Consider the following 55569-nt stretch of genomic DNA (forward strand, 5'->3'; position numbering starts at 1 on the left):
TGTTCGACGTTCAACCGTCTTAACGGTCTTGACGGCTTTCCGTTCCCATCTTCCGCAGTGGCGGCATTTGCGTGATTGTTTATTGGCATAAATCCATTTGTGATGCCATTCAGTTAATGCACACCCTCCGATACGTTCGTATTCGTCCCATTTGACTTCGGTAACCACCTCTGTTTCAGGGGTTTTCACAAAACAAAATGTCTCAACTTTTTCGGAGCTGTAATAAATCCTGCTGCCAATAAAGTCTCCAAGACCGTCTTCAATAAACCAGCCGATATACCAGCCGAACCCATCTTTAAACTTAACAATTCGCGGATAAGCTCCCGAAGCTTCAAGCAGTTTGGATTTTTTCTTCAAAAATCGGAAAATATAGCCAATGTATTTAGGGTCTTTTTTAGGGTTGTATTGCTCAATGTCCATCACACTTCCTCCCATAAAGTTATCGCCCGAGCCAAAGTTTCCGCCTCGGCAGTCTTCCACATCCCGTCCGGCGACCGCGCAGCAATCACAAATCCCTCGCCGTCCTTCTTCATCAACATCAGCTCGCCACGGTCTTCGATCCATTCTGCAATTTCTTTTTGATTCATTTCTTAAATCCTTTTAAATCAATACCTTATATTTTCAACAAGGCAAAAAAATATAGAGCAACATCAACGGCTTACCGTTTTAATTGTCGTCATACCCGTCATGGCCTTCACCTATCATGTGCAACACGACGATTCGGGCCAGCATTTCAAGCCAAATCCCCAGCAACACCAACACAGCCAATCCGACAACAAACCAAATCATTTTTTCTCCTCCTTCTTCTCGGCAGGCCGTCTGAAACGCGCCTGATATTCCTCAATTTCGCGCTCTCTGTTTTTTTGCGCCATTCGCGCCGTCGCACGCCTGCGGTGTTGTCCCCAAGCCTGCCAATCCGTATTACGTCGTCCAAAACTCATTTCACACATCCTTTCACAATCGCCTTATCGCCATATTTCGCGCGGATTTCCTTGACCACCCGATCCAAAGCCTCTTGTTTCGCCGTAGGGCTCAATGGCTTATCGCTCATAAACAATCCCTTTCATTTTTTCCTCCGTACTCATCGACTCGTATTGCTCGCCCAAAGCTTGAGCCTCCAAATCCGCCATCCGCTCGCGGCGCGACATTTCCAACTTCGCCGCCGACACCACCGGCTTAGAGCAGCTATGCAGCATCGTTCCCGCCAAGACCGCCCAAAACAACAACCAAAAAGCCAAACCGATCCACTTGGTTTTCCGTTCGCAAAACAAATTAGACATTTTCCTATTTCCTTATAAATCAATTACTTAATATTTTTTCAAGGCAAAAAAATTATTGCGTACCCAATCCGCCTTAACCTGCGCCGCCCATTCCTTGGCTTCCTCTTTGCTCTCGAAGCGTTTCCGTAGTCGGCGGATTTGCAACCATGCAAAGCCTTCTTTGCGCTTGCCGCGTATATCCGCACGCCAAATCTTCCGCCGTTTATGGGTTTCATAATCGTGCCAAGTGTCCTCATAGACTCCGGCGTGTACCGCATATTCGTGTCTCATTTCAGACGGCCTTTCTTATCGGATAATCAGGGAGCTGTATTTCTTAACGATACCGGCCTGCATCTTGATACCGTTCTTGTTCGCCGTGCATACCGCGCCGCGCATCAATTTGCTCATCCGGCGCGTATTGCCGTTACTATGTTTAACCAGTTCCAGGAGCGTTTCTTCGTCCGCATCAGGCAAAGCCGCTTTCGCAATCTCAAAGAGCTCGTCATCCGGCAAAGATTCGCCCAAATTCAGCGCAACAGACACGCGGCTATAAAGTTGCACCAGCTCGCCATGCTTACCGCGCAAATTCGCAACCAGTCGTGGCATACCGCTCAATACCAAGCCGCAGCCAGTCTCATCGTGCAGACGGCGTACAATTTCAAGGGCGCGTAAAGGCAGGTTTTCCGCTTCATCGACCACAATCAGACGGCCCGAATCGCGCAGGCGGTCAGATACAGACTCAAACAAATCATTCAGGCTGCCCATCGCTGATACCTTCGCCGCAGTCGCCAACTTGCGCATCAAGACCAAAGCCGTAAAGCTCGGATTAGCCTCAATCAAGATGGCCGCGGGGTTTTTCTCGCAGTAGTTTTTGACCGCCTGCGTCTTGCCCAAGCCGGCCTGACCGTAGATCACCACCGTTTCACCACCTTCGTGCGCATCGCGCATCACTTCCGCGATTCGGCGTGTCGTCTTAGTCGATACAAAACCCAACACCAGCTCTTCACGTTGCGCTTTACTGTCCTGCATCTCCAAAAACGCCTCGATTTTCGGCTCGATGGTTTCATAATTGCCGCCTTTTTCCGCATAAGTGCCGTTCAGATACATACTGATGGATGCCGGCGAAGTACCGATACCGCGTGCCAGTTGGGTTTGGTTCATGCCTGATTTGGCTTTAAATTCAGCCAGTTTTTGTTGCAATGTATGATTGATTTGTTTCATTTTTTTAGTCCTTTTAAAAGAGGTTTAAAACCGTTTTAACTTCTATCCGCCTCAAATAGCACAAAATCGTCCGTGCCCGTTTTCGGCAATACCGCATACTCCGCCTCGATGACGTTTCCGCCCAAATGTCCCAGCTCGTCCCAAACCGCAGCCTGTTCCAAAGCCGGATTGACTTCCGCGTTTGCGAGCTTGATTGCATTTTCCGCCCGCTTGATTTTGCCTTTTCGGCGTTTTTCCGCCAGTTGGTCGATACGAGCCGTCGGGAAAGCCTCGCGGGTATTGCCGTTGGCCTGCGCCTTAGTGATAAACTTGCCGTCCATATCAAACACATTGACCGCCGACGCATCGCTCAAATCGTAGCTGACCCGTACCTCGTCCTTGTGATACTCCGCCAGCTCAGTTGAGAAATAAGAGTTGTTGAACAAATCCAGCCAACCGCGCTGTACCTTTCGCACCTCTTGCGGCATAAACATCGTCGCCAGTTCTTCCGCCGACAACATATCCGGCGCGATACCGTCCTGTTCCAGCCTCATTTCCCGATAAGCCTTCGGCGTATAATGCCCGCCGTCAGGATGTCGGGGCAGCTCGCCGTGCGGGCGGTTGTTGTATTCGTCGATACACTTGACCACATCCGCGATAAAGCGCGACCAGCTCGGCAGTTTTTTCAAATATTTCTGTTGTTCCTCCGTCAAATCCTTGCCTTTTTCCCAAGCGTTAAAAGCACTTTCCATCTTGCGGTACATCAGGTTCTTCGTGCTGCTGTCCATCCCCGCGCCCGCAAACGTCTCATACTGCCGCGCCATCTCAATAAGATTGTCTTTCCACCATCGCTCAATGATGCCGCGTCCTTGCGGATTGCCCGCGATACCCGTTTCATGCCGGATACCAAGTCGGGACGTAATACCCGTGATTTCATGGTCTATCGTCTTGCCGGTTTGGCCGCCGCCGTTATCCGAGTAATAGATAATAGGCAAACCAAAATGCTTGACCCCGATACGCAGAGCGTCCGATACCGCCACACAACTTTCAGCCAACGAAACCGAAAACCCAACCACAAACCGCGTACAACCATCAATAATCACCGTCACTTCCGGCTTAAACGGCCTGCCGTGTACCGGATGAGCCACCTTCGCCTTAAAGCTGTGGCCGTCGCCGATCCAAACATCGTTCGGCTTCAAAGCCCCCCAATCACGTTTCACATAAGGCAGCAGCGATTTATAAGCTGCCCCCGTTTTCCTGCCGCGCTCCTGCATAATCAACGGGAGCTTGTCCCAAACGCGCCGCACCATACTCAAGTTAGGCACATCATTGACCGGCATATTTTCCGCTTCCGCCCACTGCACAAACCGGCGGTAGCTGTGTGCCAGTTTCGGCGCTGACGGGATATTGTGAAACTGCATAAACATCGGCAACCAACCGTAGCTCTCAATCGGCTTAACCACCTTCGTCGTCTTCGGAGCCAAAGCAACCAACCGCTCTGTCGCGTTTTCCGCTTTCAAATAAGCAGAAATCCAGCCGTCTAAAGTACGTTCGCCAACCTTTGCCGACCGGCTGCGGTCATTGGCCTTTTCCAAATTCCCTAGCGTGACCGCGTCCAATTTACCTTCTGCCAGCAAGCCCAAAAACTGAGCCACCGCAGCCTTCGCAGAGCAACCGTATTGATATTTAATCCCCAACACCGCCGCCACCACCGCACATCGCGCATCCGCCACCGACCGTTGTTTCTCGTTCAACAGCTTGGCCGCTTCAGCCAGTGCCTGAGCCGACATCGCCGTCCCCGGTCTGACTTGGGGCAGGGTTTTCGGCATCTTCTCCGCCAGCTCGTCCGACTGCCGTTTCATGATGGCTGCTCGGATTTCGGCAGGGAGGGAAGCGATTAAGTATTTTTTCAGACGGCCTCCACGCGCTTTGCCAACTTCTTCGATGTACGGCCAGCCTTGTGTCTTGGCTCGCTTCTCAATCGCCTGTCTTGATACTTGTAGATTTGGCAACCGTAAATTTGCGAGTTCTGATGATGAAAGACTATCTGTTTGCATATAAAACTCCACTTATCCCGCTTTTAGTTCATTTGTAATCATTTGCATGATTTCTTTTAAACATCTGCGTATAATTAGTGCGAAGCACTTAATACTGGCTTGAAATTACGTTCTTCATAGCGTGTCGGCCAAATTACTTCAGGTGGGACGCCTATTGCATCTGCAATGATTTTTTCTCCTTTCAAATAAGGGAATTGCAATGCGCCTTTCAATGTATTTGGTGACAAGCCGGATGCAACACTAAGAGCTCTTACTGACCAACCACGTTTTTTGAGTGCTGCAACAATATCTGCGCGGTGCCAATCTGCGTTTTTTTGTACCATTTCACTTACTCCATACGTTAAACCGTTTTTCTAACCGTTTGTTCTTGGTTGATTGAATAATATATGCAACCAGATAATATGTAAAGCGGTTGCATAGAGAAAAATATAAGCTTTCGCTTAGGTTTTCTGTATGTTTTGTTTATTAAACGAATTAATTTTATGCAACCAAATACATTTAGTTGCATAGAAAGTTGCATAGATATTTTTATGTATGCAACCACATATAGAGATAACTTATGAATACTTTTAAAGAAAGATTGACCTACTTATGGCGCGATAACCCAAAGCCTGCGGTTATTGCAAGAGATATTGGAATGAGCCCGCCCGGATTTAACCGGATTTGGTATAACGACGGCCTTCCAAACACTGAAACCCTTATAAAGATTCAAGAATCTACCGGGTGTGATTTGAACTGGCTGCTGACCGGCAAAGGCTTACCGTATCTTGATAAAGCCAGACCAGAAAACGCCGGGGCATTCTCTGTAAGCAGAAATTCTGATGGAATTACTGACACTATGGGCAACCCTGTCGACTTGTCAGAGTTTGTATTCGTGCCGCGCTACAACGTAGCCGCAGCAGCAGGGTATGGTGCACCGGTCTTCGGCGAAGAACCTTTGTTCTGCTTGGCTTTCCGGAAATATTGGATTGACAACTATGTGACCAAACAGCCGGAAAAGCTGTCTGTAATTACCGTTAAAGGCGATTCAATGGAGGGTGTGCTCAATCATGGGGATTCCATTCTCATCAATCACGCCGAAACCGACCCGCGTGACGGCCTATATGTCTTGCGTATAGGCAATGACCTCTTTGTCAAACGTGTGCAACGTATACCGGGCAAACTGCTTGTAACGTCTGAAAATCCACGTTACGCACCGTTTGAAATAGATTTGAGTAATGCCCAAGACGACATCGCCATCATAGGCCGTGTTGAGTGGTATGGCCGGAGTATTGATTAAATCCATTTTAAAAACCTCTTAAAACAGTTTTAAAAATTCCCTAATCTCGTCAGCTTTAAACAGAAAACCGCGCATTCCGGCGCGGTTTTGTGAAAAAGCTGGCGTAACTTTTCCGGATACAAAAAAACGCCGAAATCCACATCTTTCGAAGATTTCAGCGTTTTTTTACTCTATTTGTTCCTTGTGCAAAAACTAACAGTCCCCCACACTTTAGTCTATTGAAACAATAGATTAAATATCCAATTCTGCCGTATCGCCTTCTTTTTCCATCCATGCGCGGCGGGCAGCGGCTTCGCCTTTGCCCATCAGTTTGACGAAGATATCGCGTGTTTCGTCATCTGCACCTTCTGGGATTTGCACCTGCAACAGACGGCGGGTGTCGGGGTGCATAGTGGTGTCTTTGAGCTGGTCGGGGTTCATCTCGCCCAAGCCTTTGAAGCGGCTGATGGAATAAGCAGTTTCTTTGACGCCTTCTTTTTGCAGTCGCTCCAAAATGCTGTCGAGTTCGTTTTGGTCGAGGGCGTAGAATTTGCGGGCGGGTTTGCTTTTGCCTTGTGCGTTGACATCGACGCGGAATAGCGGCGGCTGGGCGACGTAGATGTGTCCGTCGGCGACCAGTTTGGGGAAGTGGCGGTAGAACAGGGTCAACAGCAAGACCTGAATATGCGAACCGTCTACGTCGGCATCGGACAGGATGGCGATTTTGCCGTAGCGCAGGCCGCTTAAGTCGGGATTGTCGTTGATGCCGTGCGGATCAACGCCGATGGCAACGGAAATATCATGGATTTCAGCGTTACCGAAGAGTTGGTCGGGGTGGACTTCGAAGCTGTTGAGCACCTTACCGCGCAGGGGCAAGATGGCCTGCGTGGCTTTGTCGCGGGCAAGTTTGGCTGAGCCGCCGGCGGAATCGCCTTCGACAAGGAAGAGTTCGTTTTCGCGGATGTCTTCACTTTCGCAGTCGGTCAGTTTGCCGGGTAAGACAGCGACGCCGCTGCCTTTTTTCTTTTCGATTTTTTTAACCGAACGCATCCGCGCCTGTGCCTGACGGATGGCGAGTTCGGCGATTTTTTTGCCGAAGTCCACGTTTTGGTTCAGCCACAATTCCAAAGGATCGCCCGATACGGTGGCAACGAGTTTCAGCGCGTCGCGGTTGGTTAGCTTGTCTTTGGTCTGACCTTGGAACTGAGGGTCGAGGACGCGGGCAGAGAGGACGAAGGCGGTTTTGCTGAACACGTCGTCGCTTTGCACTTTCACGCCGCGCGGCAAGAGGTTGTGCAGATTGATGAAGTTGTTGACGGCGTTAAACACGGCTTGTTTCAAGCCTGCTTCGTGCGTACCGCCCAGAGGGGTGGGGATGAGGTTGACGTAGCTTTCGTTGGCACACGAGCCTTCTTCCAGCCAAGTCAGGGCAAACGCGGCGCCTTCTCCGATACTGAAATCGCCGTTGTGGCCGTCTGAAATGTAGTTTTCACAAGAGAAGATAGGCACGGCTTCTTGCGCGTCGGCAATGAGGTCGGTCAGATAGCTTTTCAAGCCGTCTGGATAGTGCCAAGTTTGGGTGTATGTTTCGTTTTCGCCTTTAACCGGACGGGTCAGGGAAACGCGTACGCCCGGCAACAAGACGGCTTTGGCGCGCAATAGGCGCTCGAGTTCGGGAATGCTGTAATTCGGGCTTTCAAAATATTTGCCGTCCGGCCAGACGCGCACTTCGGTGCCGCTGTCTTTGACGGCGCATTTGCCCACTTCAGTCAATGACTCAATGACGTTGCCACCGGAAAAGACGATGCGGTGGACTTTGCCTTCGCGTTTGACCGTTACTTCAAGGCGGGTGGAAAGGGCGTTGGTCACAGATACGCCGACGCCGTGTAGGCCGCCTGAAAAGGCATAGGCGCTGCCGCCGTCTTTTTTGTTGAACTTGCCACCTGCGTGCAGACGGGTGAAGACGAGTTCGACTACGGGTACGCCTTCTTCAGGGTGCAGGCCGACGGGAATGCCGCGGCCGTTATCACGGACGGAAAGCGAACCGTCTTCATGAATTTGCACGTCGATTGCAGTTGCAAAACCACCTAACGCCTCGTCCGCCGCATTATCAATTACTTCCTGACAGATATGGGTCGGGCTGTCGGTACGGGTGTACATGCCGGGACGTTCTTTGACCGGCTCCAAGCCTTTGAGGACGGTAATGCTGGATTCGCTGTATTGATTGTTTTTAGCCATAGGAATAATGTAAAGGCCGTCTGAAAGGATGAAAAACAACGCTTTCAGACGGCCTGAAAGCGTTTGGATTATAGGTTTTCTATTGGATTGCGCCGGATAAAGTCTTCATAGCTTTCTATGCCGCGCAAGAAACGGGAGAGTTCGGTTAATGCGTCCAAATACACGCCGCGCTTGAAGTCGATGACTTCGTCAACCGGCGCCCAGTATTGGTGCCAGCGCCAGCCGTCAAATTCAGGATGATGGCAGGCGCGGAGGTTGACGTCGCTGTCGCGGCCGACCAAACGCAAAAGATACCAAATCTGTTTTTGTCCGCGATATGAACCGCGCCATTCGCGGCGCACCCAGTGGCTGGGAACGTCATAACGCAACCAGTCGCGCGTACGGCCAACGATTTTGACATGTTGCGGCAGCAGGCCGACTTCTTCGTACAACTCGCGGTACATGGCGGTCTCAGGGCTTTCGCCCGGCTTGATGCCGCCTTGCGGAAATTGCCATGAATGTTCGCGTACGCGTTTGCCCCAAAAGACTTCGTTACGTTCGTTAATCAGGATAATACCGACATTGGGGCGATAGCCTTCTCTGTCTAACACGGGGTCGCCCTTCATTAAATTTAATCGTGCAATTTTCCCACAAATTGGGCGGTTTTGACAAATCTTGAGGCCGTCTGAATAAGCCCACAGTTTTTTCCAGACGGCATGAAACCGTTTTTCAAAAAATGTTGTTTATGAATAAAACCATAGCTTCAGGCCGTCTGAAAAATGAAATTTTTTTCTGCTTTAAGGTCTTGCATTCAAAAGCTTTTTGCCGTTTAATGCAAACCTTGCTGAATCAAGGGCAAAGGACACATGCCGGCCGCCCCCACAGTTTCCCTTTTGTAAGTGGCATCTGCCACCGCTGCAATATTTTTACCCCCCGAACAAAAGGTCTGAAACCATGAAAAAATCTTTGATGGCGGCGGCAATCGTGAGCCTCGTCTTGACTGCGTGCGGCGGCGGACAAGGAACCGCCGCAGAATCTTCCGCATCTCAAACCTCCTCTTCCCAAACCGATAAACTCAATATCTACAACTGGTCGGATTATGTCGATCCGGCCACGCTGTCTGCGTTTGAAAACAAAACACATATCAACGTCCGCTACGATTACTACGACAGCAACGAAGCGCTGGAAGCCAAGCTGCTGACCGGCAAGTCGGGTTATGACCTGGTTGCGCCGTCTATTGCTAATGTCGGCCGTCAGATTAAAGCAGGCGCGTATCAAAAAATCGACAAATCGCAAATTCCCGATTACGCCAATATCGATCCCGATTTGTTGAAAATGATGGAAACCGTCGATCCGGGCAACGAATATGCCGTCCCTTATTTCTGGGGCATCAATACGCTGGCGATTAACAAACAGCAGGTTCAAAAGGCTTTGGGTACGGACAAGCTGCCTGAAAATGAATGGGATTTGGTGTTTAACCCTGAATACACCCAAAAACTGAAATCCTGCGGCATCAGCTATTTCGACAGCGCCATCGAGCAGATTCCCTTGGCTTTGCATTATTTGGGCAAAGATCCGAACAGCGAAAACCCTGAGGACATCAAAGCCGCCGTCGATATGATGAAAAAAGTGCGTCCCGACATCAAACGCTTTACCTCGTCCGGCTATATCGACGACATGGCTGCCGGCAACCTTTGCGTATCGGTAGGCTATGGCGGCGATCTCAATATTGCCAAAACCCGTGCCAAAGAAGCCGGAAACGGCGTAGAAATCGAAGTATTGACACCGAAAAACGGCGTCGGTATTTGGGTGGATTCGCTGATGATTCCGCGTGATGCGCAAAATGTGGCCAATGCACACAAATACATCAATCACACGCTCAACCCGGAAACGGCGGCCAAAAACGGCAACTATGTGACTTATGCTCCGGCCAGCCGTCCGGCGCGTGATTTGATGGATGAAAAATATACTTCTGACGAATCGATTTTCCCAAGCAAAGAATTGATGGAAAAAAGTTTCATCGTCTCTCCCAAGTCAACCGATGCGAGCAAACTCAGCGTTCGCCTGTGGCAGGCTTTGAAAGCAGGGCGATAATTAAAATTGAAATTTGAATACTCAGGCCGTCTGAAACAGTTTTTCAGACGGCCTGAGTGTTATAATTGTCAACACTTTTCAAATATCCTATCAGGAGAAACCGCGTTATGAACAACTCAGTCATCACCGTCATCGGCAAAGACCGTGTGGGCATTGTGTACGACGTTTCCAAAATTTTGGCGGAAAACCAAATCAATATTCTCAACATCAGCCAACAGCTGATGGACGATTTTTTTACCATGATTATTTTGGTGGACACTTCAAAATGCCCCAAATCGCGTCAAGAGGTTTTGGATTTGTTTGCGGAAGAGAGCAAAAAACTCGCGCTTGATATCCGCATGCAAAACGAAGAAATCTTCCAAGCCATGCACCGTATTTAAGTCGGAGGGAGAGCCATGAGTATTCAATCCGGCGAGATTTTAGAAACCGTCAAAATGGTTGCCGACCAGAATTTTGACGTGCGCACCATTACCATCGGCATTGATTTGCACGACTGTATCAGCACCGACATCGATGTGTTGAACCAAAACATTTACAACAAAATCACTACGGTCGGCAAAGACTTGGTGGCAACGGCAAAATATCTGTCTGCCAAATACGGCGTGCCGATTGTGAATCAGCGCATTTCCGTTACGCCGATTGCCCAAATCGCGGCGGCAACCAAAGCCGATTCTTATGTCAGCGTGGCACAGACTTTGGACAAGGCAGCCAAAGCCATCGGCGTATCCTTTATCGGCGGTTTTTCCGCGCTGGTGCAAAAAGGCATGTCGCCTTCGGACGAAGTGCTGATCCGTTCTATTCCCGAAGCGATGAAGACTACCGACATCGTGTGCAGCTCCATCAATATCGGCAGCACGCGCGCCGGTATCAATATGGATGCGGTCAAGCTGGCAGGCGAAACCATCAAACGCACGGCTGAAATCACGCCCGAAGGTTTCGGCTGCGCCAAAATTGTCGTGTTCTGTAATGCAGTGGAAGACAACCCGTTTATGGCGGGTGCGTTTCACGGATCGGGCGAAGCGGATGCCGTTATCAATGTCGGCGTTTCCGGCCCGGGTGTCGTAAAAGCTGCGTTGGAAAATTCAGATGCAACGACATTGACCGAAGTTGCGGAAGTAGTGAAGAAAACCGCTTTCAAAATTACCCGCGTGGGCGAACTCATCGGCCGCGAAGCTTCAAAAATGCTGAATATCCCGTTTGGTATTCTCGACTTGTCGTTAGCACCAACCCCTGCCGTCGGCGACTCGGTGGCACGCATTCTTGAAGAAATGGGCTTGAGCGTCTGCGGTACGCACGGCACGACAGCGGCTTTGGCCTTGCTGAACGATGCCGTGAAAAAAGGCGGCATGATGGCTTCCAGCGCGGTCGGCGGTTTGAGCGGCGCGTTTATCCCCGTTTCGGAAGACGAGGGCATGATTGCCGCTGCTGAAGCTGGTGTGCTGACGCTGGACAAACTCGAAGCCATGACCGCTGTCTGCTCCGTTGGTTTGGACATGATTGCCGTCCCCGGCAACACGCCTGCTCATACCATTTCCGGTATCATCGCCGACGAAGCCGCCATCGGCATGATCAACAGCAAAACCACTGCCGTGCGCATCATTCCGGTAACCGGCAAAACCGTCGGCGACAGCGTCGAGTTCGGTGGCCTGTTGGGCTACGCGCCTGTGATGCCGGTTAAAGAAGGTTCGTGCGAAGTGTTTGTCAACCGAGGCGGCAGAATCCCGGCTCCGGTTCAATCAATGAAAAACTGATTGGATTGATAAATAAAAAAAGGCCGTCTGAAATTGATTTTCAGACGGCCTTTTATTTATAGCTATTTGGTAAAACGTTTTTAGAAAATAATATCTTGATTATTTCCCTTTTTTCAAAATACCGGATTCTGCAATTTTTTTGGCAATGTCTTTAGCTGATCTTTTCAGAACATCTTTGCTATTTCCTCCAAATACTCCCATTGCCAACATACCGTCAGTTTGAATATTACCGACAATTTTTCCGCTTTCTTTATCAACCAGTGTTGTAACGATTTTTGACGTTGCTTTGCCTGCGCCAAAGCCCACCCAATAACGCAGAGCACGGTTTCCTTCATTAAAGTTTTCGATATTGATATTAATATCTAAGTCATCGCCTACGGTATAACCGAGAGTGGTTAATTCATTGTTCAAGTATTGGGTAAAAAGTGCGCGTGTATCAGATGGAATATGATCTTGGGAAAGATCACGAATAGTGTAGCTATGGTAGCTTTTTTCTTTTTGTCCGAAATCAACAGTACTGGTTGTTGAACAAGCAGATAAAGCAAAGGCTAATGCCGTTAGTGTGAGTAGTTTTTTCATGGTAAAAGTTCTCTTTTTTAATTGATAAAATGCTTAAGTTTAAGCAAATCGAATTATCAATCATTTTTTCTTTTCTTTCAATTTATTATGCTTATATATTAAGGTAATTCAAAGTTTAGCTTTATATAAACAACAAAAGGCCGTCTGAAATTTCAGACGGCCTTTTATATTTGCAGGCTGATTATTTAAATATATTTTTAATAATGCCCATTACGCTGCGGGAAATGGCGTTGGTTACTTGGCGGTTGATTTGGCTGCCGATGGTGTCGGCAACGTTGTAGCCCAAACCTTGGCCGGATTTTTTGCGTCCGCCGCTCAAACCGCCGATCAGTCCGCCGAGAATGCCGGGATCGGCATTGGCAGCCTCTTTTTCTGCGGTTTTTTGCGCTTTTTCCTGCTCTTTGGCGGCATTTGTGGCTTCTTTTTCAGCGGCAGCCTGGCTGTCTGCTTCGGCCAATGCTTCAAAGGCGGAGTAGTTGTCCACCATGTCTTTGTAGGTTGGATACAAATCGTCGTTTTGGAACAGGCGGTTGCGTTCCTCTGCGGTAAGCGGGGTTAAGGAAGATTGCGGCGGCAGTATGAGGGCGCGTTCTACCGGCTCGGGCATACCTTTTTCATCAAGGAAGGAAACGAGGGCTTCGCCGACGCCGAGTTCGGCAATCGCTTCGGCAACTTTGATGTTTGGGTTGCTGCGGAAGGTTTCGGCAGCGGCTTTGACTGCTTTTTGGTCGCGCGGTGTGAAGGCACGCAGGGCGTGTTGTACGCGGTTACCCAGTTGGCCGAGAATAGTATCGGGCAAGTCGAGCGGGTTTTGGGTGACGAAATATACGCCCACGCCTTTGGAACGGATCAGGCGCACGACTTGTTCGATTTGTTCGACCAACGCATTGGCGGCATTGTCGAACATCAAATGCGCTTCGTCGAAGAACATCACAAATTTTGGTTTGTCCAAATCGCCGACTTCGGGCAGGGTTTCAAACAACTCCGCCAGCATCCACAGCAAAAACGCGCTGTACATACGCGGAGAGCACATTAGTTTTTCGGAATTAAGGATGTTGATGATGCCTTTGCCGTTGTCGGTTTGCATCCAGTCTTGCAGGTTGAGGGAAGGTTCGCCGAAGAATTTTTCTGCACCTTCGTTTTCCAAAGTCAGCAGTTGGCGTTGAATTGCGCCGATACTGGCGGCAGAAACGTTGCCGTATTGCGTGCGGTATTCCGAAGCATGGTCGGAAACGTGTTTCAACATGCTGCGCAGGTCTTTCAAGTCCAGAATGTGCCAGCCTCTGTCATCGGCAACTTTGAACACGAGGTTGAGCAGGCCTTCTTGCGTATCGTTCAGATTCATCAGGCGGGCCAAAAGCATAGGGCCCATTTCTGAAACGGTTACGCGTATGGGAATACCGGTTTCGCCGTAAACATCCCAAAAGCGCACGGGGAAATTTTGCAGCCAATGTTCGCCCAAATCAAACTCGGCGATGCGTTCGCCTACTTTGCCGCTGTTGGCACCGGCTTGCGCGATGCCTGACAAATCGCCTTTGACATCGACCAAGAATACAGGGACGCCTTCGCTGCTGAAGGCTTCCGCCATACGGCGTAGGGTCACGGTTTTACCCGTACCGGTCGCACCGGCGATCAAGCCGTGGCGGTTGGCCATTTTGCCTTGGATTTCGAGCGTTTTCCCGTCGGCACGCGCAATTTGAAATGTAGTCATGATTATTCCTTAGAATCCGTGATGTGAAACAATGTGTTGTCTTAAAAAACAAGCATTTTAACGTTTGCGGCGAGGGGATTCAACCAAGCGAAGTTTCAGACGGCCTTAAGTTTTGCAAAGGTTTTTTTGCAGTGATTGGACAAGGTTGAAATCTGCTATAATTCCATCCAATCCGCAACCGTCTGACAAGGCGGTTGTTTTCTTTGTTTTTTGAATATTTTTTACGAAAGCGAAAGTCGCAATGACTGCACAACAAGCCCCTTTGGGCGAAAAAACCATGGCCGTGCTGATGGCGATGTTGGTCGCGTTGATGCCGTTTTCTGTCGATGCTTATCTGCCTGCGATTCCCGAAATGGCGAAGTCGCTGGGTTCGGACATCCACCGTATCGAGCAAAGCCTGAGCTTTTTTATGTTTGGCGTGGCGTTTGGCCAGGTGGTCGGCGGTTCGATTTCGGATATTAAAGGTCGCAAACCGGTGGCCTTGGTGGGCTTGAGCATTTACTTTGCCGCCGTTGTCGGTTTGGCGATGGTGAATAATGTCGAGCAGCTGCTGAACTTGCGTGCCGTGCAGGCGTTTGGCGCAGGGATGACTGTGGTGATTTCCGGTGCGATGGTGCGCGATTATTATTCCGGACGCAAAGCCGCGCAGATGTTTGCCTTAATCGGCATTATTCTGATGATTGTGCCGCTGCTGGCGCCGATGATTGGTGCAGGCTTGCAGAATTTGGGCGGCTGGCGCATGATTTTCGGTTTTCTGGCCTGCTATTCGCTGCTGCTTTGGGGATTGATGTGGTATTTCCTGCCCAAGCCGCACCAAAAAGGCAAAATCAGCATGGATGTGTTCGGCGTGGTAGCCGGCAGGTTTAAACGTGTTTTGAGAACACGCGCCGCGATGGGCTATCTGTTTTTCCAAGCTTTCAGTTTTGGTTCGATGTTTGCCTTTTTGACCGAATCATCGTTCGTGTACCAACATCTGTATCATGTTTCACCAAACCAATATGCTTGGATATTTGCGCTCAATATCATTACCATGATGTCGTTTAACCGCGTTACCGCATGGCGTTTGAAAACCGGTACGCATCCGCAAAACATCCTCAAATGGGGCATTATCGTCCAATTTTCCGCCAATCTGCTGATGACGGTTTTGGTGTTGTCGCTGTCTTTGCCGCCTTTGTGGGCTTTAGTGCCATGTGTGATGTTTTCAGTCGGTACGCAAGGCTTGGTCGGTGCGAACACTCAGGCCTGCTTTATGAGCTATTTCAGTGCAGAGGGCGGCAGCGCAAATGCGGTTTTAGGCGTGTTCCAATCCCTTGTCGGCGCATCGGTCGGTATGGCAACGACTTGGCTGCATAATGGTTCCGCCTTGGTAATGGCCGGTATGATGTTAAGCTCGACCGTATGCGGTATCGTACTGTTGTGGATTTGCTCGCATCAGGCTTGGATGGAAAACGATAAAAAAGAATATGTTTAACCTTCAGGCCGTCTGAAAAACGGTTTCAGACGGCCTCGACTTTATATTGAAGAAATTAACCATGAGTACCAGCAAACAACGCCCCATCGGCGTATTCGATTCCGGTGTCGGCGGCTTGACCAACGTCCGCGCCCTGATGGAACGCCTGCCGATGGAAAACATCATCTATTTCGGCGATACCGCACGCGTTCCCTATGGCACCAAATCCCGCGCCACCATCGAAACCTTCGCCATGCAGATTGTCGATTTCCTGCTGGAAAACGATGTCAAAGCACTCGTCATCGCGTGCAACACCATCGCTGCCGTTGCCGGACAAAAAATCCGCCAAAAAGCAGGCAATATGCCCGTATTGGACGTCATTTCCGCCGGTGCGGAAGCTGCTTTGCAAACCACTAAAAACAACCGAATCGGCATTATCGCGACCAACACCACCGTCAACAGCAATGCCTACGCGCGTGCCATCCATTCAAAAAACAACGACACGCTGGTGCGCACACAAGCCGCGCCCCTGCTTGTGCCATTGGTAGAAGAAGGCTGGCTCGATCACGAAGTCACCCGCCTGACCGTGCGCGAATACTTGAAGCCGCTTTTGGCCGACGACATTGATACGCTGGTGTTGGGTTGTACCCACTTCCCACTGCTCAAACCGCTTATCGGCTGCGAAGCACAAAACGTTACCTTGGTCGACTCCGCCATCACCACCGCCGAAGCCACCGCCAAAGCCTTGGCACAAGCAGGTTTGCTGAACACAGAAAACGACAATCCGGATTACCGTTTCTACGTCAGCGACATCCCCCTGCGCTTCCGTACCATCGGCGAACGCTTCTTGGGCAGAAGTATGGAACAAATTGAAATGGTTACATTGGGTTGATGAGTAATATTAAAGGCCGTCTGAAATTTCAGACGGCCTTTGCTTTATAGCAAACTCGAAATTTAAGCCACGAAATCCAAGCCTATGTCCAACGAGCGGCTGCTGTGGGTCAGATAGCCGAGGGCGATACCGTCCACGCCGGTTTGCGCTACGCGCTTCAGGCGGTCGAAGCCGATGCCGCCCGATGCTTCGCAATAGACGGTGTGGGGGTGGGCGGTTTGCGTGTGGCAGCGGTTTGCGGCTTCTTTCAAGGTTTCGTCGTCCATGTTGTCCAGCAAAATCCGTTCCGCGCCCGCCGCGATGGCTTCGTCCAGTTGTGCCAATGTGTCCACTTCGATTTCCACGCAGGTCAACGGTCCGACCGCCTGTTTTGCCTGCTGCACGGCTTGGGCGATACTGCCGCAATAGGCGAGGTGGTTGTCTTTGATGAGCACGGCGTCGTCCAAGCCCATGCGGTGGTTTGTGCCGCCGCCTGCTCTGACGGCGTATTTTTGCAGGACGCGCAGCAGGGGGATGGTTTTGCGGCTGCACACGATGTCTGTACCGTATTCGGCGACTTCGGCAACGGCACGTGCGGTGGCGGTGGCGATGCCGCTCAAGTGCGTAAGGTAGTTGAGCGCGGTGCGTTCGGCGGCGAGCAGGGCGCGGGCGTTTCCTGCGATGGTGGCAAGTGTCTGACCTACGCAAACGGCTTGCCCATCTTGGATTTCGGCTTGGAAACGGACGGACGGATCCATCGTCTGAAAGGCAAGACGCGCCAAATCCATGCCGGCGATAACGCCGTCTTTGCGGCTGACGAGGAAAAGTTTGGCGGTTTTGTCGGGAGTGATAACGGCGGCGGACGTAACATCGCCTCGCCTGCCTAAATCTTCGCTCAAGGCTTGTTCTACCATGGGGCGCAACAGGGTATCGGGTAGAGGAAGAAGATTGTTTTCAGACGACATGAAGGTTCCTTTGTTGAAAAATATTGATATTTGCCTGATGGGACAAAATTTAATTTGAGGCCGTCTGAAAATCAGTTAGTGGCTACCCAGCGGCAGTCCAATATCAGAAATCAGCTGATCGGGTAGGACGTCGTCGCGGAATCGGTAAAGCTGTGCAGGACGGCCTTTACTGCCTGATACGCCGGTATCCGACGGCTCGATGAGGTTTTGCTGCTGAATCTGGCGGCGGAAGTTTTGCTTGTGCAGCAATCTGCCGCTGATGGCTTCGACGCTGTTTTGCAGTTGCAGCAGTGTGAATTCGGGCGGCATCAGTTCAAAAATCACGGGGCGGTATTTGATTTTGGCTCGTAGGCGGGATAAGGCTGTCGCCAGTACGCGGCGGTGGTCGTGGCGCATAGGCTGCCCCGTGAGTGAGAAATTGAAGTTTTCCTGAGACTCGGCTGCTTCCGCTATCAGGCCGCTTTCGTATAGCATTTCATAGCGTTGCAAAACGTATTCTTCCGACCAATTTTCAGGTTCTACCCCCCAGCACAATTGAATGCGCTTGAGCCGCTTCTGGCGCACTTCCTCCGTATCCGCCGAGTTTGCCCAAATGCGCAGGCGGCTGACGATGGTATCGCGCAGCCCGCCGTCAGTGCGCAAATCTTCCCACGGAAAATAGCAGTAGCAGTCCTGCCATTTCGCATCCGGGTGCAGGATGCTGTCGGCTGCCTCGCGCACCAGTCCCAAATAGCTGACGTACAAGACAGGTAGGCCTTGCTCGTTTTGACGGCGCGTATCTACAAACGTATAAAGCTGTTCTACATAGCCCATAGGCTGTGATGTCTGTTTGGCAACCCACATCCTGACTCCTGCTTGCAGAGAGTGGCGAAGCGGTGCAAGCAGGCCATTGGGTAATAGCTCTCCTTTGGCAACTGTCAAAACCCTCAAGCTGCCATTTGTAATGGCAATCAGTACAGGAACAAGCTCGACGATACTTTGCGTATTGGCTGCTGTTTCAGGATAGGCATCCATGCGTGGCTTTCATTCAAGAGGAAACCTTATTGTAAACCAAAGCGGTTTTCAGACGACCTTGCTTATTATACTCAATTTGAGCATAATATAAAAATATTTCAAAATATAAACGGCAAATCTTTATGCCGTCTGAAAAACCAGCCATAAGGAAGTCTCATGCAAACCGCCGCCCGCCGCTCGTTCGATTACGATATGCCCCTCATCCAAACACCGACTTCCGCCTGCCAAATCCGTCAGGCGTGGGCAAAGGTTGCCGACACGCCCGACCGCGAAACGGCAGGTCGTCTGAAAGACGAAATCAAGGCTTTGCTGAAGGAGAAAAACGCGGTCTTGGTAGCGCATTATTATGTTGATCCGCTGATTCAGGATTTGGCTTTGGAAACGGGCGGATGCGTGGGCGATTCGTTGGAAATGGCACGCTTCGGCGCGGAACACGAAGCCGATACGCTGGTGGTGGCGGGCGTACGCTTCATGGGCGAGAGCGCAAAAATCCTCTGTCCTGAAAAAACAGTGCTGATGCCTGATTTGGAAGCAGAATGTTCTTTGGATTTGGGTTGTCCGGAAGAAGCGTTTTCAGCGTTTTGCGACCAACACCCCGACCGCACGGTCGTTGTGTACGCCAACACTTCCGCCGCCGTGAAAGCGCGTGCCGATTGGGTGGTAACGTCTTCGGTGGCGTTGGAAATCGTATCGTATCTGAAATCGCGCGGTGAGAAGCTGATTTGGGGACCCGACCGCCACCTCGGCGACTATATCCGCCGCGAAACGGGCGCGGATATGCTGTTGTGGCAGGGTTCGTGCATCGTCCACAACGAATTCAAAGGGCAGGAATTGGCAGCGTTGAAGGCGGAACACCCCGACGCGGTGGTACTGGTTCATCCCGAATCGCCGCAAAGCGTCATCGAGCTGGGCGACGTGGTCGGCTCGACCAGCAAACTACTGAAAGCCGCCGTATCGCGCCCCGAAAAAAAATTCATCGTGGCGACCGATTTGGGCATCCTGCACGAAATGCAAAAGCAGGCGCCCGACAAAGAATTTATCGCCGCACCGACGGCGGGCAACGGCGGAAGCTGCAAAAGCTGCGCGTTCTGCCCGTGGATGGCAATGAATTCGCTGGGCGGCATCAAACACGCCCTGACGAGCGGGCACAACGAAATCCTGTTGGACAGAAAGCTGGGCGAAGCCGCCAAACTGCCTTTGCAGCGTATGCTCGACTTCGCGGCAGGGCTGAAGAAAAAAGATGTGTTCAACGGCATGGGACCCGCCTGATTTGCTGTCAATATTGCCGTTTCAGACGGCCTCTCAAACAAGGACAACACCATGCAAACCGATTGCGACGTATTGATTGCCGGAAACGGGCTGGCGGCACTGACGCTCGCCCTGTCGCTGCCTGAATCGTTCCGCATCGTCATTTTGTGCAAAAACCGGCTGGACGACACCGCCAGCCGTCATGCGCAAGGCGGGATTGCGGCGGCGTGGTCGGGAGAGGACGACATCGAAAAACACGTCGCCGATACTTTGGAAGCGGGCGCAGGTTTGTGCGACGAAGCTGCCGTCCGCACCATCCTGTCGCAAGGCAAACCGGCAATCGAATGGCTGCTGGCGCAGGGCGTGGCATTCGACCAAAATAATAATGACTTGCACCTGACGCGCGAAGGCGGGCACACCTGCCGCCGAATCGCCCACGTCGCCGACTACACGGGCGAAGCAGTCATGCAGAGCCTGATTGCCCAAATACGCCGCCGCCCGAGCATCCGCGTTTGCGAGCGGCAGATGGCGTTGGACATCCAAACCGAATCGGGTGCAGCGTGCGGACTGACCGTCCTCGACCGCCGAGCGCAAGAAACCTACAGCATCCGTGCCAGCCATACCGTACTCGCAGGCGGCGGCTTGGGACAGATTTACGCCGCCACCACCACGCCGCCCGAATGCACGGGCGACGCCATCGCCATGGCGATACGCGCAGGTTGCGCAGTCGAAAACCTCGAATTTATCCAATTCCACCCTACAGGCTTGGCAAGGTCGTCTGAAAACGGCCGTACCTTCCTGATTTCCGAAGCCGTACGCGGCGAAGGCGGCATCCTGACCAACCAAGCGGGCGAACGGTTTATGCCGCATTACGACCGCCGCGCCGAACTCGCGCCGCGTGACATCGTTGCCCGCGCCATCGCCGCCGAAATCGCCAAGCAAACGCAAGACTTCGTCTCGCTCGACATCAGCCGCCAACCCGCAGCGTTCGTCCGCCAGCATTTCCCGTCCATCCATCGGCACTGCCTGTCCCAATGCGGCTTGGACATCACGCGCCAAGCCATCCCCGTCCGCCCCGTGCAACACTATACCTGCGGCGGCATCCAAACCGACCCCAGCGGCAGAACCTCCCTGCCGCAGCTCTACGCCTTAGGTGAAACAGCCTGCACCGGCTTGCACGGAGCCAACCGCCTCGCCAGCAACTCCCTACTCGAATGCGTCGTTACCGCCAGACTTGCCGCCCAAACCATCGCGGACGGACAAGCATTCCAAGCTGTACCGTCCCAAAGGTCGTCTGAAAGCCCCTCTGTTGAAGCAGGTATCTTTTCAGACGACCTCCAAAACACCTTCAGCCGTCCCGCCCTGCAAGCGTTCAACCAACGCCATCTCGGCATCCTCCGCAACGATACCGGCCTGAGCCGCGCCATCGCCCAACTGCGGCTTTGGAAGCAAAACCAAGCCGAGCCGCACACCGCGTCTGAATACGAAAACCGCAACCTACTCGAATGCAGCCTCGCTGTCGCCCAAGCCGCATACAGGCGGAGACAGAACATAGGCGCGCATTTTAATAGTGATTGTTAAGGTTGGCAGGTCATAGAAAGTCGTTCAAATAAATTTGAATAGCATGGTTGAAAAGTTGGTATTCAGTCTTTATGGTTGCGTAAGTTGGGTTATCATTCTGTTCTAAAATCAGAAAGGCCGTCTGAAATATTTTTTAGACGGCCTTTTACTTCCTTAATATTTTATCTGTCTGATTGTTCCCATACGTTTTGCAGGTAGGCGTAGGTCAGGTCGGCAGTGTCGGATACCAGCGCGATGTCGCTGCCCAAATCTTCGGCTTTGCCCACGCCGATGGGCAATGCGCCGGCGGCTTTGATGGCGGCGACGCCGGCGGCGGCGTCTTCAATGCCAATGCATTGGCGGATGTCCGCGCCTACGCCCTCGGCTGCTGCGAGGAAGATGTCGGGGGCGGGTTTGGAATGCGCGACGGCGGCAGGGTCGGCAATGGCGTCGAAGAAGTGGGTCAGCCCCATGCGTTCCAGCAGAAACGGACCGTTTTTACTGGCGGACGCGAGGGCGATTTTTTTGCCGTTTGCTCTCAATGCTTCCAGCAGCGGCAAAATGCCGGGGTATACGTCTTCGGGTTTGACTGCCTGAATCATCTCGACGTAGTTGTCGTTTTTACGGCGGGTCAGTTCGGCAAACTCGACTTCGCTGACGGTTTTGCCGCCGTGCGCGAGGATGCGTTTGAGCGAATCGTCGCGCGATACGCCTTTGAGTTGCTCGTTAAACTTGCGGTCGATGCTGATGCCCAGTTCTTCGGCAAGCTTTTTCCATGCGCGGTAGTGGTATTCGGCGGTGTCGGTAATGACGCCGTCGAGGTCAAATAGGACTGCGGTAAAAGTCATTTTGTGCCCTCCTTATTTTTCCAACGCGACAGTGTGGCTGCCGTTGAGCGTGATGTCTTTGCCGTACACCTGCAAATCTAGCGGCTCGCCTTTGAGCAGGGTGAAGACGACGTTTTCTTTGCCGACGGCGACTTTAATCAGACGGCCTCGGTAGTTGATATGGAAGGCGTAGCCTGTCCATGCGCTCGGCAGGAACGGTGCGAAGCTGAGTTTGCCGCCCCAAGTTTTCATTTGGGCGAAACCTTGGACGATGGCGAGCCACGAGCCGGTCATAGAAGTAATGTGCAGGCCGTCTTCGGTGTCGTTGTTGTAGTTGTCCAAGTCCAGGCGGGCAGTGCGCTGGTACATTTCCACGGCTTTTTCTTCTTTGCCCAGTTCGGCGGCGAGGATGGAGTGGATACATGGAGACAACGAGCTTTCATGAACGGTCATCGGTTCGTAGAAGTCGAAGTTGCGGCGTTTTTCGTCGATATTGAAACGGTCGCCGAAGAAGTAGATGCCTTGCAATACGTCCGCCTGTTTGATGAAGGGCGAACGCAGGATTTTGTCCCACGACCATTTCTGGTTGAGCGGCAAATCGTCGGGCGAAAGCGCGGACACGGGGCGGATGTCTTTGTCGAGGAAGCCGTCGTGTTGGACGAATACGCCGAGTTCTTCGTCATGCGGACGGTACATATTCGCGCTGATGTCCGCCCATTTTTCCAGCTCGGCGGCACTCACGTTCAAATCCGGACGCGGGTATTTCGCCAAGGCTTCGTGGGTGTAATCCAATACCCATGCAGCGAGGGTGTTGGTGTACCAGTTGTTGTTGATGTTGTTTTCGTATTCGTTCGGGCCGGTTACGCCGTGAATCATGTATTTGCCGTTGCGTTTGGAAAAGTGGACGCGGTCCGCCCAGAAGCGGGACACTTCGACCAAGACTTCCAAGCCTTCTTTGGCAAGATAGCTTTCGTCGCCGGTGTAGTTGGTGTAGTTGTAGATGGCGTAAGGAATCGCGCCGTTGCGGTGGATTTCCTCGAAGGTGATTTCCCATTCGTTGTGGCACTCGATGCCCGTAAACGTCACCATCGGATAGAGTGCGCCTGCCAAGCCTTGTTCGCGCGCGTTGTGTTGCGCCTGCGGCAGTTGGTTGCGGCGGTATTGCAGCAGGTTGCGGGTAACTTCGGGTTCCGCTAGTGCGAGGTAGAGCGGCACGGCGTAGGCTTCGGTGTCCCAATAGGTCGCGCCGCCGTATTTTTCGCCGGTAAAACCTTTGGGGCCGATATTCAGGCGCGCGTCTTCGCCGTAGTAGGTGGAGAACAGTTGGAACAGGTTGAAGCGGATGCCTTGTTGCGCTTCGTCGCTGCCTTCGATGACCACGTCGGCGATTTCCCAACGGTGCAGCCAGCCTGCTTTGTGTGCGTCCAGCAAGGTTTCAAATGCAACGCCTGCGATTTTTTCCGACAAGGCGCGACCTGCGGCTTTCACTGCTTCCAAGCCCTGATAATCGCGGCTGGTAGTAACAATCACGCGTTTTTCAAAGGTTTCGGGCGTGCTGCCGACTTTAGCTTCAAAAGAATTGGAGACCTGCCAGTCGGTTTGGCTGCCGCCAAGGGCTTTGAAGCTGCCGGCGAAGGTTTGCTCGGCGTTGACGATGAATTGTTCCACGCCGAAGGGATTAGCGACGGTTTGGGTGGCAATGTAGGAGAGGCCGTCTGAAACGCCTTTGTCCAATACCTGCCAGAATTTTTCTTCATAGTTGGAGTCTTCGTTTTTCACATCGGCGTCGATGATGGAATCGATGCGGACTTGGTGGGTTTTGCCGTCAACGGATACGGCTTCCCAGCGGATAACCGCCAGCTCTTTTTGCGCGACGGACAGGAATTTGCACACATCGAAACGCACGCCGAATACGGTGAACGAGCGGCGCAACACGCCGTGCTGCATATCGAGTTCGATGGAGAAGTCGGCAACGTCGTTTTTCGCCAAGTCCACTTCCTGATTGTCGACAAAGATTTTAACTTTGCTGAAATTGAGCGCATTGATGGCTTTGCCAAAATATTTAGGATAGCCGTTTTTCCACCAACCGACGCGGGTTTTGTCGGGGAACCAAACACCGGCGATGTAGGTGCCCAAGTGGCTGTCGGCGGAGTAGGTTTCTTCAAAGTTGCCGCGCATACCCATATAGCCGTTGCCCAAACTGGTCAGGCTCTCTTGCAGCCGTTTGTATTCTTTTTCCAGTTTTGCCGAACGCAATGTCCAAGGGCTGATTTCCATGATTCTTGTGTACATTTATGAAGCTCCTGTTATTAAAATCGTAAGTTCGGCAAAGGTTTCAGACGGCCTTTGCCGATGGTATGGATGGATTATTCGCCGTGGGTCTCTTTAATCAGACATACAGAGAAGGCTCCCAGCAGCAAGACTGCTGCTGCAACCAAGAACATGGTTGCCTGATGGCTGCCCAGCATAGGGAAGAGGATAAAGCTCAGCAGGGAGGCGACGATTTGAGGCATACAGATAGAGCCATTAAACAGACCCAAATAAGTACCCATGTGTTTGCCGGAGAGGGCATTGGTTACAATCGTCAAAGGATAGGTAATGATACCTGCCCACGCGATGCCGATTAAGGTATAAGACAGGATTAATGCGTATTGATTGTGGATAAAGAAAATAGAGAAGAAACCGAGCGCGCCCAGAGCCAGACAACCGAAATAACCGGCTTTATGGTATTTATTCGGTACTTTTGCCAGAATAAACGAACATATGACGGCAGCAATGGATTGCACCGCCGCCAAAACGCCGTACCAGTTGCCTGCTTCTTGGTAGCCTACGGAAGAGGCATCGGTTGTCTGCCAAACGTTTTCTGCAATCGCGCCTGCCGAGTAAGTCCACATATATTGGAAGGCGAACCAGCAGAAGAATTGCACCAAAGTCACCGTCCAAAACGCTTTAGGCGCGGTTTTCAAAAGTTCGAACCAGTTGGCTTTTTCCTGATTCGCGGCGACATCGATGCCGTGATAGCGGGCGTAGGTTTCCGGATCGTATTCTTTGACTTTGAAGATGGTGAACGCACTGGTAATAATCAGCAACGCTGCGCCCACATAGAATGCTACGACCACGGTTTGCGGTACGACGCCTTTTTCGGCCGTGTTCGCCAAACCGATATACGCAAACACAAACGGCAGAATCGCCGCCACAACCGCGCCCGTATTCGCTAAGAAACTTTGAATCCCGTAGGCGTAGCTTTTCTGCTCCTCGTTGACCATGTCGCCGACCATCATTTTAAACGGCTGCATTGCCATATTGGAGGATACGTCCAACAGCGCAATCATCAGCGCGCCAAACGACAAAGCCGCCAAGGAAGCGTAGCCAAAACCGAAGCTGCCCGAGTTCGGCATCAGAATCATGACGATAACCGCAATCAGCGTACCGTAAAGCAGATAGGGCAGACGGCGGCCGCCCAGGCGCGGCATCCAGGTGCGGTCTGAGTAGTAGCCCACAATCGGCTGAACCAACATACCGGCCAGCGGCGGCAGAATGAAAAACCAGCCCAAATTGTGCGGGTCGGCGCCTAAAGTTTGAAAAATTCGGCTCATTTGTGAGCTTTGCAGGGTAAAGGCCGTCTGAACGCCGAGATAGCCGAAGCTCAGCATCCAAATCGTACTTTTTGCCAGTGACGGCAAACCTTGTTTTGCTGTTTTTTGCGTATGTTCCGACATGAGGTAAATCCTTTTTTTGAAAAGTATTTTTATTGAGAAATCTGAAATGTTCCTTGGTGTGGTGTTCTCTGTCGTTATTGTTTGTGTACGTACTTTCAAGGATATAGGTGCATTTTATGAAGCGCGCCAGATATTGGCAATGCCAGTTCAAGGATAAACTGGCTTAAATCAAATTTTCTGCGGTTTGGCATTGATACCGTCGGGCAATGAGGGTATCGATTCGGCTCGGTGTATATTTTGATGCTTATTTCTATTTTCAGACGGCATTTGAACAAGCAAGTATTTGGGCAATAGGTTAAAATGGGCCGTCTGAAATTTGTTTGACGGAAACGAGAAAACTATGTCCCAACAATACGTCTATTCTATGCTGCGCGTGAGCAAGGTTGTGCCGCCGCAGAAAACCATTATTAAAGACATTTCCCTTTCATTTTTTCCCGGTGCAAAAATCGGTTTGCTCGGTTTGAACGGTGCGGGTAAATCTACTGTACTGCGGATTATGGCGGGAGTGGATAAAGAATTTGAGGGCGAAGCCGTGCCGATGGGCGGCATTAAAATCGGCTACCTGCCGCAAGAGCCTGAGCTTGATCCTGAGAAAACCGTACGCGAGGAAGTGGAAAGCGGTTTGGGCGAAGTGGCTGCCGCTCAGAAACGCTTGGAAGAAGTGTATGCCGAGTATGCCAATCCTGATGCGGATTTTGACGTGTTGGCGGAAGAACAAGGCCGCTTGGAAGCGATTATTGCGGCGGGTTCGTCTACCGGCGGCGGTGCGGAACACGAATTGGAAATCGCTGCCGACGCGCTGCGTCTGCCTGATTGGGATGCCAAAATCGGCAATTTGTCCGGCGGTGAAAAACGTCGTGTGGCTTTGTGCAAACTCTTGTTGAGCAAGCCCGATATGCTTTTGTTGGACGAGCCGACCAACCACTTGGACGCAGAATCTGTCGAATGGCTGGAGCAATTCTTGGTACGCTTCCCAGGTACCGTGGTTGCGGTAACGCACGACCGCTACTTCCTCGACAACGCCGCCGAATGGATTTTGGAACTCGACCGCGGACACGGTATTCCGTGGAAAGGCAATTACTCGTCTTGGCTGGAGCAGAAAGAAAAACGTTTGGAAAACGAGGCGAAATCCGAAGCTGCGCGCGTGAAAGCGATGAAGCAGGAATTGGAATGGGTGCGCCAAAATGCCAAAGGCCGCCAAGCCAAGTCCAAAGCGCGTTTGGCGCGTTTTGAAGAAATGAGCAACTACGAATACCAAAAACGCAATGAAACGCAGGAAATCTTTATCCCTGTTGCCGAGCGTTTGGGTAACGAAGTGATTGAATTTGTGAACGTTTCCAAATCGTTTGGCGATAAAGTGTTGATTGACGATTTGAGCTTCAAAGTACCTGCTGGCGCGATTGTTGGCATCATCGGTCCGAATGGCGCAGGTAAATCGACGCTGTTTAAAATGATTGCGGGCAAAGAGCAGCCTGATTCCGGCGAAGTGAAAATCGGGCAAACCGTGAAAATGAGCTTGATTGACCAAAGCCGCGAAGGTTTGCAAAACGACAAAACCGTGTTCGACAACATTGCTGAAGGCCGCGACATTTTGCAGGTTGGTCAGTTTGAAATCCCTGCCCGCCAATATTTGGGACGCTTCAACTTCAAAGGCAGCGACCAAAGCAAAATCGCAGGTCAATTGTCTGGCGGCGAACGCGGCCGTCTGCACTTGGCAAAAACCTTGTTGAGCGGCGGCAATGTCTTGCTGCTGGACGAACCGTCCAACGACCTCGACGTAGAAACTCTACGCGCGTTGGAAGACGCATTGTTGGAATTTGCCGGTAGCGTGATGGTGATTTCGCACGACCGCTGGTTCCTCGACCGTATCGCTACGCATATCTTGGCTTGTGAAGGCGACTCTAAATGGGTGTTCTTTGACGGCAACTATCAGGAATACGAAGCCGACAAGAAACGCCGTTTGGGCGAAGAGGGCGCGAAACCGAAACGTATCCGTTACAAACCGGTAACACGTTAATTAGGTTTGAACCAAAAGGCCGTCTGAAACTTTTAATGTTTCAGACGGCCTTTTATTTTTGATGTTTATGATTGTTTTCTTAATTGCGGATGATTTTCCAATGTATCAATGATGATTTCAATCATGCGGGGGGCGGTTTGCGCCAAATCGAAGCCTTGACCTGAAGAAAGCCAGCGCCAAATCAAGCCGTCTAATGAAGACTTGATGAAGATGACTGCCATATCGATATCTAAATTATCCGCCAACGCTTTTTGTTGTACCGCATCAGTCAGGACAGCAACGATTTTTTCACGCCATAGCGATTGGTGTTTTTTAGCGATGGCAATGACCGCCTCGTTTTGCTCGGTGTGTTCGCATTTTAAAAACAAAATGCTGTGGAATTTATAGTGAAGATCGTTGTGTTGCAGGCGCTCGAAGAAACGGGTCAGAGTTAGTCGGAAGCTTGACCAAGCCTGTTCGTTATTGTTGTTCGAGTCTTCTTTTATGCAGCTTTCGATGTCGTCGCAAATCCGTTGGAACAAGGCGTCAAACAAATCTTCTTTGTTTTTGAAATGCCAATACAGCGCGCCGCGCGTTACGCCTGCGGCTTGGGCAATTTCGTTAAGCGAGTTGCGGGCAATGCCTTTCTGATAAAACGTATCCAATGCGGCAAGCATGAGATATTCTTTGGTTTTTAAGGCTTCGGTTTTGGTTCTTCTCATAGTTGTTTTGTGGGGAATGTAAATTTATGGTTCGGATTATAAAAAATTACTTCTGAAAATGCAAGAATGTATGTATAATTTAATTCAATACTTGATAGTGTTTCTCAACACTATATAATCAGCCTGTTTTTCATAAAAGCAGGCAATTTCTGTTTGCGAAATATGAGATTAAAGTAATCAATTTTTAATTAGTCAAACCCTTATTTATCATAGAGATAGGAAAATTATGGCTCTTTATGCTTCTAAAATGATGCGTGTCGTATCGATTGCGGCGGCTACTGCATTGGCGCTTTCTGCTTGCGGCAAAGGCGATGAGAAGGCAGCCGGCCAACAGGCGCAAGGCAGTCAGCAACAGCAAAATCAACCTGCCCCTGAAGTCCGCGTGGTTACCGTGCATCCGGAAACCGTTGCATTGACAACCGAGTTGCCGGGCCGTCTGGAATCATTGCGTACTGCTGAAGTTCGCGCCCAAGTCGGCGGTATTTTGCAAAAACGCCTATTCCAAGAGGGCAGCTATGTGCAAGCCGGTCAGCCTTTATACCAAATCGACAGCTCGACTTATGAAGCAAACTTAGAAAGCGCACGCGCCCAGTTGGCGAGTGCGCAAGCGACTTTGGCCAAAGCGAATGCCGACTTGGCCCGCTACAAACCGCTGGTTGCCGCCGATGCCATCAGCCAACAGGAATATGATGCAGCCGTAACCGCCAAGCGCTCAGCCGAGGCAGGCGTCAAATCTGCACAAGCAGCTATCAAATCTGCCGGTATCAGCCTGAACCGCTCCCGCATTACTGCGCCGATTTCCGGCTTTATCGGTCAATCTAAAGTTTCTGAAGGTACGCTGTTGAATGCCGGCGATACCACCGTTTTGGCCACCATCCAACAAACCAATCCGATGTATGTCAACGTTACCCAATCTGCCAGTGAGGTTATGAAACTGCGTCAACAGGTTGCTGAAGGCAAATTGTTGGCGGCAAACGGCGCGATTGCAGTGGACATCAAATTTGACGACGGTACGGTTTACCCTGAAAAAGGCCGTCTGCTGTTTGCAGATCCGACTGTTAACGAAACGACCGGTCAAATTACCTTGCGCGCTGCCATTCCTAATGACAGAAATATCTTGATGCCGGGCTTGTATGTACGCGTATTGATGGAGCAAGTGGCTGTTGATAATGCATTTGTAGTGCCGCAACAAGCAGTTACCCGCGGTACAAAAGATACTGTGATGGTGGTGAATGACAAGAGCGAAATGGAAGCGCGTGTCGTGACCGTAGCCCAACAGCAAGGTACTAATTGGGTGATTACAGACGGCCTGAAAGACGGCGACAAAGTGGTTGTCGAAGGTACCAGCATTGCCGCTATGTCAGGTGCTAAAAAGGTAACGCCGAAAGAATGGACGCCGCCTGCAAACGCCGCAGCGGCAACCCCGGCAGTTTCAGACGGCCAGGCTGCATCCGAGGCCAAGCCTGAAGCTAAAGCTGCATCTGAAGCCAAATAAGGAACGCGTGAATGTCTAAGTTTTTTATTGACCGCCCCATCTTTGCATGGGTTATTGCGATTTTTATCATCGCAGCGGGTATTTTCGGCATTCAAAAACTGCCAATTTCCCAATATCCGTCCGTTGCAGCACCGACCATTACTTTGAGCGCTACTTATCCGGGCGCTTCTGCTCAGGTAATGGAAGACAGCGTACTGGCCGTTATCGAACGTAATATGTACGGTGTGGAAGGTTTGGACTATATGACGACTTCTGCTAATTCCAGCGGCAGCGGCAGCGTCAGTCTGACGTTTACACCGGAAACCAATGAAGATTTGGCGCAGGTAGACGTGCAGAACAAATTGTCGGAAGTGTTGTCCACATTGCCCTCTACCGTACAGCAATATGGTGTAACCGTATCTAAAGCGCGTTCCAACTTCTTGCAAGTGGTCATGCTTTCTTCTGAAAAGCAATCCATTGAGGAAATGAACGATTACGCCCAGCGCAATATCATTCCTGAACTGCAGCGTATCGACGGCGTAGGGCAGGTACAATTGTTTGGTGCGCAACGCGCCATGCGTATTTGGGTTGACCCGAAAAAACTGCAAAACTACAACCTGTCTTTTGCAACGGTAACCAACGCACTGGCTACTCAAAATATCCAAATTTCTGCAGGCTCTATCGGCTCTTTGCCGGCGGCTGCAGGTCAGACCATTTCAGCAACTGTGACGGCTCAAGGTCAGCTGAGCACTGCTGAAGAGTTTGGCAACATCATTTTGGTATCCAATACTGACGGCTCGAATGTCTATCTGAAAGACGTTGCCAAAGTCAGCTTGGGTATGCAGGACTATTCTACTTCCACACGTTTGAACGGCGTGAATACCACCGGTATGGCAGTGATGCTGTCCAACAGCGGTAACGCTTTGGCAACGGCGACTGCCGTGAAAGAAAAAATGGCAGTTTTGCAGAAGTATTTTCCAGACGGCATGAGCTGGAAAGTTCCTTACGATACTTCCAAATTTGTGGAAATTTCGATTGAGAAAGTGATCCATACGCTTTTGGAAGCCATCGTATTGGTATTCTTAGTGATGTATCTCTTCCTGCAAAATATCCGCTATACGCTGATTCCGACTATTATCGTGCCGATTTCCCTGTTGGGCGGTTTTGCCTTTATCTCATATATGGGTATGTCGATTAACGTATTGACCATGTTTGCGATGGTATTGGTAATTGGTATTGTGGTCGATGATGCGATTGTGGTCGTTGAAAACGTTGAGCGTATTATGGCGAGCGAAGGTCTGCCGCCTAAGGCTGCAACCAAAAAAGCGATGGGTCAGATTTCCGGCGCGGTTATCGGTATTACTGCCGTGTTGATGTCCGTATTTGTGCCGCTGGCGATGTTTAGCGGTGCAACCGGTAACATTTACAAACAGTTTGCCTTGACTATGGTGGCATCGATCGGCTTCTCCGCATTTCTTGCCTTGACGCTGACTCCGGCATTGTGTGCCACCATGCTCAAACCGATTCAGAAGGGTCATCACGAAGAGAAAAAAGGTTTCTTCGGTTGGTTTAACAAGAAATTCGACAACTGGACACACGGCTACGAAGGCTGGGTTGCCAAAGTCTTGCGCAAGACTTTACGCATGATGGTTGTCTATATTGGTTTGACTGTTGTGGGCGTATTCCTGTTTATGCGTCTGCCGACTTCCTTCTTGCCGACTGAAGACCAAGGTAACTTGATGTTGAGCGTACAGCTGCCTGCCGGCGCAACCAAAGAGCGTACCGATGCAACTTTGGCTCAAATCACTCAACTGGCGAAATCTGTACCTGAGATCGAGAACATTATTACCGTTTCCGGCTTTAGTTTTAGCGGTTCCGGCCAAAACATGGCTTTGGGCTTTGTCATTCTGAAAGACTGGAGCGAACGTACTGCTCCGGGCAGCGATGCGACTTCTATTTCCGGTAAGTTGACCGGTATGATGATGGCTACGCTGAAAGACGGTTTCGGTTTGGCGATTGTGCCTCCTGCCATTATGGAATTGGGTACAGGCTCCGGCTTAACGATTTACCTGCAAGACCGTAACAACAGCGGCCATGCTGCATTGTTGGCCAAGCGCAATGAGCTGATTGACAAAATGCGCAAAAGCGGTTTGTTTAACCCAAGTACCGTTCGTGCGAGCGGTTTGGAAGATGCGCCTCAGTTGAAAATCGACATCGACCGCTCTGCCGCAGCCGCACAAGGTATTTCGTTCTCTGACATCCGTACTGCTTTGGCTTCTTCTTTGGGTTCGTCTTATGTAAACGACTTCCCGAATCAAGGCCGTCTGCAACGCGTGATGGTACAAGCTGATGCGAGTGCCCGTATGCAGCCTGCCGATATTCTGAACTTGACCGTGCCGAATAAATCCGGTGTTGCCGTACCGCTTTCTACCATTGCTACTGTTTCTTGGGAAAACGGTATGGAACAAAGCGTCCGCTTCAATGGTTATCCTGCAATGGAGCTTTCCGGCTCGCCTGTTAATGGCGTGTCTTCCGGTCAAGCCATGGCTGCGGTACAGCAAATGGTTGATGACATGGGCGGCGGTTACAGTCTGGAATGGGGCGGTCAGTCTCGTGAAGAGGCCAAAGGCGGATCGCAAACTGTCGTATTGTACGCATTGGCTGCTGCCGCTGTATTCTTGGTATTGGCTGCTTTGTATGAAAGCTGGTCTATCCCGTTGGCGGTTATCCTTGTGATTCCGTTGGGCTTGATTGGCGCGGCATTGGGCGTGACCGGCCGCAACATGTTTGAAGCGCTGCTGGGCAGTATTCCGGCATACGCCAACGATATCTACTTCCAAGTCGGTTTCGTTACGGTGATGGGTTTGAGTGCGAAAAACGCGGTTTTGATTATTGAGTTTGCCAAAGACCTGCAAGCGCAAGGCAAGAGCGCGCTTGAAGCTGCGCTTGCCGCCGCACACTTGCGTTTCCGTCCGATTATCATGACTTCGTTTGCCTTCATCTTGGGCGTGGTACCGCTTTATGTTGCCAGCGGTGCCAGCTCCGCCAGCCAACGTGCGATTGGTACGACCGTGGTCTGGGGTATGTTGATCGGTACGATTCTGTCTGTGTTCCTTGTGCCTTTGTTCTATGTGGTTGTGCGCAAATTCTTTAAAGAAACCGCACACGAGCATGAGATGGCCGCCAAACACGCCGCTGAAGCCGGCATGATTGAAGACGGTAAACAAGATTCAGACAAGCACTAAAGCAAAGGCCGTCTGAAAAATTTTCAGACGGCCTCAAAATGCTAAAGGATTCTAAAATGAAGAAGATTACATTCAAACCTGTACTGACCGCCGTTGCCGCCGCCGTGGCTTTGTCGGCCTGTACCATGATGCCGAAATATGAGCAGCCTCAAGTTGCCGTGGCCGATACGTTTAAATACGACACTGTTGACGACGGTATCCGTGCAGCCGAATTGGGTTGGCAAGATTACTTTGCCGATCCTCGCCTTCACCGCCTGATCGACATCGCATTGGAACGCAATACCGATTTGCGTACAGCCGCGCTGAATGCGGAAATCTACCGCAAGCAATACATGATTGCGCGTAATAATTTGTTGCCAACCGTCAATGCCAGCGGTACAGGTTCGCGTCAAGGCAGTTTGAGTGGCGGCAGCGTTAGCAGCCAATACAGCGTGGGTTTGGGCGCAGCCTCTTATGAGCTTGACCTCTTCGGCCGTGTCCGCAGCACCAGCGAAGCCGCGTTGCAAGGTTATTTCAATGTGGCCGCCAACCGCGATGCCGCGCATCTGACCTTGATTTCTACCGTTGCCAAAGCCTACTTTAACGAACGCTACGCTGAAGAAACCATGGCATTGGCACAACGCGTATTGCAAACCCGTGAAGCGACTTACAAGCTCTCGCAATTACGCCATAAAGCCGGTGTGATTTCCGCCGTTGATTTGCGCCAACAGGAAGCCCTGATTGAATCGGCCAAAGCCGATTACGCATCTGCGGTAAAAAACCGCGAGCAAGCGCGAAATTCCTTGGCTATGTTGATTAATCAACCTTTGCCTGAAGACTTGCCTGCCGGTTTGCCTTTGAACAAACAGTTCAAAATGACCAAACTGCCTGCCGGTTTGAGTTCGGACCTGTTGCTCAACCGTCCGGATATCCGTGCGGCCGAACACGCGCTCAAACAAGCCAATGCCAATATCGGTGCGGCACGTGCGGCGTTTTTCCCGCGCATCAGCCTGACCGGTTCTGTCGGTACCGCTTCCGGCGAGTTGAGCGGCCTGTTTAAGAGCGGCACGGGTATTTGGGCTTTTGCACCATCCATCACTCTGCCTATCTTTGATTGGGGCACAAACAAAGCCAATCTTGACGTAGCCAAACTGCGCCAACAGGCACAAATCGTTGCTTATGAAGCCGCTGTTCAATCCGCATTCAAAGACGTTTCCAATGCGTTGGTTGCACGCGAACAGCTGGATAAAAGCTATGCCGCTTTGAGCAAACAAAGCCGTGCCTACAACGACAGCCTGCGCCTCATCAGCCTGCGCTACAAACATGGCGTATCCAGTGCATTGGATTTGCTGGATGCCGAGCGCAGCAGTTACGGCGCAGAAACTGCTCTTTTGGCTAATCAGCTGACCCGTTTGGAAAACCTTGCCGATTTGTATAAAGCACTTGGCGGCGGTTTGAAACGCGAAACCAAAGCTGCTGAATAAGTATTTGCTAAGATTAAAAGGCCGTCTGAAACATTTAGGTTTCAGACGGCCTTTTTGTTATGCAGCAATTCTAAGCTTTTAATTTCTCACTTAAAGAACCGACATAGGCTGCGCGTTCGTTACGGCTGGCTTCGGGCTGGTGTGTGTTGAGCGAAGACCATTTGCGGTTGCTACGCGCTTTGTTGAGTTCGCTTGGCAATTTGGCCGTATTCCATGGCGCTTTGCGTTCTTTTAGCTCGATATGTGATTGAGCCGCGTGGCCGCGCGTTTGCAAGACGTGCAATAAATCCAGTGCGCGTGCGGCGAGCAGGGTAAGGGTTTCCGGATCAGTATGCAGGGTTTGTCGGCCGTTGATTTTGTCGGTGATGTCTTGGGCATTGGGCAAAATGCCGCCCAACAGGCCGCCGATGGCCGTACCCAAACCAAGTGAGCCGCCAAGCGTGGCAATATCCAAGCCTAAGCCGATGAGTGCACCTGCGGTTGCGCCGGTACCGGTACGGATGCCGTAATGTTTGAGCAATTCGCTGTCAAACGGATCTTGTTTGAAGGCTTTGGGCATCCATGTGCTGTCACTGCCGACTTCGTCGTGATAGAAGCGGTAAAGTGTGAACAGGCGTTGTTGCATTTGCCGCTCAAGTTGGCGGATTTCCGATTGCATGACTTCCAAAGTCGGGGCAGGGTCGTCGTTTTCGGCAATTTCTTGGGTAAATGCGGCGGCATCCAGCAGAAAATCGGCAATTTCACGACGCGCTTCCGTATCCAGCCGTTGCCACTCGCGCCGGCGCATATTGATGAGGCGGTCGAGGATGTCGCGCTTAGGTAACATGGTGGCAAGGTTGTCCCACAATCGGATTTCGCCTTCAAAGTCGAAGGCAACGGTATCGAAACCGGCGTAAACATGCAGGTTTCTGCGGGCGAGCATATTGGTCCAAGCGCTCAGGTCTTGATTTTGGGTGAAGTTGAACACGGGCATGATGGGCTTGGCGCACCAAGACAAAATGGTCAGCTCGTCTTTGTATTTGTCGAGGACGGGTTCCCGCGCATCGATGACGTACATGGCCATATCGCTTTGCATGACTTGGCGCAGCACTTTGGCCTCTTGGTTGAATTCGTGATGCGCTTCATGATTGCTGAGGAATTGCTGAATGCGCTCAATACCGTCATCGCGTGCAGATGTGTGGGTTTCCAGCCAATCCAACACGCCGCCGGCATCTTCAAGGCCGGGTGTATCGTAGAGGTAAACCAAGCTGTCGTCGCCGTCGTTGATAAGGGCTTCTTCGACATGGCGCGTGGTAGAGGGCGCGTTTTTCACTTCACCGAAGGTGCTGTCGCGCAAAAGCGTACGTAAGAGCGAGGTTTTGCCTGTGTTGGTATGGCCGACGACGGCAAGGGAAAGTGGGGTGGTCATGGTCTTTGGGTCGGGTTGATATGGACTATGAATGTGTGAGTATGGAGCCGTTTATCTTTAGTGGCAATATATGTTTCAGACGGCCCTAAATTTTTTATATATGGGCGAAAATAGCAAGAAAAAGAGGGGAATAGCGACTTTGTTGTTTTTTAGCAAAATACTTGAAAATAGATAGGAAAACAGTTGACAGGAGGGTAGAAGGATAGGATAATTCGCGCCGTTGAGTTGCTTGATGCAGCTTGATTTTTCTCCTCTATTTCTCCTTTGTAGACTTGGCGCATATCAAAACGGTATGCGCATTTTTTTATCTGCATTGAAACATGATTACATTTAAGATCTGTAAATCGAATAATTAAGAAACTTTACAAGAAAAATACTTGCGCGGTTGAAGCTCTTGTTGCATAATTCGTTTCGTTAGCTGGTTCGAGTAGTCAGTTAATAGTTTCTCCTCTATTTCTCCTTTGTAGACTTGGCACACATTCTGTCGGATGTGTGCATTTTTTTTGCCTATTTAAAATAAAGGCCGTTTGAATGTTGTAATCTTTCAGACGGCCTTTGTTTATCGAATAGAATTAGATGTCTAATACTACTTCTTCTTTGACTTCTTCCATGACAACATAGCTGCGGCTTTCGGCTGCAGCCGGCAGTTGCAGCAGGATATTGCCGAGCATATCGCGATAGGCGGACATATTGGGCAGGCGGACTTTGATAAGGTAGTCGTATTCGCCAGAGACCAAGTGGCATTCTAGAATTTGCGGAATCTTCAGCACTTCGCGTTTGAAGTCTTCAAAAATATTGCCGGATTTGGAGCGCAGTTTTAGCTCGACAAAGACCAAGAGGCTTTGGCCTAAAGCATGAGGATTCAGATGGGCGTGATAGCCGGTAATGAGGTTGTCGCGTTCCAAGCGACGGACGCGTTCGGTTACTGGCGTAGTGGAGAGGCCGACTTTTTCAGCCAATTCAGTCATGGGGATACGTGCATTTTGTTGTAGGAGCTTGAGGATTTTTAAGTCGGTTTTGTCGAGTTCTTTCATGGCCTTGATGTCTGTCGTTTTCATTTGGATTGAATCATAACCTTAAAACAGGCTGAGAAGAAGCATAAATGCCTAAAGGTGCGCATGAGTTCTAAAATATGAATAGATTATTCTTGTGTATTTCATGGAATCCTGTGTAGTTTTTGACCTATAATATTTACTTCAAAGTAATAGGGCAGGCCGTCTGAAACGGAATGCCGATAAGAGGAATACATTATGCGTCCGCTCAATGCGCAAATCCGTTTGGATAATTTACGTCAAAATTATCGTTTTCTCAAAGAGTTGCATGGCAATAAATTGTTGGCCGTGATTAAGGCCGATGCTTACGGGCATGGTGCGGTCAGATGTGCACACGCGTTGGCGGATATTGCCGACGGCTTTGCGGTGGCAACGGTAGATGAAGGCGTGGAATTGCGTCAAAACGGCATTAAAAATCCGATTGTTTTGTTGGAAGGCGTGTTTGAGGCTGCGGAATATGCGGATGTTGACCGTTATGATTTGTGGCCGGCAATCGGTAGCCAATGGCAGTTGGAGGCGTTTGTGCATCATGAGTGGCAACGTCCGACGACCGTATGGCTGAAAATGGACTCGGGTATGCACCGTGCCGGTTTCTTTCCGCATAACTATGCCGCCGCCTATACTGCATTGAAACAATCCGAATCGGTTGAAAACATTGTGAAATTCAGCCATTTTGCCTGCGCGGACGAACCGGAAAACGGCATGACCGAAATGCAGCTTGAAGCGTTTGATTTGGCGTGTGAGGGTTTGGAAGGCGAAGAGAGCTTGGCGAATTCCGCCGCGATTTTGAACGTGCCTGAAGCGCGGCGCGATTGGGGACGTGCCGGTCTGGCCTTGTATGGTATTTCGCCTTTCGGCGGCGTGGATGAGCGTTTGAAACCTGTTATGCGCCTGACTTCCCGTGTTTTCGGCGAGCGCGTGTTGCAACCGCATTCTCCGATTGGCTACGGCGCAACGTTCTACACCAGCAAATCTATCCGTGTCGGTTTGATTGCCTGCGGCTATGCCGACGGTTATCCGCGTCGCGCTTCCACTAATTCCCCTGTGGCAGTGGATGGCAAACGCAGCCGTATTATCGGCAGGGTATCTATGGATATGATTACGGTTGAGCTGGAAGCATCGAAAGAGGGCTTGGGCGCGGAAGTCGAGCTTTGGGGCGATGTGATTAATATCAATGAAGTTTCCGAAGTTGCCGGTATGATTCCGTACGAAATTCTCTGCAATATCAAACGTGCGAAGTTTACTTATATCGAGTAAGCAGTAAAAGATGAGGCCGTCTGAAATGTGTTTTCAGACGGCCTTTTTATTAGCTGCAATTAAAACGATTCGTCAGCGCGTAGATAACGCCATTTGCCCGGCGGCAGTCTGCCGAGTTTGACTTTACCCATGCGGATGCGTTTCAAACCGACGACACGCAGGCCGACCAGTTCGCACATGCGGCGGATTTGGCGTTTTTTGCCTTGTCGCAAAATAAAGCGCAACTGGTCTTCGTTTTGCCATTCGACTTTGGCGGGGCGCAATTTTTCTCCGTCCAAACTCAAGCCGTGGTTGAGTAGGGCGAGGCCTTTATCGTCCAGTTTGCCACGGACGCGGACAAGGTATTCTTTTTCGCTGCTGCTGTTTTCACCAATCAGTTGTTTGGCAATGCGGCCGTCCTGAGTGAGTACTAACAATCCGACGGAGTCGATATCTAAGCGGCCGGCAGGGGCTAAGCCGAATTTGTGTTTTTCGCTGAAAGGGATACGGCTGTCATCGCCTTCCCAATGGTTTTCGGCGGTAATGAGTTCTGCGGCGGATTTATAGCCTTTTTCTGCCTGCGCGCTGACGTAGCCGACGGGTTTATTCAGAAGGATGGTTACGCGCGCTGCTTGTTTTTCATGGGCTTGTTTGTTGAGGTCGATGCGGTCGCGCTCGGTGACTTTTTGACCGAGTACGGCGGTTTGACCGTTGACTTTGACCCAGCCTTGCTCGATGTAACTGTCTGCCTCGCGGCGCGAGCATAAGCCCAATTGCGCCATGCGTTTGGAGAGGCGCATGGTTTCGGAATCGTTGTTTTGCATGGTATGGCAATATAGAGAAATGGGAATGTCGGATTATAGCATTGACTGTTTGTCAGGCCGTCTGAAAACTGAATTTTTGGGTTTTCAGACGGCCTTTCGTTTGTTATATGTTAAGGAATATTTAGTTTTGAAGTAAAAAATGAAGGGTATATTGTCTGTTTGTGTTAACCTTACGGACGAACTAATCATTTTGTTTTCAGTCGAATTTGGGTTGAAATGACATTTCACTCATGAAATCATGAAGACTATAATGACTGGTCTTTCTGAAGCGCATTAAGGCAGTTTGTCGCTAAAGCAAGCCTTGGTGCATCACGTTTTAAGGATAAATCAATGAAATCGCTCAAATCATTTTTGATCTGGGGCATTGTGGTTTTGGTAGGCTTGGCCTCCTTTACTACTTTAGCTCTCAGCCGTGGCGAGCAAGTCAGTGCGATTTGGATGGTTACGGCCGCCATTTCGGTATACTGCATTGCCTACCGTTTCTACAGTCTTTACATTGCCAACCGTGTGATGCAGCTTGATCCTAACCGTCTGACTCCGGCAGAACGCCACAATGACGGCTTGGACTATGTTCCCACACATAAAGGCGTACTGTTCGGCCACCACTTTGCCGCTATTGCCGGCGCAGGCCCTCTGGTTGGTCCTGTATTGGCAGCACAAATGGGTTATCTGCCCGGTACTTTGTGGATTATCTTCGGCGTGGTATTTGCCGGTGCCGTACAGGATATGATGGTACTGTTTGTTTCTATGCGCCGTGACGGTAAGTCTTTGGGTGATATCGTGAAACAAGAACTCGGTACCGTTCCCGGCGTGATTGCATCCATCGGTATTTTGATGATTATGGTCATCATCATGGCGGTGTTGGCGCTGATCGTTGTGAAAGCATTGGTTCACAGCCCTTGGGGTACGTTCACCATCGCAGCAACTATGCCGATCGCTCTGTTTATGGGTCTTTACACCCGTTATATCCGTCCGGGCAAAATTGGTGAGATTTCCATCGTCGGCTTTATTTTGTTGATGTTGGCCGTGATTTACGGTGAAGATGTTGCCCACAGCTCCTTCGGCCACTGGTTCGACCTTGACGGCATTCAGCTGACTTGGGCGATTATGATTTACGGTTTCGTGGCTTCCGTATTGCCGGTTTGGCTCTTGCTGACTCCGCGCGACTATCTGTCTACCTTCCTGAAAATCGGTACGATTGCAGCTTTGGCTTTGGGTATCGTTATTGTTAACCCGACTCTGCAAATGCCTGCAGTTACCCACTTTATCGATGGTTCAGGCCCGGTATTCTCCGGTGCATTGTTCCCATTCTTGTTCATTACCATTGCTTGTGGTGCGGTTTCAGGCTTCCATGCGCTGATTTCTTCCGGTACTACGCCAAAAATGGTGGAAAACGAAACCCACGTCCGCATGATCGGTTACGGCGGCATGATTATGGAAAGCTTTGTGGCCATTATGGCGCTGGCTGCCGCCGCTTCGCTTGATCCTGGCGTGTACTTCGCGATGAACAGCCCGGCTGCGCTGATTGGTACAGATGCCAACACAGCTGCCGAAGTCATTACCACTAAACTGAACTTCCCTGTTGATGCCGCAACCCTGTTGCACACCGCTAAAGAAGTCGGCGAAAACACCATCCTGTCCCGTGCGGGCGGTGCGCCAACCCTCGCAGTCGGTATGGCACACATCATGAGCCGTCTGATTCCGGGCGAAGCCATGATGGCGTTCTGGTATCACTTTGCCTTGCTGTTTGAAGCCTTGTTTATCCTGACCGCGGTTGACGCCGGTACACGCGTTGCCCGTTTCATGATTCAAGACTTGGGCAGTATCTTCTACAAACCATTCGGTAACACCGACTCTATCCCTGCCAACTTGGTTGCGACATTCTTGGCCGTGGCATTGTGGGGTTACTTCCTCTATACCGGCGTAACCGACCCTCTGGGTGGTATCAACTCGCTCTGGCCTCTGTTCGGTATCGCCAACCAAATGCTTGCAGGCGTAGCGTTGATTATGTGTACCGTTGTATTGGTGAAAATGAAACGCGACCGCTATGTTTGGGTAACCTTGGTTCCTGCTTTCGGCGTATTGTTTGTGACCTGCTATGCCGGTTTGCAAAAACTGTTCCACAGCGACCCGCGCATCAGCTTCTTGGCTCACGCAGGCAAATACCGCGATGCCTTGGCTTCAGGCGAAGTCCTTGCTCCTGCTAAGGACATTGGCGAAATGTCACAAATCATCTTCAACGACCAAATCAATGCCGGTCTGACCGCTTTGTTCTTGGCAGTTGTCGTGATTGTCGCCGTGTACGGTTTCCGTACCGCCATGAAAGCCCGCAAAGTCGGCTGGCCAACTGCTAAAGAAATTCCAGCAGTGTATCGCGACGGTAAACAGCCGGAGGCTCAGCATGAAGCATAAGCTCGCATCTTGGTGGAAAACCATCAAGTTGACAGCAAACTTGATGGCTGGTGTCCCAGATTATGAAAACTACGTTGCACGCCAGCGCAAACATAATCCTAATGCGCCGGTCATGACCGAGCTGCAATTCCAAGACTACTGCCGCAAACGCCGTTGCGGTAGCAACGGCGGACGCTGTTGTTAATGAAGGCATAAATAAAAAGGCCGTCTGAAAATATTTTCAGACGGCCTTTCATTATGGAATATCAATAAACATCAAAGATTTTGTCTTGCCATCAATATTTAAGCGAACAACTTGCCAATATTTACTCATCTTCGAGCAGTACCAGCGGACGCTGTATTTTTCTGAGTTCTTCCACCTCGTCCAACAGCCGCATAATCAGCCCCAATGCGGGAATGCCGGCTTCAAAATCACGGCTTAAGCGTTGTGCGCGACGGATGCGGGCAAGATGAAAACCACTGAAGGTGCTTTTTTCGGGTGCACCATCGATGCTGATGATGTCTTCTGCTATAAGTTCCAACAGCCAATCGCGACGGCAGCGGCTGGCAGCAACGATTTCTTCAAAAGTAAGGGTAATATCGGAGGGCTGAATCATAATTTATCCTTTCTCTTATGCTTGTTTTGCGGCAAAGTGTTCGGCCAATTTTTCCCATGCGGCACGGTCGGCTTCGCTCTCTACTGGCGGAACATTAATGCGGATATTGAGATAAAGGTCTCCGGCTTCTTTTGCAGGAATACCTTTGCCTTTAAGGCGGATGCTTTTACCGCTTTGGCTGTTGGCAGGCAAATTGACCTGTAAGCGGCCTGAAGCAGTAGGGACGATGATTTTGCCGCCCAATACGGCTTCCCAAGGTTTGATATCTATTGTTTGATATACGTCTTTCCTGTTTTTGACATATAAATCAGGTTGGTCGTGGAACTTGATTTTTAAGTACAAGTCACCATTTTCCCCGCCGTTGTATCCCGGCAAACCTTGACCGGCCAAACGGATTTGTTGGCCTTCTGTAATACCTTTGGGAATTTTGACGTTGAGGGTTTTATTTTGATAAACCGCACGTCCGTGTTCGTCTAGCGTCGGCACATTCAAAGTCATGCTACGTTCTGCGCCAACATACGCTGCGTAAATATCAATACTCAATTCAGCATGTTGATCCTCGCCTTTTATTGGGCCGCGGGGTTGCTCGGAACGAGTGTGGGATTGGCGGAATGATGAAAACAGATCTTCAAAATTAAAGTCTCCCGCTCCGAACGGCTCGCCTTCATGACGTTCATAGCGGAAGCCGCCACCATTAAATCCATTGCCAAACGAATTGCCGCCTTGACCGAACGGATTGCCTCCGGCGCTACGTCCGTAAGGATTAGCCAACATTTCATCGTATTCGGCCCGCTTTTCTTTGTCGGAAAGCGTTTCGTAGGCACGGTTGATTTCTACCGTACGTTCGGCTGCGTCAGGTTCTTTGCTGACATCGGGGTGGTATTTGCGCACCAGTTTTCGGTAGGCTTTTTTGATTTCGGCCTCATCCGCATCTTTGGCAACGCCCAGTATTTCATAATAGTTTTTTTCTGCCATGTTATTCCTTTTACTGCTCATATACAAAATTCTTATAGTTTTAATAATTGAGGGTAGATATTCTAAAATCAAGGGCGTTGGAAATGAAATTCTCTATTTTTGACAATAATTAATGGATAGTTTATTTCTTTGTTTCTAGAGAAATAGAAAATATAAAGGCCGTCTGAAATACGGTTTTTCAGACGGCCTTTATCAAATTGGGGTTTTATTTGTCTTGAGCGTTTTTTTGTTCGCTAACAATCCATTGAGCAATATCTGAACCTAAGACTTTAGAAGTGCGATTTAAGACCGCACAAGAGCTTTTATAGGCGCCAAACATGCCGCCGGAAGAGTTGCGGGTAAAAGTTTTTTTTATTAATTTGTTTGCCGTCAACATACAAAGTGGCTGAAACTGCCATACCTTTGGCGTGACCGATAAAGGCATTGCCTGCGCTCATAGCGGAAGTAATGGCGATATCTGCGTATGTGCCTTGTTTTTTACCGTCACGGACAACAGTTACATCACTTTTGGCTGCAGTTTCTTGCAAGGAGTTGGACATAATGCTGCCCACTTCTAAACATTCGGAAACGATACGGGTATCGATTTCTTCTTTGTCGCGGTAAGGGATGCTTTCATCAATATGGACATCTGCGCTGGCAAATGCAGATGCAAACAAGAGTGCGGTTGCAAGGATGCGGTTAGGAGACATAGTAGGGCACCTAAAATAGAATATTAAAAAGAGTTGTCATTGTATAACGGCGTTTTCACTCAATCAACATAAGTTAAGTTGGTCAATGCTTTGTTGAGATGGGTGTTATGGTAAGACAAATCAAAAGGCCGTCTGAAATAAAGTTATTTCAGACGGCCTTTTGATTAAGGTATTAATTTGTTCTGGTCAAATAAGGCAGGGGATCGACTGCTTTGCCGTTTAGACGTACTTCAAAATGTAGCTTGACGCTGTCTGAATCGCTGTTGCCCATGGTGGCGATAACTTGGCCTGCTTGGACTTTTTGATCTTTTTGTACCAAAAGCGTGTCGTTGTGGGCGTAGGCGGTAATGGTGTAGTCATTGTGGCTGATCAAAATCAGCTTGCCGTAGCCGCGGACTTCTTCGCCAACGTAGATAACGGTACCGGCTGCGGCGGAACGGATTTGTTGGCCTTGTGTGCCTGCAATATCTATGCCTTTGCTGGTTGTGCCGTTGTAGCGTTGGATAATGGAGGATGAAGCGTTATCGGTCGGCCATTGCAGGTTCAATCGGTTGATTGGGGTAACGGCAGTGGTTTGGTGTTGCTGTGTTGCAGTGCTGCGTGAGGCGACATGACGGCGGACGCGCAATACTTGGCCGACTTCGATTTGTGAGGCATTGGGAAGGTTATTCCATACAACCAGTGTGTTGACATTTTGTCCGTAGCGTTTGGCGATTTGGGTCAGGGTATCGCCAGGGCGGACTTTGTAGTAGCCGTCAGGTACGGCGCGGTTGGAAGAGGTATTGTTGCCGGCGCAGGCTGCTAAGACGGCAATGGTGCTGATGAGTGCCAGACGTTTCAAGGCCGTCTGAAAGGTGGAAATAAAGTTTGTATTCATGGGATATTTCAAAATGTATCGTTATGCTGTGTATGATAGATAGGAAGAGTGAAAAAAGGTTCACTCAAAAGGCATGGGGTAAAATGCAGAAAGGCAGTATATTAACATTGAAAAATTGTGGATATGGCGGCATATTTTTTTATCATATTGATGATAAAGGACTTTTTTAGTAAGGTAAAAGAAAGTGAAAGTTTTTCAGACGGCATTGAATAAGGCAATAAAAATCCCCTGCCGGGATAAACGGGCAGGGGATTTTTGTCTTATTGAACTTATTTATTCAATTCGTTAGCCAGATACAGCCAGGTTTCAATGACGGTATCAGGGTTGAGCGATACGCTCTCGATACCTTCTTCAACCAGCCATTTGGCGAAGTCCGGATGGTCTGATGGTCCTTGACCGCAAATACCGATGTATTTGTTTTGTTTGCGGCAGGCAGAGATTGCCAAGTGCAACATCACTTTAACGGCAGGGTTGCGCTCGTCGAAGGAGTCGGATACCAAACCGCTGTCACGGTCGAGGCCGAGGGTCAGCTGGGTCATGTCGTTAGAGCCGATGGAGAAGCCGTCGAAGTATTGCAGGAATTGTTCTGCCAATACCGCGTTGCTTGGCAACTCGCACATCATGATCAGGCGCAGGCCGTTTTTGCCGCGTTCCAAACCGTTTTCTTTCAGGGCTTTAACAACAGCTTCTGCTTCACCCAAAGTACGAACGAATGGAATCATGATTTCGACGTTGGTCAAACCCATTTCATCGCGAACGCGTTTCAAGGCTTTGCACTCGAGTGCGAAGCAGTCTTTGAAGTTATCGGCTACATAACGTGCTGCACCACGGAAGCCCAACATTGGGTTTTCTTCGTGTGGTTCGTAGATGCTGCCACCCACCAAGTTAGCGTACTCGTTGGATTTGAAGTCAGACATACGGACGATGGTTTTGCGTGGATAAACCGAAGCAGCCAAAGTTGCCACACCTTCTGCGATTTTATCGACATAGAAGTCAACAGGAGAGGCGTAGCCGGCGATGCGGCGGGTAATTTCAGCTTTCAACTCGTCGTCTTGTTTGTCAAATTCCAACAAGGCTTTAGGATGGATACCGATTTGACGGTTGATGATGAATTCCATACGTGCCAAGCCGATGCCTTCGCTAGGCAGGTTGGCGAAGCTGAATGCCAATTCAGGGTTACCAACGTTCATCATCACTTTGACAGGGGCTTTAGGCATGTTGTCCAAAGCAACATCGGTAACTTGTACGTCCAGCAGGCCGGAGTAGATGAAGCCGGTATCGCCTTCGGCACAAGATACGGTAACTTCTTGGCCGTCTGAAAGCAGGTCGGTAGCATCGCCACAACCTACAACAGCCGGAATACCCAATTCACGCGCGATAATCGCTGCGTGGCAGGTACGGCCACCACGGTTGGTAACAATGGCAGAAGCACGTTTCATTACCGGTTCCCAATCCGGGTCGGTCATGTCGGTAACGAGTACGTCGCCTGCTTCAACGGAATCCATCTCTGAAGCATCTTTCACCAAGCGAACTTTACCTTGGCCAACTTTTTGACCGATAGCTCGGCCTTCGCACAAGACAACTTTTTCGCCGTTGATAGAGAAGCGGCGCAGGTTGCGGCTACCGTCTTCTTGAGATTTTACAGTTTCAGGGCGTGCTTGCAGGATGTAGAGTTTGCCATCCAAACCATCGCGCCCCCATTCGATGTCCATTGGGCGGCCGTAGTGTTTTTCGATGGTCAGCGCGTAATGAGCCAACTCGGTTACTTCGGCGTCGGTAATGGAGAAGCGTTGACGGTCTTCTGCAGGTACATCAACGTTGGTTACAGATTTACCGGCTTCGGCTTTGTCGGTAAAAATCATTTTGATTTGTTTCGAACCCATGGTTTTGCGCAGGATAGCCGGTTTGCCTGCTTTCAAAGTAGGTTTGAATACATAGAATTCGTCAGGGTTTACCGCGCCTTGTACGACGTTTTCGCCCAGGCCGTAAGAAGAGGTAACGAAAACGACTTGGTCGTAACCGGATTCGGTATCGATGGTGAACATCACACCGGAGGCACCGCTGTCAGAGCGCACCATGCGTTGTACGCCGGCAGAAAGGGCAACGATGTCGTGTTCGAAGCCTTTGTGGACACGGTAAGAAATGGCACGGTCGTTGTACAGGGAAGCGAATACATGGTGCATCGCTTCTTTAACGTTATCCAAACCATTAATATTCAGGAAGGTTTCTTGTTGGCCGGCGAAAGAAGCGTCCGGCAAGTCTTCTGCTGTTGCAGAAGAACGTACGGCAACGGAGATGTCCGCACCGCCGGCATCGGCAACCATTTTGTTCCAAGCTGTTTCGATTTCAGCATCCAGTTGCTCAGGGAACGGGGTATCCAAAATCCATTGACGGATTTCTTTACCCACGCGTGCCAATTCAGCAACGTCTTCAACATCCAGTTGTTTCAGGGCTTCGGAAATACGCTCGCTCAGACCATTGTGAGCCAGGAAAGCACGATAAGCTTCGGCTGTGGTTGCAAAACCGCCGGGAACGCGCACGCCTTTTTCAGTCAGTTGGCTGATCATTTCGCCCAAAGAGGCATTTTTACCGCCCACTCGCTCAACGTCAGTCATACGCAGGTTTTCAAACCAAATAACGTAGTTTTCGGCCATTTGTGTGTCCAATCCAAAAAATGTTAAAAAAGAAACAAATCCGCCTGCTTATTGTAGCCATTCGTTTGATGGCTGTCATGTGTTTTATCTTTTTAAAAATCACAAATTCGTCTGTGATATTGTGCTTTTCAGGCGTGTAGCCTTCTGAAATGTGAATATCAGATTCATGTTTTTACGTGTTATCTTCTTGTTAAATATGGAAAACAAAATAAGTTAATAAATTTGATAAACAAGATTTATTTTGCAATTTTAGAATAAAATTCTACAAAATAGCAAAAAATAAAATTTTGTGCCAATTTAAAAATTGTTCAAATTTGTTGTAATCCTGTGTAATCTATCGGGAATCGCTTTATTGCAAAGGCTGTAACTGCTATGATTGCCGTCTGAAACGTTACCCTCAAGAGGATTCATTATGACTGATCCACGCCAAGTCTTCTATATTTCCGACCGAACCGGTCTGACCGCTGAAAATATCGGTGAAGCCTTGCTGAACCAATTTGGCAATGTTGAGTTCAAACGCCATACCTATCCGTTTATTGATACGCCTGAAAAAGCGCGTGCTGTTGTAGACAAAGTCAACCAGTCAGCTGAAAAATTCGGCGTGCGCCCGATTGCTTTTGTCAGTGTGGTCAATGACGAAATCCGTGAAATCATCAAGAAAGCTAATGCGTTCCATATTAATTTCTTTGAAACCTTTCTCGGTCTTTTGGAAAAGGAACTCAATACGGAGGCGGTTGCCGCCCAGCAGGGGCACCACAGTATCGGCAATACCCAACGCTATGATGCGCGTATGGAGGCGGTCAATTTTTCACTGAATCATGATGACGGCGTCAGCGATAAAAACCTGCAGGAAGCGGATGTGATTTTGATGGGCGTGTCCCGTTCGGGCAAAACGCCGACCTGTCTCTATCTGGCCCTGCAATACGGTATCCGCGCCGCAAACTATCCATTGATTCCCGATGATTTGGAATCGACCGATTTGCCGCGTATGGTCAAACCTTATAAAGACAAGCTGTTCGGCTTGACCATTCAGCCTGAACGCTTGCAGGCAATCCGTCAGGAACGCCGTCCTAATTCGACCTATGCCAAAATCGATACTTGCCGCAGCGAGATTGCTGATGCGCAAAATATGTTCAAACGCCACGGTGTACCGTTTACCAATACAACCGATAAATCAGTGGAAGAACTTGCCGTTCATATCTTGCAGGCTTGCAAGTTGAAACGCCGTTTCTAAATGAAATGATAAAAGGCCGTCTGAAATTTCAGACGGCCTTTTTTTATTTTGTGTATTAAGTCTTAGGCAGGGTAACACCGGTTTGTCCCATGTATTTGCCGTTGCGGTCTTTGTATGAAGTTTCGCAGACTTCATCGCTTTCAAAGAACAAGACTTGAGCCACGCCTTCGCCGGCATAGATTTTGGCAGGCAGGGGGGTGGTGTTGGAAAACTCAAGCGTAACGTAGCCTTCCCACTCTGGCTCGAACGGGGTAACGTTGACGATAATGCCGCAGCGAGCATAGGTGGATTTGCCCAAGCAGACGGTTAGGACGTTGCGCGGGATGCGGAAATATTCGACTGTGCGCGCCAAAGCAAAGGAGTTGGGCGGAATGATGCAGCAGTCGTCTTCGACTGTAACGAAGTTTTTCGGGTCGAAGTTTTTCGGGTCGACGATGGTGCTGTTGATATTGGTGAAGATTTTAAATTCATTAGCACAACGGATGTCGTAGCCGTAGCTGGATGTGCCGTAGGAAATGATGCGTTGGCCGTTGGCCTCTTTGATTTGGTTGGGCTCGAACGGCTCAATCATGCCGTGTTCTTCGGCCATGCGGCGTATCCATTTGTCGGATTTAATGCTCATGGTGGTTGTCCTGGGGTAAGGGTTGTTTGGAAATTCTTTAAAATCAACACAACAGCCTTATAGGCAGGCTTGTTCATTGATGTTTCAGACGGCCTAGAAGATGGATAAGGCCGTCTGAAAGGCTGTTTATTTGGTTTTGGAAGCAGATTTCTTAGGCAGTTTGACTTCTTTAATCATACCGTCTTCGCATTTCATGATGAAGACTGGTGTGCCGTTTTGGGAGGCGGTAAAGTTTCCGTGCGCCCTGCCTTTTTTGAACACGCCCTCCAGCGTCATATTGCGTAATTTGGCGCTGTTGGAGGAGAAAGGTTCGATAAAGGTTTCGCTGTTGCTGGAAACGGTATATACGCCTTTGCCGTCAAATTTGCCGTTTTTAAAGGCTCCGACATAGCTGCGGCCGTCTTGGCATTTCCATGTGCCTTTGCCGGATGGTTTGCCGTCTTTGCCGACATCGCCATCGTAAACGCAACCTTTTTCCTGATAAGGATTGATGGTTTCGGCAATGGCAGGCGAACCCAGCATGAAGGCGATAGGGAGTAGGGCGAGGTATTTCATCATTCATTCCTTTTTGCAGGCAGTTTCAGACGGCCTGATATTGGGATTCAAAAGTCAGCAGGGTTTCAGCAATACGGCGTGGCAATATGGCTAAAGCGTGTTCGCGCATGGATGCAGGGATACCATGGTAGGCTTCGGCAATACTGCCGGTAATGGCTGCTAAAGTATCGCTGTCTCCGCCCAGGGAAACTGCCAGTCGGATGGCGTGTTCAAAATCATCGCTTTCAAGAAAGGCGGTAACTGCTTGAGGTACGGTTTCTTGACAGCTTTCGTTGAAATGATAATGCGGCCGGATTTGGTCGCAACTTTGGCTCAAGTTGTAGCCGAATTGTCGTGTAATGTCTTCTTTGATTTGCGCTTTGCCGATGCCGGTACGCGCCCAAAAGATGGCGGCGGCTACAGCTTGTGCACCTTTAATGCCTTCCGGATGGTTGTGCGTTACGGCGGCGGATTGTTCGGCAAAATGCAGGGTTTCTTCCAATGTGGCAAATGCCCAGCCAACGGCAGAAACACGCATGGCCGAGCCGTTGCCCCAGCTATTATAAGGTTCTGGATCTTTCCATTCTATCCATTGTGAAAAGCGGCCGCCATATGCGCCTTTAGGGTAGGGATATGCCCTACACCAGCCTTGTAAAATAGAGGCTAAATGATCGTTGCAGCCTTGTAAAACCCAATCGGCGATGGCAACAGTACAAATCGTGTCATCAGTAAAGTCGCTGTCGGGGCTGAAAATGTCAAAATCGATGTGACGGTAGTTGTCAAACTCAAATCTTGATCCGGCAATATCGCCAATGACTGCGCCCAACATCATGACATCCTTTCTGATACTTCTATTTATATTTCAGACGGCCTTTGATATTTCCCAATCAAAAGGCCGTCTGAAAAATTATTCTTGCCAGCCGCCCAAATAAGAAACCAGTTCTTCCAACATGGTGCTGATGGCTTCGGTCATCAGGATTTGCGAGGCAAAGGCGAGGCTGGCGGCATCGTCGCCGTTGCTTTCCGCTTCTTCTTGCAAAACGTCCAGATACTGGATGCGTTTGAGTGTAAAGTCTTGGGTAAGGATGAATGCGATTTGTTCTCGCCATACCAAGCCCAGCTGGGTAACAGTTTTGCCGTTTTTGACGTGTTGTACCACTTCATCGGCGGTCAGGTCTTGTTTGGAAACTTTGACGACCGGGACAACATCGCCTACGCCTTTGAGTTCGCAATCGCTGTCCAATTCAAAACCGCCTTCGCAATGGCCTTGCAGCAGCCAGCTGGTCATCAGGGAGGAGGGCGATTGTTTGGTGTTGGGCAGGGCTGCTTCAAGGCCGCCCAAGGCTTCGCGCAGTTTGGTCAGGATATTTTCCGCTTTGGCAGATGCGGCATTGTTGACCAAAAGATACCCGTGGCGCGTGTCGAAAATCACCTGTGTGCGGCTGCTGCGCGTAAAGGCACGGGGCAGCAGGTCGTCAGTAATCTGTTCTTTCAGTTCTTGTTTTTCCTTGCGGCCGACATTGCGCGCTTCGTTGTTTTGGATTTCCAAAACCTTTTCATCCAAAATATCACGGATGACGCCGGCAGGCAGGACTTTTTCTTCTTTTTTCAGGGCCACACGCCAAGTGTAATCGGCAGGGAAAACCAGCTCGGGCGAAAAGGAAACCGGCGTGGCAAAGCCTTCGCTAAACCAGTCCAAACCCTGACAATGGGCAAATTCGGATTGCGCCAATTTGTCGGCAAGGACTTCCAATTCGGGCAATTTGTCTTTGTTGAGCGGATAAAAACTGATTTGCTTAAACCACATGGCGAGTTTTCCTTTTTATTAAAACCGGCATTATACAGGGAAAATAACATACGGAAATCGGCAGCACCTTTAAAAATGCAGTAAAGGCGTTGACAGAAGAAAAGGCTTTCTGTATAGTTCGCGCTTCGGTTACGCGCCCATCGTCTAGAGGCCTAGGACACTGCCCTTTCACGGCGGCAACCGGGGTTCGAATCCCCGTGGGCGTGCCAAAATTCTTAAAAAACGCTCCTGCTTTTTTCAGGGGCGTTTTTTGTTTTCAGACGGCCTGTCGCTGTGAAAATATCTTTAAATTGGTTTACAATAATGCCATTCTGAATCTTAACGAGAGAAAACAATGTTAGACATCCAATTGCTCCGCAGCAATACCGCCGCAGTTGCAGAACGTTTGGCCGCACGCGGTTACGAGTTTGATACCGCGCGTTTCAACGCTTTGGAAGAGCAACGTAAAGCCGTTCAAGTGAAAACAGAAGAGTTGCAGGCTTCACGAAACAGTATTTCCAAACAAATCGGTGCGTTGAAAGGTCAAGGCAAACACGAAGAGGCTCAAGCTGCGATGGATCAGGTTACCCAAATCAAGGCGGATTTGGAGCAGGCTGCCGCTGATTTGGATGCCGTTCAGAAAGAATTGGATGCTTGGCTGCTGAGCATTCCGAACCTGCCGCACGAAAGTGTGCCTGTCGGTAAAGACGAAACTGAAAACGTTGAAGTCCGCAAAGTGGGCACGCCGCGCGAATTTGATTTTGAAATCAAAGACCATGTTGATTTGGGCGAGCCTTTGGGCTTGGATTTTGAAGGCGGTGCGAAACTGTCCGGCGCGCGCTTTACCGTCATGAAAGGTCAAATCGCCCGTCTGCATCGCGCTTTGGCTCAGTTCATGCTGGATACGCACACGCTGAAACACGGCTATACCGAACATTACACGCCTTACATTGTGGATGACCTGACCCTGCAAGGTACGGGTCAACTGCCTAAATTTGCAGAAGATTTGTTCCACGTTACCCGCGGCGGTGATGAGAGTAAGAAAACGCAATATCTGATTCCGACTGCTGAAGTAACGCTGACCAATACTGTTGCCGACAGCATCGTGGCCGGCAGTGATTTTCCGTTGAAATTAACTGCGCATTCCCCATGTTTCCGCTCCGAAGCGGGCGCATACGGTAAAGACGTGCGCGGCTTGATTCGCCAACACCAATTCGACAAAGTGGAAATGGTGCAAATCGTTCATCCGGAAAAATCATACGAAGCGCTGGAAGAAATGGTCGGCCACGCTGAAAATATTTTGAAAGCGTTGGAACTGCCATACCGCGTGATCACTTTGTGTACCGGCGACATGGGTTTCGGCGCAACTAAAACCTACGACTTGGAAGTTTGGGTTCCTGCGCAAAACACTTACCGCGAAATTTCCAGCTGTTCCAACTGCGAAGATTTCCAAGCTCGCCGCATGAAAGCGCGTTTCAAAGATGAAAACGGTAAAAACCGTTTGGTGCATACTTTGAACGGCTCAGGCTTGGCAGTCGGCCGTACTTTGGTGGCGGTATTGGAAAACCATCAAAATGCCGATGGCAGCATTAATGTTCCTGCTGCGTTGCAACCGTATATGGGCGGCGTGACCAAATTGGAAGTAAAATAATCGTTGTTTAAATAAAAAGGCCGTCTGAAACTTGGGTTCAGACGGCCTTTTCTATGATTGAGCAATTATTTGTTGTGTTGACGGAAATATTCCCATTCTTCGACAACGGTACCGTTAGGTAAGTGGCACACGCCGTATTCACCACCGTCTTTATCTTTTTTGATTTCGGATTTGCCACCTTGTTTGACGCAGAATTCAGAAGCAGGATTGGCCACGCCGACCTTAGGAGATTCTTGTTTTTCAGAAGCGGAGCAGGCGGCCAAAGCAGTGGCGGCAGCGAGGCTGAGGATAAGGGGTTTGATCATGACGTATCTTTCATTTGAAGGATAAAAACAAGTGGATTATAGGGGACGCTTGCGTTTAATTGAGTTAAACAGATTAAAGGCCGTCTGAAAAGTTTTCAGACGGCCTTTAGTTTAAGAAGTCATACCGGATTATTTGGCTGCTTCGGTTTTTTCGCCTTCTTTAGCAAAGTATTTGGCGTAAATTTTGTCGTATTCGCCGCTTTCGCGTACTTTTTTCAGCGCATCGTTCAACATTTTGATGGTTGCTTCGTCGCCTTTGCGTGCAGCGATACCGTAGTTTTCGATGGTGAAGTCAGGCAGGGAGATGAAATCCAAGCCTTTGGTCGGGTTGTTTTTCACATAGTTGGCAATGACTGCGCTGTCGCTGACTACGGAATCCAAACCGCCGTTTTCCAATTCTTTGATAATCAGGGGAACGCTTTCAAAGCGGGCGATTTTCGGATTGTCGTTGCCCAAGAGTTTGGAAACGGAGAAGTCGCCGGTGTAGCCGGTTACCACGCCGACTTTGGCCATGTTTTTCAGGTCTTCGGAAGAAGATACTTTTTTGCCTTTCGGAACGAGGACGACTTGGGTAATTTCAAAGTATGGGTCGCTGAAGAGCATGCTTTGTTTGCGGTCGTCAGTGATGGTTACGCCGGACATAACGATGTCCACGTCGCCGTTGTTCAGCGAAGGGAAGAGGCTTTCCCATGGCTGGTGTTTGAATTCGACTTTGAAGTTGCCGGCTTTGGCCATGGCATTCATCAAGTCAACGTCAAAACCTTCCACTTTGCCGGCAGAATCCAAAGATTCAAATGGGGCAAACTCGGCGTTAGAGCCGACACGGTACACTTTATCGGCAGGAGCAGAGGCATTGTTGCTTTGACCGCCGCAGGCAGTCAGGGCAAGGGCGGAACAAGCGAGGGCAGTGGCCAGCCATTTTTTCATGTTCATGATATGTGCTTTCTTAATAAAATGTTAACGGATAAAATCTTAGTTTAGCATAATTTTGTGAACAAACTAGCCGAAATCAGTGGTCTTTTTCTCGGAAAAATGCGTAGGTTACGTCATGGAAAAGGTCGGTGTGCGGGCTGTCTTCATAGCTCAATTCCGCCAACGCGTCTTCAAAGGCAAGCTGGATGGATTCTACGGCATCGTTGGCCATGTCAGAGGGCAGGGAGCGGATAAGGCCTTTGAGGGCGGTGGCGAGGACGTGGTTTTGCATACGCAAAGCGTCGTTGGCCTCTTCCAGATATTCGAGGCGTTGTTCGATGCTGCTCATGATGTATCCTTGAGTATTAAATAAAATAGTGATTATATAGCGAATTAATATTAAAATGTGACGCTTGCGCCGGCTTGCCGGATATGTCCAACCATCGGCCGTATTTCAAGTGATTTTAGGTTTGAATGCGGCTCACAATAAAAATGAAAAAACGAGATTATTATGGAAAACAACCGTCTTGACCCCACAGCCCTCGAGGAAGAAGATCTGAATTGGGAAAAACGCTTGGAAAGATTGCGTCAGGCACGACAATTCAATACTGCGCCGACTCATGCGCCATTGGTCAAAAAATCGGACGACGCTGTCGATGTTGCGCCCAAAACCGCGTCTAAAAAAGAATATAAATTAGATGCGGACAATCGTGAAAAAGTATTGGAAGAATATTTGTACCGCTGGCAGTTGGAACACAATACTGCCCTTGCAGACGATGGCGAAGCAGTGGAAACCGATGCGATGGTGGTTTTGCAGGACAACTGGTTGAGCGCGCAATCGGCATTGCAGGCCGCGGCTTCAGAGCGTCATATTGAATCCACCCGCACTGTCAGACTGAATCCGAAATCAGGTGCCGTAGATTTTGATGCGCCTGAAGTGGAAGAAACTGAAAAACCGGAAAATGATGATGCGCAAGCGGCTGAAGAGGCGGTTTCAGACGGCCTTGAAAAAGAACCGGCCATCAATGTCCATATCAATGTATTGAACCCGCAGGCGATTGGCCGTCGGGAAGTATTCTGTGTTTCTGAAAAGGATTTGACCGAGCGTCTGATTAAGCGTTT

Annotated in this window: 54 protein-coding genes and 1 tRNA gene (1 of these 55 only partly in view); 20 read left to right on the plus strand and 35 right to left on the minus strand. The window is 50.0% G+C overall.

The genetic code is table 11. The annotated features are described in order from the left end of the window. The 9 genes from HMPREF2871_RS06710 to HMPREF2871_RS06735 all read right to left on the minus strand — a co-directional run. The coding region (locus HMPREF2871_RS06710) for a hypothetical protein (RefSeq protein ID WP_083307495.1) at positions 1 to 420 on the minus strand (420 nt) is incomplete at its 3' end. Then, entirely contained in the window at positions 420 to 587 is a 168-nt protein-coding gene (locus HMPREF2871_RS11885) for a hypothetical protein (RefSeq protein ID WP_168162677.1), read from the minus strand. The genes HMPREF2871_RS11885 and HMPREF2871_RS06710, both read right to left, overlap by 1 nt. Positions 588 to 666: 79 nt before the next feature. Continuing rightward, on the minus strand, positions 667 to 789 hold the full coding sequence (locus tag HMPREF2871_RS12115) for a hypothetical protein (protein WP_256388733.1): 123 nt from the start codon (positions 787 to 789) through the stop codon (positions 667 to 669). Next, the gene (locus tag HMPREF2871_RS11890) at positions 786 to 941 is read right to left on the minus strand and encodes a hypothetical protein (RefSeq protein ID WP_162837291.1); all 156 of its coding nucleotides are present in this window, start codon (positions 939 to 941) and stop codon (positions 786 to 788) included. Before HMPREF2871_RS11890 ends, HMPREF2871_RS12115 begins: the two co-directional genes overlap by 4 nt. A 99-nt stretch (positions 942 to 1040) precedes the next feature. Then, entirely contained in the window at positions 1041 to 1280 is a 240-nt protein-coding gene (locus HMPREF2871_RS06715) for a hypothetical protein (protein ID WP_049336928.1), read from the minus strand. Positions 1281 to 1307: 27 nt separating this feature from the next. Continuing rightward, positions 1308 to 1550: a toxin PIN gene (locus HMPREF2871_RS06720; protein ID WP_070588169.1), complete on the minus strand. Its 243-nt coding sequence runs from the start codon at positions 1548 to 1550 to the stop codon at positions 1308 to 1310. Positions 1551 to 1565: 15 nt separating this feature from the next. Next, positions 1566 to 2480 (minus strand): AAA family ATPase, encoded by a 915-nt coding sequence (locus tag HMPREF2871_RS06725; protein ID WP_049343907.1) that lies wholly within the window; start codon positions 2478 to 2480, stop codon positions 1566 to 1568. Between the two features lie 35 nt (positions 2481 to 2515). Beyond that, positions 2516 to 4516 carry a Mu transposase C-terminal domain-containing protein gene (locus HMPREF2871_RS06730; RefSeq protein WP_049343955.1) on the minus strand — a complete coding sequence of 667 codons (2001 nt, stop codon included), beginning with the start codon at positions 4514 to 4516 and terminating at the stop codon, positions 2516 to 2518. A 74-nt stretch (positions 4517 to 4590) separates the two neighbouring features. After that, positions 4591 to 4839, minus strand: a complete 249-nt coding sequence (locus HMPREF2871_RS06735) for a helix-turn-helix domain-containing protein (protein WP_039862369.1) — start codon at positions 4837 to 4839, stop codon at positions 4591 to 4593. Positions 4840 to 5075: 236 nt separating this feature from the next. Between HMPREF2871_RS06735 and HMPREF2871_RS06740 the strand changes: the two genes are divergently transcribed. After that, positions 5076 to 5795 carry a S24 family peptidase gene (locus HMPREF2871_RS06740; protein ID WP_004520485.1) on the plus strand — a complete coding sequence of 240 codons (720 nt, stop codon included), beginning with the start codon at positions 5076 to 5078 and terminating at the stop codon, positions 5793 to 5795. A gap of 231 nt (positions 5796 to 6026) precedes the next feature. Here the strand turns inward: HMPREF2871_RS06740 and parE are convergent, their stop codons facing one another. Both parE and HMPREF2871_RS06750 read right to left on the minus strand, forming a co-directional pair. Beyond that, complete coding sequence (gene parE, locus HMPREF2871_RS06745) at positions 6027 to 8012, minus strand: DNA topoisomerase IV subunit B (RefSeq protein WP_049343909.1); 1986 nt, start codon at positions 8010 to 8012, stop codon at positions 6027 to 6029. 68 nt (positions 8013 to 8080) lie between these two features. Then, on the minus strand, positions 8081 to 8617 hold the full coding sequence (locus HMPREF2871_RS06750; protein WP_049343910.1) for an RNA pyrophosphohydrolase: 537 nt from the start codon (positions 8615 to 8617) through the stop codon (positions 8081 to 8083). Positions 8618 to 8736: 119 nt separating this feature from the next. On the opposite strand from HMPREF2871_RS06750, the gene HMPREF2871_RS06755 reads away from it, so the two are divergent. The 4 genes from HMPREF2871_RS06755 to HMPREF2871_RS06770 all read left to right on the plus strand — a co-directional run bounded on the left by HMPREF2871_RS06755 (position 8737) and on the right by HMPREF2871_RS06770 (position 11836). Continuing rightward, a complete protein-coding gene (locus HMPREF2871_RS06755) occupies positions 8737 to 8949 on the plus strand; it encodes a hypothetical protein (protein ID WP_283126916.1) in 213 nt (70 codons plus the stop codon). Next, positions 8946 to 10085: a polyamine ABC transporter substrate-binding protein gene (locus HMPREF2871_RS06760; protein WP_049343915.1), complete on the plus strand. Its 1140-nt coding sequence runs from the start codon at positions 8946 to 8948 to the stop codon at positions 10083 to 10085. The genes HMPREF2871_RS06755 and HMPREF2871_RS06760 overlap by 4 nt, the downstream gene beginning before the upstream one ends. Before the next feature lie 107 nt (positions 10086 to 10192). Beyond that, positions 10193 to 10465 (plus strand): ACT domain-containing protein, encoded by a 273-nt coding sequence (locus HMPREF2871_RS06765; RefSeq protein WP_049343917.1) that lies wholly within the window; start codon positions 10193 to 10195, stop codon positions 10463 to 10465. A 15-nt stretch (positions 10466 to 10480) separates the two neighbouring features. Next, on the plus strand, positions 10481 to 11836 hold the full coding sequence (locus tag HMPREF2871_RS06770) for a PFL family protein (protein WP_049343919.1): 1356 nt from the start codon (positions 10481 to 10483) through the stop codon (positions 11834 to 11836). A gap of 99 nt (positions 11837 to 11935) precedes the next feature. On the opposite strand, the gene HMPREF2871_RS06775 is transcribed toward HMPREF2871_RS06770, so the two are convergent. Beyond that, positions 11936 to 12415 (minus strand): DUF4410 domain-containing protein, encoded by a 480-nt coding sequence (locus HMPREF2871_RS06775; RefSeq protein ID WP_049343922.1) that lies wholly within the window; start codon positions 12413 to 12415, stop codon positions 11936 to 11938. A 181-nt stretch (positions 12416 to 12596) separates the two neighbouring features. Further along, positions 12597 to 14126, minus strand: coding sequence for a helicase HerA-like domain-containing protein (locus HMPREF2871_RS06780; RefSeq protein WP_049343924.1), 1530 nt, complete (start codon positions 14124 to 14126; stop codon positions 12597 to 12599). Positions 14127 to 14367: 241 nt separating this feature from the next. On the opposite strand from HMPREF2871_RS06780, the gene HMPREF2871_RS06785 reads away from it, so the two are divergent. Further along, the gene (locus HMPREF2871_RS06785) at positions 14368 to 15597 is read left to right on the plus strand and encodes a multidrug effflux MFS transporter (RefSeq protein WP_049343926.1); all 1230 of its coding nucleotides are present in this window, start codon (positions 14368 to 14370) and stop codon (positions 15595 to 15597) included. Between the two features lie 61 nt (positions 15598 to 15658). Continuing rightward, positions 15659 to 16468 carry a glutamate racemase gene (murI, locus tag HMPREF2871_RS06790; protein WP_049343929.1) on the plus strand — a complete coding sequence of 270 codons (810 nt, stop codon included), beginning with the start codon at positions 15659 to 15661 and terminating at the stop codon, positions 16466 to 16468. A 62-nt stretch (positions 16469 to 16530) separates the two neighbouring features. Here murI and nadC read toward each other — a convergent pair whose 3' ends face one another. The 3 genes from nadC to HMPREF2871_RS11970 all read right to left on the minus strand — a co-directional run bounded on the left by nadC (position 16531) and on the right by HMPREF2871_RS11970 (position 18571). After that, a complete protein-coding gene (gene nadC / locus HMPREF2871_RS06795; protein WP_049343930.1) occupies positions 16531 to 17412 on the minus strand; it encodes a carboxylating nicotinate-nucleotide diphosphorylase in 882 nt (293 codons plus the stop codon). A gap of 75 nt (positions 17413 to 17487) precedes the next feature. After that, entirely contained in the window at positions 17488 to 18426 is a 939-nt protein-coding gene (locus HMPREF2871_RS06800; RefSeq protein WP_049343932.1) for an NUDIX hydrolase, read from the minus strand. A 13-nt stretch (positions 18427 to 18439) separates the two neighbouring features. Then, a complete protein-coding gene (locus HMPREF2871_RS11970) occupies positions 18440 to 18571 on the minus strand; it encodes a hypothetical protein (protein ID WP_004520496.1) in 132 nt (43 codons plus the stop codon). Positions 18572 to 18582: 11 nt separating this feature from the next. Here HMPREF2871_RS11970 and nadA point away from each other — a divergent pair, with 11 nt between their 5' ends. Continuing rightward, the gene (nadA, locus tag HMPREF2871_RS06805; protein ID WP_003747473.1) at positions 18583 to 19695 is read left to right on the plus strand and encodes a quinolinate synthase NadA; all 1113 of its coding nucleotides are present in this window, start codon (positions 18583 to 18585) and stop codon (positions 19693 to 19695) included. A gap of 51 nt (positions 19696 to 19746) precedes the next feature. Beyond that, positions 19747 to 21255, plus strand: a complete 1509-nt coding sequence (gene nadB, locus HMPREF2871_RS06810) for an L-aspartate oxidase (protein ID WP_004520497.1) — start codon at positions 19747 to 19749, stop codon at positions 21253 to 21255. 161 nt (positions 21256 to 21416) lie between these two features. Here nadB and pgmB read toward each other — a convergent pair whose 3' ends face one another. The 3 genes from pgmB to HMPREF2871_RS06825 all read right to left on the minus strand — a co-directional run bounded on the left by pgmB (position 21417) and on the right by HMPREF2871_RS06825 (position 25780). Then, a complete protein-coding gene (pgmB, locus tag HMPREF2871_RS06815) occupies positions 21417 to 22082 on the minus strand; it encodes a beta-phosphoglucomutase (RefSeq protein WP_049336215.1) in 666 nt (221 codons plus the stop codon). A gap of 12 nt (positions 22083 to 22094) precedes the next feature. Further along, entirely contained in the window at positions 22095 to 24353 is a 2259-nt protein-coding gene (locus HMPREF2871_RS06820; protein ID WP_049336213.1) for a glycoside hydrolase family 65 protein, read from the minus strand. Positions 24354 to 24427: 74 nt separating this feature from the next. Further along, positions 24428 to 25780 carry an SLC45 family MFS transporter gene (locus HMPREF2871_RS06825; RefSeq protein ID WP_049343934.1) on the minus strand — a complete coding sequence of 451 codons (1353 nt, stop codon included), beginning with the start codon at positions 25778 to 25780 and terminating at the stop codon, positions 24428 to 24430. A 340-nt stretch (positions 25781 to 26120) separates the two neighbouring features. Here HMPREF2871_RS06825 and ettA point away from each other — a divergent pair, with 340 nt between their 5' ends. Then, positions 26121 to 27797 (plus strand): energy-dependent translational throttle protein EttA, encoded by a 1677-nt coding sequence (gene ettA, locus HMPREF2871_RS06830; RefSeq protein ID WP_070629653.1) that lies wholly within the window; start codon positions 26121 to 26123, stop codon positions 27795 to 27797. 65 nt (positions 27798 to 27862) lie between these two features. On the opposite strand, the gene HMPREF2871_RS06835 is transcribed toward ettA, so the two are convergent. Next, positions 27863 to 28498 (minus strand): multidrug efflux system transcriptional repressor MtrR, encoded by a 636-nt coding sequence (locus HMPREF2871_RS06835; protein WP_049343935.1) that lies wholly within the window; start codon positions 28496 to 28498, stop codon positions 27863 to 27865. A 226-nt stretch (positions 28499 to 28724) separates the two neighbouring features. Here HMPREF2871_RS06835 and HMPREF2871_RS06840 point away from each other — a divergent pair, with 226 nt between their 5' ends. Genes HMPREF2871_RS06840 through HMPREF2871_RS06850 form a run of 3 tightly spaced genes read left to right on the plus strand, consistent with a single transcriptional unit; the run spans position 28725 to position 34680 of the window. Further along, the gene (locus tag HMPREF2871_RS06840; RefSeq protein WP_070629650.1) at positions 28725 to 29993 is read left to right on the plus strand and encodes an efflux RND transporter periplasmic adaptor subunit; all 1269 of its coding nucleotides are present in this window, start codon (positions 28725 to 28727) and stop codon (positions 29991 to 29993) included. 11 nt (positions 29994 to 30004) lie between these two features. After that, the gene (locus tag HMPREF2871_RS06845) at positions 30005 to 33217 is read left to right on the plus strand and encodes an efflux RND transporter permease subunit (protein ID WP_070629648.1); all 3213 of its coding nucleotides are present in this window, start codon (positions 30005 to 30007) and stop codon (positions 33215 to 33217) included. Between the two features lie 56 nt (positions 33218 to 33273). Further along, on the plus strand, positions 33274 to 34680 hold the full coding sequence (locus HMPREF2871_RS06850) for an efflux transporter outer membrane subunit (protein WP_141751226.1): 1407 nt from the start codon (positions 33274 to 33276) through the stop codon (positions 34678 to 34680). 70 nt (positions 34681 to 34750) lie between these two features. Here HMPREF2871_RS06850 and HMPREF2871_RS06855 read toward each other — a convergent pair whose 3' ends face one another. Together HMPREF2871_RS06855 and HMPREF2871_RS06860 are read right to left on the minus strand one after the other, a co-directional pair. Next, positions 34751 to 36088 (minus strand): GTPase/DUF3482 domain-containing protein, encoded by a 1338-nt coding sequence (locus HMPREF2871_RS06855; RefSeq protein ID WP_049343940.1) that lies wholly within the window; start codon positions 36086 to 36088, stop codon positions 34751 to 34753. A 572-nt stretch (positions 36089 to 36660) separates the two neighbouring features. Further along, the gene (locus HMPREF2871_RS06860) at positions 36661 to 37122 is read right to left on the minus strand and encodes a winged helix-turn-helix transcriptional regulator (protein WP_003747450.1); all 462 of its coding nucleotides are present in this window, start codon (positions 37120 to 37122) and stop codon (positions 36661 to 36663) included. A gap of 216 nt (positions 37123 to 37338) precedes the next feature. On the opposite strand from HMPREF2871_RS06860, the gene alr reads away from it, so the two are divergent. Beyond that, positions 37339 to 38397, plus strand: a complete 1059-nt coding sequence (alr, locus tag HMPREF2871_RS06865) for an alanine racemase (RefSeq protein WP_049336198.1) — start codon at positions 37339 to 37341, stop codon at positions 38395 to 38397. 59 nt (positions 38398 to 38456) lie between these two features. Here alr and HMPREF2871_RS06870 read toward each other — a convergent pair whose 3' ends face one another. Then, on the minus strand, positions 38457 to 39200 hold the full coding sequence (locus HMPREF2871_RS06870; protein WP_004520512.1) for a pseudouridine synthase: 744 nt from the start codon (positions 39198 to 39200) through the stop codon (positions 38457 to 38459). Positions 39201 to 39530: 330 nt separating this feature from the next. On the opposite strand from HMPREF2871_RS06870, the gene HMPREF2871_RS06875 reads away from it, so the two are divergent. Both HMPREF2871_RS06875 and HMPREF2871_RS06880 read left to right on the plus strand, forming a co-directional pair. Then, positions 39531 to 41612: a carbon starvation CstA family protein gene (locus HMPREF2871_RS06875; RefSeq protein ID WP_049343945.1), complete on the plus strand. Its 2082-nt coding sequence runs from the start codon at positions 39531 to 39533 to the stop codon at positions 41610 to 41612. Continuing rightward, the gene (locus HMPREF2871_RS06880; RefSeq protein WP_049343946.1) at positions 41602 to 41796 is read left to right on the plus strand and encodes a YbdD/YjiX family protein; all 195 of its coding nucleotides are present in this window, start codon (positions 41602 to 41604) and stop codon (positions 41794 to 41796) included. Before HMPREF2871_RS06875 ends, HMPREF2871_RS06880 begins: the two co-directional genes overlap by 11 nt. A 121-nt stretch (positions 41797 to 41917) precedes the next feature. Here HMPREF2871_RS06880 and HMPREF2871_RS06885 read toward each other — a convergent pair whose 3' ends face one another. From HMPREF2871_RS06885 to ppsA, 5 genes are all read right to left on the minus strand, one after another. Beyond that, complete coding sequence (locus tag HMPREF2871_RS06885; protein ID WP_049343948.1) at positions 41918 to 42208, minus strand: chaperone modulator CbpM; 291 nt, start codon at positions 42206 to 42208, stop codon at positions 41918 to 41920. Between the two features lie 15 nt (positions 42209 to 42223). Beyond that, complete coding sequence (locus HMPREF2871_RS06890; protein WP_049343950.1) at positions 42224 to 43183, minus strand: DnaJ C-terminal domain-containing protein; 960 nt, start codon at positions 43181 to 43183, stop codon at positions 42224 to 42226. A gap of 302 nt (positions 43184 to 43485) precedes the next feature. Next, on the minus strand, positions 43486 to 43872 hold the full coding sequence (locus tag HMPREF2871_RS06895; protein ID WP_239665345.1) for a hypothetical protein: 387 nt from the start codon (positions 43870 to 43872) through the stop codon (positions 43486 to 43488). A 172-nt stretch (positions 43873 to 44044) separates the two neighbouring features. Further along, the gene (locus HMPREF2871_RS06900) at positions 44045 to 44749 is read right to left on the minus strand and encodes a peptidoglycan DD-metalloendopeptidase family protein (RefSeq protein WP_049343951.1); all 705 of its coding nucleotides are present in this window, start codon (positions 44747 to 44749) and stop codon (positions 44045 to 44047) included. A gap of 269 nt (positions 44750 to 45018) precedes the next feature. Further along, a complete protein-coding gene (ppsA, locus tag HMPREF2871_RS06905; protein ID WP_049343953.1) occupies positions 45019 to 47403 on the minus strand; it encodes a phosphoenolpyruvate synthase in 2385 nt (794 codons plus the stop codon). A 412-nt stretch (positions 47404 to 47815) separates the two neighbouring features. Here ppsA and HMPREF2871_RS06910 point away from each other — a divergent pair, with 412 nt between their 5' ends. Beyond that, the gene (locus tag HMPREF2871_RS06910; protein WP_004520520.1) at positions 47816 to 48637 is read left to right on the plus strand and encodes a posphoenolpyruvate synthetase regulatory kinase/phosphorylase PpsR; all 822 of its coding nucleotides are present in this window, start codon (positions 47816 to 47818) and stop codon (positions 48635 to 48637) included. 55 nt (positions 48638 to 48692) lie between these two features. Here HMPREF2871_RS06910 and dcd read toward each other — a convergent pair whose 3' ends face one another. The 4 genes from dcd to rdgC all read right to left on the minus strand — a co-directional run bounded on the left by dcd (position 48693) and on the right by rdgC (position 51600). Next, entirely contained in the window at positions 48693 to 49259 is a 567-nt protein-coding gene (gene dcd / locus HMPREF2871_RS06915) for a dCTP deaminase (protein WP_003680541.1), read from the minus strand. Between the two features lie 126 nt (positions 49260 to 49385). Beyond that, positions 49386 to 49817, minus strand: coding sequence for an MORN repeat-containing protein (locus HMPREF2871_RS06920; RefSeq protein ID WP_004521094.1), 432 nt, complete (start codon positions 49815 to 49817; stop codon positions 49386 to 49388). A gap of 22 nt (positions 49818 to 49839) precedes the next feature. Further along, on the minus strand, positions 49840 to 50622 hold the full coding sequence (locus HMPREF2871_RS06925; protein WP_039862574.1) for an ADP-ribosylglycohydrolase family protein: 783 nt from the start codon (positions 50620 to 50622) through the stop codon (positions 49840 to 49842). A gap of 78 nt (positions 50623 to 50700) precedes the next feature. Then, complete coding sequence (gene rdgC / locus HMPREF2871_RS06930) at positions 50701 to 51600, minus strand: recombination-associated protein RdgC (protein ID WP_004521096.1); 900 nt, start codon at positions 51598 to 51600, stop codon at positions 50701 to 50703. Positions 51601 to 51733: 133 nt separating this feature from the next. Here rdgC and HMPREF2871_RS06935 point away from each other — a divergent pair. Both HMPREF2871_RS06935 and serS read left to right on the plus strand, forming a co-directional pair. Next, positions 51734 to 51809, plus strand: a tRNA-Glu gene (locus HMPREF2871_RS06935). Between the two features lie 125 nt (positions 51810 to 51934). Further along, the gene (gene serS, locus HMPREF2871_RS06940) at positions 51935 to 53230 is read left to right on the plus strand and encodes a serine--tRNA ligase (RefSeq protein ID WP_004521097.1); all 1296 of its coding nucleotides are present in this window, start codon (positions 51935 to 51937) and stop codon (positions 53228 to 53230) included. A gap of 65 nt (positions 53231 to 53295) precedes the next feature. On the opposite strand, the gene HMPREF2871_RS06945 is transcribed toward serS, so the two are convergent. The 3 genes from HMPREF2871_RS06945 to HMPREF2871_RS06955 form a co-directional block, all read right to left on the minus strand. Then, positions 53296 to 53535 carry a putative hemolysin gene (locus HMPREF2871_RS06945; RefSeq protein WP_004521099.1) on the minus strand — a complete coding sequence of 80 codons (240 nt, stop codon included), beginning with the start codon at positions 53533 to 53535 and terminating at the stop codon, positions 53296 to 53298. A gap of 129 nt (positions 53536 to 53664) precedes the next feature. Continuing rightward, positions 53665 to 54468: a basic amino acid ABC transporter substrate-binding protein gene (locus HMPREF2871_RS06950; protein WP_004521100.1), complete on the minus strand. Its 804-nt coding sequence runs from the start codon at positions 54466 to 54468 to the stop codon at positions 53665 to 53667. Between the two features lie 76 nt (positions 54469 to 54544). Continuing rightward, positions 54545 to 54796 (minus strand): NGO1151 family protein, encoded by a 252-nt coding sequence (locus HMPREF2871_RS06955; RefSeq protein ID WP_003680526.1) that lies wholly within the window; start codon positions 54794 to 54796, stop codon positions 54545 to 54547. A gap of 162 nt (positions 54797 to 54958) precedes the next feature. Between HMPREF2871_RS06955 and HMPREF2871_RS06960 the strand changes: the two genes are divergently transcribed. Next, positions 54959 to 55569: the 5' portion of a hypothetical protein gene (locus HMPREF2871_RS06960; protein ID WP_004521101.1), read on the plus strand. It continues 190 nt past the right edge of the window; only the first 611 of its 801 coding nucleotides appear in the window; it begins with the start codon at positions 54959 to 54961; its stop codon lies beyond the right edge, outside the window.

It is taken from the genome of Neisseria sp. HMSC067G12, from assembly GCF_001812725.1.
GTDB classification, from domain to species: Bacteria; Pseudomonadota; Gammaproteobacteria; order Burkholderiales; family Neisseriaceae; genus Neisseria; species Neisseria perflava.

What these genes read in the sequence shown, in the direction of transcription:
- serS (WP_004521097.1), top strand. Translation starts at nt 51,935, where the DNA reads ATGTTAGACATCCAATTGCTCCGCAGCAATACCGCCGCAGTTGCAGAA.
- HMPREF2871_RS11885 (WP_168162677.1), bottom strand. Translation starts at nt 587, where the DNA reads ATGAATCAAAAAGAAATTGCAGAATGGATCGAAGACCGTGGCGAGCTG.
- HMPREF2871_RS06850 (WP_141751226.1), top strand. Translation starts at nt 33,274, where the DNA reads ATGAAGAAGATTACATTCAAACCTGTACTGACCGCCGTTGCCGCCGCC.
- HMPREF2871_RS06890 (WP_049343950.1), bottom strand. Translation starts at nt 43,183, where the DNA reads ATGGCAGAAAAAAACTATTATGAAATACTGGGCGTTGCCAAAGATGCG.
- HMPREF2871_RS06895 (WP_239665345.1), bottom strand. Translation starts at nt 43,872, where the DNA reads ATGTCTCCTAACCGCATCCTTGCAACCGCACTCTTGTTTGCATCTGCA.
- nadB (WP_004520497.1), top strand. Translation starts at nt 19,747, where the DNA reads ATGCAAACCGATTGCGACGTATTGATTGCCGGAAACGGGCTGGCGGCA.
- HMPREF2871_RS06925 (WP_039862574.1), bottom strand. Translation starts at nt 50,622, where the DNA reads ATGTTGGGCGCAGTCATTGGCGATATTGCCGGATCAAGATTTGAGTTT.
- HMPREF2871_RS06900 (WP_049343951.1), bottom strand. Translation starts at nt 44,749, where the DNA reads ATGAATACAAACTTTATTTCCACCTTTCAGACGGCCTTGAAACGTCTG.
- HMPREF2871_RS06770 (WP_049343919.1), top strand. Translation starts at nt 10,481, where the DNA reads ATGAGTATTCAATCCGGCGAGATTTTAGAAACCGTCAAAATGGTTGCC.
- HMPREF2871_RS06945 (WP_004521099.1), bottom strand. Translation starts at nt 53,535, where the DNA reads ATGATCAAACCCCTTATCCTCAGCCTCGCTGCCGCCACTGCTTTGGCC.
- HMPREF2871_RS06780 (WP_049343924.1), bottom strand. Translation starts at nt 14,126, where the DNA reads ATGACTACATTTCAAATTGCGCGTGCCGACGGGAAAACGCTCGAAATC.
- nadA (WP_003747473.1), top strand. Translation starts at nt 18,583, where the DNA reads ATGCAAACCGCCGCCCGCCGCTCGTTCGATTACGATATGCCCCTCATC.
- HMPREF2871_RS06735 (WP_039862369.1), bottom strand. Translation starts at nt 4,839, where the DNA reads ATGGTACAAAAAAACGCAGATTGGCACCGCGCAGATATTGTTGCAGCA.
- HMPREF2871_RS06860 (WP_003747450.1), bottom strand. Translation starts at nt 37,122, where the DNA reads ATGAAAGAACTCGACAAAACCGACTTAAAAATCCTCAAGCTCCTACAA.
- HMPREF2871_RS06720 (WP_070588169.1), bottom strand. Translation starts at nt 1,550, where the DNA reads ATGAGACACGAATATGCGGTACACGCCGGAGTCTATGAGGACACTTGG.
- HMPREF2871_RS06910 (WP_004520520.1), top strand. Translation starts at nt 47,816, where the DNA reads ATGACTGATCCACGCCAAGTCTTCTATATTTCCGACCGAACCGGTCTG.
- HMPREF2871_RS12115 (WP_256388733.1), bottom strand. Translation starts at nt 789, where the DNA reads ATGATTTGGTTTGTTGTCGGATTGGCTGTGTTGGTGTTGCTGGGGATT.
- HMPREF2871_RS06715 (WP_049336928.1), bottom strand. Translation starts at nt 1,280, where the DNA reads ATGTCTAATTTGTTTTGCGAACGGAAAACCAAGTGGATCGGTTTGGCT.
- HMPREF2871_RS06775 (WP_049343922.1), bottom strand. Translation starts at nt 12,415, where the DNA reads ATGAAAAAACTACTCACACTAACGGCATTAGCCTTTGCTTTATCTGCT.
- HMPREF2871_RS06750 (WP_049343910.1), bottom strand. Translation starts at nt 8,617, where the DNA reads ATGAAGGGCGACCCCGTGTTAGACAGAGAAGGCTATCGCCCCAATGTC.
- HMPREF2871_RS06870 (WP_004520512.1), bottom strand. Translation starts at nt 39,200, where the DNA reads ATGCAAAACAACGATTCCGAAACCATGCGCCTCTCCAAACGCATGGCG.
- HMPREF2871_RS06800 (WP_049343932.1), bottom strand. Translation starts at nt 18,426, where the DNA reads ATGGATGCCTATCCTGAAACAGCAGCCAATACGCAAAGTATCGTCGAG.
- murI (WP_049343929.1), top strand. Translation starts at nt 15,659, where the DNA reads ATGAGTACCAGCAAACAACGCCCCATCGGCGTATTCGATTCCGGTGTC.
- HMPREF2871_RS06760 (WP_049343915.1), top strand. Translation starts at nt 8,946, where the DNA reads ATGAAAAAATCTTTGATGGCGGCGGCAATCGTGAGCCTCGTCTTGACT.
- HMPREF2871_RS06740 (WP_004520485.1), top strand. Translation starts at nt 5,076, where the DNA reads ATGAATACTTTTAAAGAAAGATTGACCTACTTATGGCGCGATAACCCA.
- dcd (WP_003680541.1), bottom strand. Translation starts at nt 49,259, where the DNA reads ATGAGCATTAAATCCGACAAATGGATACGCCGCATGGCCGAAGAACAC.
- HMPREF2871_RS06820 (WP_049336213.1), bottom strand. Translation starts at nt 24,353, where the DNA reads ATGTACACAAGAATCATGGAAATCAGCCCTTGGACATTGCGTTCGGCA.
- HMPREF2871_RS11970 (WP_004520496.1), bottom strand. Translation starts at nt 18,571, where the DNA reads ATGGCTGGTTTTTCAGACGGCATAAAGATTTGCCGTTTATATTTTGAA.
- HMPREF2871_RS06880 (WP_049343946.1), top strand. Translation starts at nt 41,602, where the DNA reads ATGAAGCATAAGCTCGCATCTTGGTGGAAAACCATCAAGTTGACAGCA.
- ppsA (WP_049343953.1), bottom strand. Translation starts at nt 47,403, where the DNA reads ATGGCCGAAAACTACGTTATTTGGTTTGAAAACCTGCGTATGACTGAC.
- HMPREF2871_RS06955 (WP_003680526.1), bottom strand. Translation starts at nt 54,796, where the DNA reads ATGAGCAGCATCGAACAACGCCTCGAATATCTGGAAGAGGCCAACGAC.
- HMPREF2871_RS06950 (WP_004521100.1), bottom strand. Translation starts at nt 54,468, where the DNA reads ATGAACATGAAAAAATGGCTGGCCACTGCCCTCGCTTGTTCCGCCCTT.
- HMPREF2871_RS06730 (WP_049343955.1), bottom strand. Translation starts at nt 4,516, where the DNA reads ATGCAAACAGATAGTCTTTCATCATCAGAACTCGCAAATTTACGGTTG.
- parE (WP_049343909.1), bottom strand. Translation starts at nt 8,012, where the DNA reads ATGGCTAAAAACAATCAATACAGCGAATCCAGCATTACCGTCCTCAAA.
- HMPREF2871_RS11890 (WP_162837291.1), bottom strand. Translation starts at nt 941, where the DNA reads ATGAGTTTTGGACGACGTAATACGGATTGGCAGGCTTGGGGACAACAC.
- HMPREF2871_RS06765 (WP_049343917.1), top strand. Translation starts at nt 10,193, where the DNA reads ATGAACAACTCAGTCATCACCGTCATCGGCAAAGACCGTGTGGGCATT.
- HMPREF2871_RS06825 (WP_049343934.1), bottom strand. Translation starts at nt 25,780, where the DNA reads ATGTCGGAACATACGCAAAAAACAGCAAAACAAGGTTTGCCGTCACTG.
- HMPREF2871_RS06920 (WP_004521094.1), bottom strand. Translation starts at nt 49,817, where the DNA reads ATGATGAAATACCTCGCCCTACTCCCTATCGCCTTCATGCTGGGTTCG.
- HMPREF2871_RS06855 (WP_049343940.1), bottom strand. Translation starts at nt 36,088, where the DNA reads ATGACCACCCCACTTTCCCTTGCCGTCGTCGGCCATACCAACACAGGC.
- rdgC (WP_004521096.1), bottom strand. Translation starts at nt 51,600, where the DNA reads ATGTGGTTTAAGCAAATCAGTTTTTATCCGCTCAACAAAGACAAATTG.
- ettA (WP_070629653.1), top strand. Translation starts at nt 26,121, where the DNA reads ATGTCCCAACAATACGTCTATTCTATGCTGCGCGTGAGCAAGGTTGTG.
- HMPREF2871_RS06785 (WP_049343926.1), top strand. Translation starts at nt 14,368, where the DNA reads ATGACTGCACAACAAGCCCCTTTGGGCGAAAAAACCATGGCCGTGCTG.
- HMPREF2871_RS06725 (WP_049343907.1), bottom strand. Translation starts at nt 2,480, where the DNA reads ATGAAACAAATCAATCATACATTGCAACAAAAACTGGCTGAATTTAAA.
- HMPREF2871_RS06835 (WP_049343935.1), bottom strand. Translation starts at nt 28,498, where the DNA reads ATGAGAAGAACCAAAACCGAAGCCTTAAAAACCAAAGAATATCTCATG.
- HMPREF2871_RS06840 (WP_070629650.1), top strand. Translation starts at nt 28,725, where the DNA reads ATGGCTCTTTATGCTTCTAAAATGATGCGTGTCGTATCGATTGCGGCG.
- HMPREF2871_RS06885 (WP_049343948.1), bottom strand. Translation starts at nt 42,208, where the DNA reads ATGATTCAGCCCTCCGATATTACCCTTACTTTTGAAGAAATCGTTGCT.
- pgmB (WP_049336215.1), bottom strand. Translation starts at nt 22,082, where the DNA reads ATGACTTTTACCGCAGTCCTATTTGACCTCGACGGCGTCATTACCGAC.
- nadC (WP_049343930.1), bottom strand. Translation starts at nt 17,412, where the DNA reads ATGTCGTCTGAAAACAATCTTCTTCCTCTACCCGATACCCTGTTGCGC.
- HMPREF2871_RS06875 (WP_049343945.1), top strand. Translation starts at nt 39,531, where the DNA reads ATGAAATCGCTCAAATCATTTTTGATCTGGGGCATTGTGGTTTTGGTA.
- alr (WP_049336198.1), top strand. Translation starts at nt 37,339, where the DNA reads ATGCGTCCGCTCAATGCGCAAATCCGTTTGGATAATTTACGTCAAAAT.
- HMPREF2871_RS06845 (WP_070629648.1), top strand. Translation starts at nt 30,005, where the DNA reads ATGTCTAAGTTTTTTATTGACCGCCCCATCTTTGCATGGGTTATTGCG.
- HMPREF2871_RS06755 (WP_283126916.1), top strand. Translation starts at nt 8,737, where the DNA reads ATGAATAAAACCATAGCTTCAGGCCGTCTGAAAAATGAAATTTTTTTC.